The sequence below is a fragment of the Rhodococcus erythropolis R138 genome (assembly GCF_000696675.2).
In the GTDB taxonomy this organism is placed as follows: Bacteria; Actinomycetota; Actinomycetes; order Mycobacteriales; family Mycobacteriaceae; genus Rhodococcus_F; species Rhodococcus_F erythropolis.
Genome location: NZ_CP007255.1, coordinates 3,401,852 through 3,459,522 on the forward strand (window position 1 = coordinate 3,401,852; position 57,671 = coordinate 3,459,522).

26 protein-coding genes (2 of these 26 running past the window's edge) are annotated in these 57,671 nt (G+C 62.1%); 19 read left to right on the forward strand and 7 right to left on the reverse strand.

The window, feature by feature from the left end; translation table 11 throughout:
* The 8 genes from hisB to hisF form a co-directional block, all read left to right on the forward strand.
* Positions 1 to 19 carry the 3' portion of an imidazoleglycerol-phosphate dehydratase HisB gene (hisB, locus tag H351_RS15865; RefSeq protein ID WP_003942383.1) on the forward strand. Its footprint begins 596 nt before the window's first position, so the window shows 19 of its 615 coding nt (coding positions 597–615); its start codon lies beyond the left edge, outside the window; the stop codon is at positions 17 to 19.
* On the forward strand, positions 16 to 165 hold the full coding sequence (locus H351_RS32295; RefSeq protein WP_007732248.1) for a hypothetical protein: 150 nt from the start codon (positions 16 to 18) through the stop codon (positions 163 to 165). The genes hisB and H351_RS32295 overlap by 4 nt, the downstream gene beginning before the upstream one ends.
* Positions 166 to 233: 68 nt before the next feature.
* The gene (locus H351_RS15870; protein ID WP_037119544.1) at positions 234 to 1,355 is read left to right on the forward strand and encodes an MFS transporter; all 1,122 of its coding nucleotides are present in this window, start codon (positions 234 to 236) and stop codon (positions 1,353 to 1,355) included.
* A gap of 9 nt (positions 1,356 to 1,364) precedes the next feature.
* A complete protein-coding gene (gene hisH / locus H351_RS15875; protein WP_003942389.1) occupies positions 1,365 to 2,000 on the forward strand; it encodes an imidazole glycerol phosphate synthase subunit HisH in 636 nt (211 codons plus the stop codon).
* Positions 1,997 to 2,248, forward strand: a complete 252-nt coding sequence (locus H351_RS15880) for a hypothetical protein (RefSeq protein ID WP_019748773.1) — start codon at positions 1,997 to 1,999, stop codon at positions 2,246 to 2,248. The genes hisH and H351_RS15880 overlap by 4 nt, the downstream gene beginning before the upstream one ends.
* A 19-nt stretch (positions 2,249 to 2,267) precedes the next feature.
* Positions 2,268 to 3,002 (forward strand): bifunctional 1-(5-phosphoribosyl)-5-((5-phosphoribosylamino)methylideneamino)imidazole-4-carboxamide isomerase/phosphoribosylanthranilate isomerase PriA, encoded by a 735-nt coding sequence (priA, locus tag H351_RS15885; RefSeq protein WP_003942371.1) that lies wholly within the window; start codon positions 2,268 to 2,270, stop codon positions 3,000 to 3,002.
* 9 nt (positions 3,003 to 3,011) lie between these two features.
* A complete protein-coding gene (locus H351_RS15890) occupies positions 3,012 to 3,845 on the forward strand; it encodes an inositol monophosphatase family protein (protein ID WP_021333657.1) in 834 nt (277 codons plus the stop codon).
* Positions 3,842 to 4,615 (forward strand): imidazole glycerol phosphate synthase subunit HisF, encoded by a 774-nt coding sequence (hisF, locus tag H351_RS15895; protein WP_003942380.1) that lies wholly within the window; start codon positions 3,842 to 3,844, stop codon positions 4,613 to 4,615. The genes H351_RS15890 and hisF overlap by 4 nt, the downstream gene beginning before the upstream one ends.
* Here hisF and H351_RS15900 read toward each other — a convergent pair.
* The gene (locus tag H351_RS15900) at positions 4,612 to 5,229 is read right to left on the reverse strand and encodes a TetR/AcrR family transcriptional regulator (RefSeq protein ID WP_029255504.1); all 618 of its coding nucleotides are present in this window, start codon (positions 5,227 to 5,229) and stop codon (positions 4,612 to 4,614) included. The genes hisF and H351_RS15900 overlap by 4 nt on opposite strands.
* Positions 5,230 to 5,347: 118 nt before the next feature.
* On the opposite strand from H351_RS15900, the gene H351_RS15905 reads away from it, so the two are divergent.
* Complete coding sequence (locus H351_RS15905) at positions 5,348 to 6,829, forward strand: flavin-containing monooxygenase (protein WP_029255503.1); 1,482 nt, start codon at positions 5,348 to 5,350, stop codon at positions 6,827 to 6,829.
* A gap of 21 nt (positions 6,830 to 6,850) precedes the next feature.
* On the opposite strand, the gene H351_RS15910 is transcribed toward H351_RS15905, so the two are convergent.
* Entirely contained in the window at positions 6,851 to 7,372 is a 522-nt protein-coding gene (locus tag H351_RS15910; protein WP_020969784.1) for a universal stress protein, read from the reverse strand.
* A gap of 101 nt (positions 7,373 to 7,473) precedes the next feature.
* Here H351_RS15910 and hisI point away from each other — a divergent pair, with 101 nt between their 5' ends.
* The 4 genes from hisI (at position 7,474) to H351_RS15930 (ending at position 9,234) form a co-directional block, all read left to right on the forward strand.
* Complete coding sequence (gene hisI, locus H351_RS15915) at positions 7,474 to 7,821, forward strand: phosphoribosyl-AMP cyclohydrolase (protein WP_003942390.1); 348 nt, start codon at positions 7,474 to 7,476, stop codon at positions 7,819 to 7,821.
* 6 nt (positions 7,822 to 7,827) lie between these two features.
* The gene (locus H351_RS15920; protein WP_029255502.1) at positions 7,828 to 8,121 is read left to right on the forward strand and encodes a DUF1905 domain-containing protein; all 294 of its coding nucleotides are present in this window, start codon (positions 7,828 to 7,830) and stop codon (positions 8,119 to 8,121) included.
* Between the two features lie 26 nt (positions 8,122 to 8,147).
* A complete protein-coding gene (locus H351_RS15925; protein ID WP_029255501.1) occupies positions 8,148 to 8,774 on the forward strand; it encodes an SRPBCC family protein in 627 nt (208 codons plus the stop codon).
* A 73-nt stretch (positions 8,775 to 8,847) separates the two neighbouring features.
* Positions 8,848 to 9,234 carry a DUF2784 domain-containing protein gene (locus tag H351_RS15930; RefSeq protein WP_020907994.1) on the forward strand — a complete coding sequence of 129 codons (387 nt, stop codon included), beginning with the start codon at positions 8,848 to 8,850 and terminating at the stop codon, positions 9,232 to 9,234.
* A gap of 60 nt (positions 9,235 to 9,294) precedes the next feature.
* Here the strand turns inward: H351_RS15930 and H351_RS15935 are convergent, their stop codons facing one another.
* Positions 9,295 to 9,720 (reverse strand): nitroreductase/quinone reductase family protein, encoded by a 426-nt coding sequence (locus H351_RS15935; RefSeq protein WP_029255500.1) that lies wholly within the window; start codon positions 9,718 to 9,720, stop codon positions 9,295 to 9,297.
* A gap of 109 nt (positions 9,721 to 9,829) precedes the next feature.
* Here H351_RS15935 and H351_RS15940 point away from each other — a divergent pair, with 109 nt between their 5' ends.
* From H351_RS15940 to H351_RS15950, 3 genes are all read left to right on the forward strand, one after another.
* A complete protein-coding gene (locus tag H351_RS15940; protein ID WP_029255499.1) occupies positions 9,830 to 10,252 on the forward strand; it encodes an ArsR/SmtB family transcription factor in 423 nt (140 codons plus the stop codon).
* Positions 10,249 to 11,286 carry a cation diffusion facilitator family transporter gene (locus tag H351_RS15945; protein WP_029255498.1) on the forward strand — a complete coding sequence of 346 codons (1,038 nt, stop codon included), beginning with the start codon at positions 10,249 to 10,251 and terminating at the stop codon, positions 11,284 to 11,286. The genes H351_RS15940 and H351_RS15945 overlap by 4 nt, the downstream gene beginning before the upstream one ends.
* Before the next feature lie 209 nt (positions 11,287 to 11,495).
* A complete protein-coding gene (locus H351_RS15950) occupies positions 11,496 to 43,331 on the forward strand; it encodes a non-ribosomal peptide synthetase (RefSeq protein ID WP_059016347.1) in 31,836 nt (10,611 codons plus the stop codon).
* 34 nt (positions 43,332 to 43,365) lie between these two features.
* Here H351_RS15950 and H351_RS15955 read toward each other — a convergent pair whose 3' ends face one another.
* Positions 43,366 to 43,977 (reverse strand): VOC family protein, encoded by a 612-nt coding sequence (locus H351_RS15955; protein WP_029255497.1) that lies wholly within the window; start codon positions 43,975 to 43,977, stop codon positions 43,366 to 43,368.
* A gap of 317 nt (positions 43,978 to 44,294) precedes the next feature.
* On the opposite strand from H351_RS15955, the gene H351_RS15960 reads away from it, so the two are divergent.
* The gene (locus H351_RS15960; protein ID WP_244891498.1) at positions 44,295 to 47,399 is read left to right on the forward strand and encodes a multicopper oxidase family protein; all 3,105 of its coding nucleotides are present in this window, start codon (positions 44,295 to 44,297) and stop codon (positions 47,397 to 47,399) included.
* Between the two features lie 118 nt (positions 47,400 to 47,517).
* Positions 47,518 to 48,756, forward strand: coding sequence for an HNH endonuclease signature motif containing protein (locus H351_RS15965; protein ID WP_059016349.1), 1,239 nt, complete (start codon positions 47,518 to 47,520; stop codon positions 48,754 to 48,756).
* A gap of 85 nt (positions 48,757 to 48,841) precedes the next feature.
* On the opposite strand, the gene H351_RS15970 is transcribed toward H351_RS15965, so the two are convergent.
* Genes H351_RS15970 through H351_RS15980 form a run of 3 tightly spaced genes read right to left on the reverse strand, consistent with a single transcriptional unit; the run spans position 48,842 to position 53,324 of the window.
* The gene (locus H351_RS15970) at positions 48,842 to 49,813 is read right to left on the reverse strand and encodes an antibiotic biosynthesis monooxygenase (protein ID WP_029255495.1); all 972 of its coding nucleotides are present in this window, start codon (positions 49,811 to 49,813) and stop codon (positions 48,842 to 48,844) included.
* On the reverse strand, positions 49,810 to 52,503 hold the full coding sequence (locus tag H351_RS15975; RefSeq protein ID WP_029255494.1) for a molybdopterin-dependent oxidoreductase: 2,694 nt from the start codon (positions 52,501 to 52,503) through the stop codon (positions 49,810 to 49,812). Before H351_RS15975 ends, H351_RS15970 begins: the two co-directional genes overlap by 4 nt.
* Positions 52,500 to 53,324, reverse strand: a complete 825-nt coding sequence (locus H351_RS15980; protein ID WP_029255493.1) for an FAD binding domain-containing protein — start codon at positions 53,322 to 53,324, stop codon at positions 52,500 to 52,502. The genes H351_RS15975 and H351_RS15980 overlap by 4 nt, the downstream gene beginning before the upstream one ends.
* Before the next feature lie 260 nt (positions 53,325 to 53,584).
* Here H351_RS15980 and H351_RS15985 point away from each other — a divergent pair, with 260 nt between their 5' ends.
* On the forward strand, positions 53,585 to 57,671 hold the start of the coding sequence (locus tag H351_RS15985) for a non-ribosomal peptide synthase/polyketide synthase (RefSeq protein WP_037119533.1). It continues 22,751 nt past the right edge of the window; the window shows 4,087 of its 26,838 coding nt (coding positions 1–4,087); the start codon lies at positions 53,585 to 53,587; its stop codon lies beyond the right edge, outside the window.

A 57,671-nucleotide genomic window follows, 5' to 3' on the forward strand; every position in this document is an offset into this window, starting at 1 on the left:
GACGAAGGGCACACTGTGAGCGTCCTCTTCACCTACTTGCTGTTCATCGGCGCGGGTATTGCCGTGGGCGGCGCCTACTCGATGTTCAAGGTCAACAAGCTTGCGTCGGGAATCCTTCTGGCGTTGGCGGTTCTGGCGGCGGTAGCGGGCGCACTGCGTCTGTGACGCGAAAAGTGACTGCGTCTGTGACGCGAGATCCTGCTCCATCGCCGGGGTTGCTTCGCACTCCGGGCATGATCGGTGTCCTGATCATGGCGGCGGCAGCTTTCGGTGGCTGGTCGTTGCTCTTGCCGGTGGTGCCGTTGCTGGTTGCGCATTCCGGCGGATCGGATGCGCTCGCCGGATCGGTGACCGGTGTCTTCATGGCGGCCACAGTCGTGACGCAACTGCTCGTGCCTCGGTTGTTGCGGACGCAGGGATACCGGCGCGTGCTGGCGGTCGGATGTCTGCTCCTCGGTCCACCGTCGTTGGTGCTGTTGATCTCGGCCGACGCCGGCCCCGTCCTGGCGGTTTCCGCGGTGCGAGGAATCGGTTTCGGCATGCTGACTGTTGCCGGCAGTGCGCTCGTGGCGGAGTTGGCGCCCAAACGAATTCTGGGCCGTGCCACCGGCGCTCAGGGAATCGCGATCGCAGCGTCACAAATGGCGGGGCTTCCGCTGGGGCTTGCGATCATGGAACGGTGGTCGGCAACACCGGTGTTCGTTCTCGGTGCGCTGATCCCGGCACTCGCGCTGGTGGCCATTGCCGGGTTGCCGAAGATCTTCGCCCAGCCCACCGGCGAATCCGCCCGGTTGAGTGTGTTCGTCGTCTTGGTCCCGGTGCTCGCTCTGGCGTGTGTGTCCGCGTCGTTCGGCGGGCTGTCGTCTCTACTGCCGATCGCAATCTCGGAGCGCGCGGCCGTTGCAGGTGTGGTGTTGGCGACCGCCAGTGGATCGATGTTGATCGGCCGGTACTCGGCGGGCCTGATCGCCGATCGTCTCGGCAGTGGTCGGACACTCGCGCCGGCATTGGCGTCGTCGACCATCGGATTGGTGCTGTTCGCGATCAACGTCGACGGCGGGTCGACGCCGGTCTTGTTCTGCGCGGCGGTCCTTTTCGGGCTCGGGTTCGGGGCGGTGCAGAACGAATCCTTGGTCATGGCGTTTCAGGCTGCCGGCCCGAGGCAACTCGGATCCGCCAGCGCGATCTGGAACATCGGCTACGACGCCGGCACCGGAATCGGTGCACTGGCGTTGGGATTCGTGGCCACGACTGCCGGCTATGCGTGGGTCTTCGCGGTCTCCGCGGTCGTTGTCGCTCTACTCCCGGCACTGGCCGCAGGCGGCAAAGTGATCGGCAACAGGGTTGCCCGATAGAGTTGGGGCATGAGCGCTTCCACGATTGCTGTACTCGATTACGGCTCCGGCAACCTGCATTCCGCTACTCGCGCACTGGCGCGCACCGGGGCGCAGGTGGAGGTGACCAACGATATGAAGGTTGCATTAGCGGCGGACGGTCTGGTGGTGCCCGGCGTCGGTGCGTTCGCGGCCTGCATGGAAGGTCTGCGCGCAGTCCAGGGTGACCGAATCATCGGTAGACGCTTGGCCGGTGGCCGACCGGTGTTGGGTATCTGCGTCGGCATGCAGATTCTGTTCGACCGCGGAGTCGAATTCGGTGTCGAGGCGGAGGGCTGCGGCGAATGGCCTGGCACCGTCGAGAGGCTGCAAGCAGAGGTTTTGCCGCACATGGGCTGGAACACCGTGGAGGCTCCGGAGTCGAGCACGCTGTTCAAGGGTATCGACGCCGACACCCGCTTCTACTTCGTTCACTCGTACGGTGTGCAGAGTTGGGAACTCGCGCCGTCCGAGCACATCGCACCTCCGAAGCTGACGTGGGCAGATCACGGCGGAAAGTTCCTCGCTGCCGTCGAGAACGGTGCGTTGTCGGCAACGCAGTTCCACCCGGAGAAATCCGGCGACGCAGGCGCCGAGTTGCTGAGCAACTGGGTGCAGAGTTTGTGACCGGGAGTTCCGGCCCGAACCGCGGCGACGACTTTTCCCTCGCTCGTCTGGCGTTGTTCTCGCTCGGCGCCGCTGTGGCTGCGTTGGCGGTCGCCACCGTCGTCATCGTCGTGCTCAAACCCTCGCCGGGTGTCGGTCTCGCGATCGGTCTCGTGGGGGTCGTTGCTGCGATCGCGGCAATGGGCGTCGTATCCAAGCGGATGACCCGAAAAGCGTTCGGTGACCCGGAAGACGGTTCGAGGTCCTGACCTACTAGGGTTACCGCACGTGAGCCTGGTCCTTTTGCCTGCTGTAGATGTTGTCAACGGTGAAGCTGTTCGCCTCGTGCAAGGAGAGGCGGGAAGTGAGACCGGTTACGGGTCGCCCCGCGACGCTGCTCTTGCGTGGCAGAACGACGGTGCCGAATGGGTGCATCTTGTCGACCTCGACGCCGCTTTCGGGCGTGGGTCCAACAGCGAACTGCTGGCAGGCGTCATCGGCGACCTGACGGTCAAGGTGGAACTCTCCGGAGGAATCCGCGACGACGCTTCCCTGGAAGCTGCACTGGCCACAGGCTGTGCCCGCGTCAATCTCGGAACCGCCGCTATCGAAGATCCCGAGTGGTGTGCCCGTGCATTGGCCAAGTACGGCGACAAGATCGCCGTCGGACTCGACGTTCGTCTGGTCGACGGCCAGTACCGCACCCGTGGGCGCGGCTGGGTCACCGACGGCGGCGATCTGTGGGAGACCCTGGCCCGTCTCGATCGCGACGGCTGCACCCGTTACGTCGTCACCGACGTCTCCAAAGACGGCACACTCACCGGTCCCAACCTCGAACTTCTCAGTCAGGTCTGCGCTGTCACCGACGCTCACGTCGTCGCCTCCGGTGGTGTGTCGACCATCGAGGATCTGCTCGCCATTTCCAGCCTGGTTGATCAGGGTGTCGAGGGCGCGATCGTGGGCAAGGCGCTGTATGCCGGTCGCTTCACTCTCCCCGAAGCGCTGGCAGCAGTTTCCGGATAGATTTTCCAGATGACTCCGACGCGTGACCTCGACGAACTTCTCGCGATTGCGGGTCGGCTTCTCGATGGCGTCCACGATCAGTTCGTCGCCGGTGTCGGCGCCCCGAGTGCGGTCCGCAAGGGCTGGGGTGATTTTGCCACCGAGGTCGATCTTGCGCTCGAGAAGCGGTTGACCGCGGAGTTGTTCGAGCAGACCGGCATCGAGGTGCACGGCGAGGAATTCGGCGGCCCAGACGTCGGTTCGGGGCTCGTCTGGGTTCTCGACCCCGTCGACGGTACTTTCAACTACTCGGCCGGATTGCCCACTGCCGGAACACTGTTGGCGCTTCTCGACGATGGTGTCCCGGTACTCGGATTGACCTGGCTTCCGTTGATCGGTCACACGTACGCCACTCGTGCCGGCGGTCCGTTGTTGGTCAACGGAATCGCCGTACCGCCGCTGGAGCCAACCGATCTGGCGTCGTCGATCGTCGGATTGGGTGCCCTCAACGTCAACAGTCGCGGCCGGATCCCCGGCAGTTTCCGTCTCGACCTCCTCGCCGAGATCAGCAAGGTGTCCTCGCGGATCCGGATACACGGCTCCACCGGAGTCGATCTCGCTTTCACGGCGGCCGGCATCCTGGGCGGAGCGATCGTCTACGGCCGCAACGCGTGGGACAACGCGGCCGGGGTCGCTCTCGTTCGCGGTGCGGGCGGGGTGGTCACCGATCTGGCCGGCAACCCGTGGACCGTAGAATCGGAGTCGGTGCTCGCTGCCGCCCCGGGCATCCACGGTGAGATTCTCGATATCCTCAACGCGCTCGGTGATCCGCGCGCTTCGTCCTCAGGAGGACCACAGTCATGACCCTCGCAGTTCGTGTGATTCCGTGCCTCGACGTCGACGCCGGACGAGTGGTCAAGGGTGTCAACTTCGAGAATCTTCGCGACGCCGGAGATCCCGTGGAACTCGCGGCAGCGTACGACGCTCAGGGCGCCGACGAACTGACCTTCCTGGACGTCACCGCCTCCACGTCGGATCGTGGCACGATGCTCGACGTCGTAAGTCGTACTGCCGAGCAGGTTTTCATTCCTCTGACCGTCGGCGGTGGAGTGCGCACGGTCGCGGATGTCGATCGTCTGCTGCGTGCCGGTGCCGACAAGGTCAGCGTCAACACCGCGGCGATTGCGCGCCCGGAACTGCTCAAGGAACTGAGTGAGCGCTTCGGCTCGCAGTGCATCGTCCTCTCGGTCGACGCCCGCACCGTTCCGCAGGGGCAGCCGGACACACCGTCGGGGTGGGAGGTCACCACGCACGGGGGCAAGCGCGGCACGGGCATCGACGCTGTCGAGTGGGCCGAGCGTGGTGCCGAGTTGGGAGTGGGGGAGATCCTGCTCAACTCGATGGACGCCGACGGCACCAAAGCGGGCTTCGACCTTCTGATGATCCGCGCTGTCCGGGCAGCAGTCCACGTACCGGTGATCGCCAGTGGCGGTGCCGGCCTGGTCGAGCACTTTGCCCCGGCAGTCGAAGCGGGCGCAGACGCAGTTCTCGCAGCGAGTGTCTTCCACTTCGGCGATCTGAGCATCCCGGAGGTCAAGGATGCGATGCGTGCCGAGGGAATCGTCGTTCGCTAGGCGTTCTCGGCGCGGATTCCGTCGAACATGAGGCGGCTGATGGCTTGGTTCAGCGTGGTGCAGTCGACGGACGAATCGGCTCGCAATCCTTGAATCGCACTTGCCAGCATCATGCCGTTGACGGCCTGCGCAGTGTTGTCGACGTCGAGGTCGGCGCGTAGATAGCCGCATTCGACTCCGTGATGCAGGTACGCCGCGGTCAACGATGCCGACTGGTCGAGTAGATCGAGCATCCGGCCAGTGAGATCGGCGTCGACGCCTGTCGTCTCGAAGAGCAGAACCCGCGGAATGCGCGGGTCGTCGAAGAAGATGCGGGGGAGCGCTTCGGCGATGCGACCGACCTGGGCGCGGTACTCGTCCAACGTATTTGCTGCGTCAGGGGCATTTTCGACGGCGAGTGCGCTGATGATCTTTGCGATCAGATCGTCGATGACGTGGTCGATGATGTCGCGCTTGTTCTCGAAGTATCGGTAGAACGTGCCATGACCGATTCCGAGAGTTGTTGCGATATCGGCAATTCCGGTCGCGTGGTAGCCGCGTTCCGCGAAGCACTCGAATGATGCGTCGATGATCTCGCGGCGCAATTCCGCTTTTTTTCGTTCCGCTCGGGTCATGGCCTTCGTCACGTCTGGAATGATACCGTTCTCAATAACGGAATGACGTGTCAGTTTCTGATGTGCAGTTCACGGGTGCGTGGTTCATGGGTGTGCAGTTCATGAGAGGGATTCTCCGATGGCAGTGCAGTACGACGCAGTAGTGGTGGGGGCGGGCTTCGGCGGAATGGGTGCGGCCATTCAACTCAAGCGGATGGGCCTGGACAACCTGGCGATCCTCGAGCGTGAGGACGATCTGGGTGGAACCTGGCACGTCAACCGCTATCCCGGTTTGGCTGTCGACATCGCGTCGGTCACCTACTCGTATTCGTTCGAGCCCAATCCGAACTGGTCCAGGCTCTTCGCACCGGGTGCCGAACTCAAGAAGTACGCCGATCATGTCGCGGACAAGTACGACCTGCGGAAGCACATGACGTTCGGTGCCGTGGTCAACGGAGCCCGCTGGAACGAAGATTCCTCGCACTGGGTGGTCTCCGTGGAGGGGGCACCGGACATCACTGCCAAGTACCTCCTGACTGCGACGGGTTTCCTCTCGCAGCCCCATCGACCGGACATCTCCGGTATCGATGAATTTGCGGGCAAGATCATCCACACCACCGCCTGGGACGATTCCTACGACTTGTCGGGCACCAAGACTGCAATCATCGGAACCGGCGCCACCGCCGTGCAGTTGATCCCCGAGGTGGCGCGGGAGGCCGCAGAGTTGACCGTCTACCAACGCACCCCGATCTGGGTCGTTCCCAAGATCGACGTCCCCATTCCGAGCGCAGTGCAGAAGCTGTTCTCGCGCATTCCGCTCACCCAGCGAATCGCCCGCGCTGCCAGTTCGTCGATACTCGAAATGATCATGGTCAGTGCGGTCCTGCATTACAAGCAGGTCAAACTGTTGAACAAGGGCGCTGCAGCCGCATCACGAGCGTTTCTGCGGTCGCAGGTCCGTGACGCGCATCTCCGCGAGCAACTCACACCGGACTACGACTTCGGGTGCAAGCGACCCACATTCTCGAACAGCTATTTCCGTACCTTCACCAAAGACAACGTGCACCTCGAAACCACGTCGATCGACCACATTGCTGCCGACGGAATCGTCACGGCCGACGGCCGCAAGACCGAGATCGACACGCTGGTGCTGGCAACGGGATTCAACCTCTGGGATGTGAACTTTCCGGCCATCGAGGTTGTCGGCCGTGAGGGCCGAAACCTCGGTAAGTGGTGGCGCGACAACCGTTTCCAGGCCTATGAGGGGGTCGCGGTTCCCTACTTCCCCAATTTCCTCACGCTCGCCAGTCCGTACTCGTACAGCGGGTTGTCCTACTTCACGACTATCGAATCCCAGATGCAGCACATGGATCGACTGTTCGGCGAGGTGAAGCGGCGTGGCGCGGAGACGTTCGAGGTCACCGAAACCGCCAACGCCGAGTTCCTGGACCGGATGACGGAGAACCTCGCGGACTCCGTCTTTTACGGCGGCAGTTGCCAGACTGCGCGGAGCTACTACTTCAATCAGCACGGGGAGGCTGCGATCCTGCGGCCCACGTCTACACGCAATGCGTTTGTCGAAGCGAAACGCTTTCCGCTCGAGGATTATTCGATCAGCTAGGCGGGCATGCCCCGTGTTCGGCTATCTCGCCGATCTGACTCCGCTCGGAACCGATATCACGGGATAGCGGTTCTGCCGGTTCAGTCGGGAAGAGACCGAGCTGTGTATCAGTTGGCTCACCGCGGAGGCAGCGCCTTTTCGCGGTGAGCCGATCACGATGGTGAAGGCGTCGTACTTGTCCGCGGTCGCGAGGATGACACCGGCCGGGTCGCCGTAGGTACAGTCGTATGTCCAGGTGTCCGTGTGCGAGGCAAGTGTCGAGGTTGTCTGTTCGCGTTGCGACACCATCTCGTCGTGCAGACGCGTTTCGAACTGTGGTGAGTCGGTTTCGACAGGCAAGTCCTCGGACGTGATGCAGTGAACGACGTGGAGTGCTGAATCCTCCTTGGCGGCAAGCGTCAATCCGTAGCTGACGACATTCTTGCTGCTCAGGCCTGCGCCGATCCCGACAACGATGTGGCGGGTCGGGACGCGATCGGTGCTCGCGTTCACGAGGTGGCAGGTGTACTCCGGGTGTGGGCCGTCATGACGTTGATGGTTCATGTCGGATCCTCTTCCAGAGCGAGAAGCGAAGAAACCTCCATTCTACGGCGACCAAGCAGGGGAATTCCACGGAAGTCACAGGTGGAAGGTATAAACGTCATATGAGTCTTGATCCCGCAATCGCGGCGAAGCTGAAGCGAAACGACGCCGGACTGTTCAGCGCGGTTGCGCAGGAGAAGTCGACCGGTGATGTGCTGATGGTCGCGTGGATGGACGACGAAGCGCTCGCACGAACACTGGAAACCCGTAAGGGGACGTACTATTCGCGCTCGCGCCAGCAATACTGGGTCAAGGGTGAGACGTCGGGGCACACCCAGTACGTCCACGAAGTGCGACTCGACTGTGACGGCGATTCGGTCTTGCTGATCGTCGATCAGGAGGGAGCCGCGTGCCACACCGGCACTCACACGTGTTTCGACACCGACGTCCTACTCGCTGCGGAACAGTGACGCGACATGGCCGCTGACAAGACTCCACAACCGCTCGATTACTCGTTCACCTCACCCATCGAGAAAGACGGGGCGTTTGCGACATTTCTGACGGTGCCTGGTTCGGCGGAACTTCTGGGAACGAGGCGCGCTGTGAAGGTAGTCGGGACTCTCGATGGTGAACATCCCTTCGAGGCGACGCTGATGCCGTCCGGTGACGGTCCACACTGGCTTCCGCTGCGCGTGGCGCTCTGCAAGGCGATCGGCAAGAGTGCCGCTGGAGAAGAAGTATCGGTACATCTACAGCAGCGCCTGAGCTGAAAGTTTCGCTCGAACCGAGGAGTCTCATGGTCGACAAAGCAGTTGATTCGTTGCAGTTGGTGGCGCGAGAACTGGGCCCGTTCGGCGGAGACGAGGGGAAAACGCGCATGCTGCGCATGTCGCGGACTCTCGCGGCACCAATAGGCACGGTCTGGGCGGCGATCACCGAGTTCGACCGCATTCGCCAATGGTTCATGCCGGTCGCGGGAGAAGCCATGATCGGCGGCCACTATCAGCTCGAGGGCAACGCCGGCGGCGAGATTTTGGCGTGCGAAGCTCCTCGAACTCTTCGCATCACCTGGGAATATGGCGGCGATGTGAGCTATGTGACTGTAAATCTCGCCGAAAAGGGCAGTGGTGCAACGCTGTTCGATTTCGAACATGCCGCGGACGTGGAGCCGGATCGGTGGGCCGAGTACGGTCCAGGTGCCGTCGGTGTCGGGTGGGACATGGGACTGCTCGGGCTGGCTCGACACGTGGAACTGGGGATCGCGACGCCACTCGAGACACCTGAGTGGTCGGCGAGCGACGAGGCCAGGGCATTCATCGCGGGAAGCAGTGAACTGTGGGCCGAAGCTGCGATCGCATCGGGCGACGACCCGGATGCGGCCGCAGCCGCCGCTGCTCGCACGACCGCTGCATACACCGGGTAGATCACCTCTGCGAGGACTAACATCGGATTAGTCTGGTTGTTGCGGGACTTCCGCGCCACGAGCGGAGGCGACGATGGTGTATCGGCTCATCGAAGTAGTGACGGTGTTCGTCCACTTCGCGTTTGTCCTCTATGTGGTGCTGGGTGGGTTCGTGGCGTGGAAGTGGCGTCGTACCATCGGTTTTCACCTTCTTGCAGTCGTCTGGGGAGCCGGTTCGATAGCGGTCGGATATGACTGCCCGCTGACCAATCTCGAGAACTGGGCCCGCCGAATGGCCGGTATCGCGGAGTTGCCGTCCACCGGATTCATCTCGCACTACATCACCGGCGTGTTCTATCCGGCGAGTATCGAAGGCCTGGTACAGGCGCTCGCGGCGACAGTGGTTGTCGGATCCTGGGTCGGATACGTGCTGCTCGGACGGCATTCGAAGGCTGAGGTCAAAGCGTCTTCAGTGTCGTGATTCCGTACAAACGATCCCTGCCGTTTCCGAATGGAAACGACAGGGAGGCGCTACCTGGATTTACGCGCGAGTCAGTGCCACCACCGGGATTGTGCGGATCCCAGCTGTCTTCTCCGCATATTCGGCAAATCCCGGGTATCGACTGGCCTGCTCGTCGTAGATGCGGTCACGCTTCTCGCCGGTTACTTCGCTGACGGAGACCGGGTATGTTTCGGTGCCGATCTCGACCTCTGCCTGGTCGGTGGCAACGAGGTTGTAGTACCAGTCGGGATTGGTCGGGGCACCGGCCTTGGATGCAAAAACGTAGATGGTCTTCGGATCCTGCTCGTCTGCCAGATACATCATGGGACTCACGAAATCGCGTCCGGATTTGCGTCCTGTGTGGTGGACCAACACCATGGGCGCACCTTCGAAGGGGCCACCTACCTTGCCCTCGTTCTCCCGAAACTCCGCAATGATTCCTGCGTTCCAATCGTCGGTACTCATCGTTGTCTCCCGGTCTGCGAGTGGCGAAGGGCTCTGCCGCCAAGCTTTGCACAACTGGTGAATCGACGAGAGGTCATCTTCGGCGTCCAGCATGATCTACTATCTACGTATGAACGCAGATAGTGGTGTTTGTCGCCGCAAGCTTCCCGAGGATCAAGTCGACCTCGTAGTCGAGGTGTTCCGCATGCTGGCCGACGCAACCCGTGTGCAGGTTTTGTGGGCATTGGTAGACCGCGAGTGCTCGGTGAACGAACTGGCGGAACGCGTCGGCAAGCCGGCGCCCTCGGTGTCGCAGCACCTGGCGAAATTGCGCATGGCAAGGTTGGTACGAACGCGCCGCGATGGTACGACGGTGTTCTATCGTCTGGAGAACGACCATGTGCGCCAACTGGTTACGGATGCGGTCTTCAATGCCGAGCATGCCGGACCAGGATTGCCGGGGCATCACCGTAGTGAAGGTGAGCTTCGGGAGATACACCCGGAGCGCTCGGCGAAGGTCGATCGTAGCGATCAAGAAGAAGGTGCGTCATGACGCACGAACCAAAGACGTCCCACGGTCACGGCCACGGCCACGGACACGGCCACGGGCCGAAGGGATTTCGATCGGCAGTCCGCGAAGTGTTCTCCCCGCACAGTCACGACGCTGCCGACAGTGTTGACGACGCATTGGAATCGAGCGCAATCGGCATCCGGGCGGTCAAGATCAGTCTTGTCGCGCTCGGAGTCACCGCAGTTGCTCAGGTTGCGATCGTGGCGATCTCGGGTTCGGTGGCGCTGCTGGCGGACACCATTCACAACTTCTCCGACGCGCTCACGGCAGTCCCACTCTGGATTGCCTTTGCGCTCGGTCGGCGCGCTGCAACCAGGCGCTATACCTATGGTTTCGGGCGTGCGGAGGATTTGGCCGGACTGTTCGTGCTCGCCATGATCGCACTGTCGGCAGTGATCGCCGGTGTCGAGGCGGTGAGGCGATTGATCAACCCGGTCGAGATCGAGCACCTCGGTTGGGTAGCGGCGGCAGGTTTGATCGGTTTCATCGGAAACGAATTGGTGGCGTTGTATCGGATCAGGGTCGGCAGGCAAATCGGTTCAGCGGCCCTGGTGGCCGATGGATTGCATGCTCGGACAGACGGATTCACCTCGCTCGCAGTCCTTCTGGGGGCCGGGGGAGTTGCGCTGGGTTTCCCGTTGGCAGATCCGATCATCGGCCTTGTCATCACCGTGGCCATCGTGGCGGTGCTGAGGACTGCAGCGCGAGACGTCTTCCGGCGGTTGATGGACGGCGTCGAACCGGAGTTGGTGGACGGCGCCGAGCATGCATTGATGCACGAACCCGGAGTCCTCGGTGTTCGTGATCTGAAGATGCGGTGGATCGGACACCGACTGCATGCCGATGCAGAACTCGACATCGATCCCCGGGCAACGCTTGCCGAAGCTCACGCGATTGCACACAGCGCCGAGCATTCGCTCACTCACGCGGTACCCAAACTCGCTACCGCCTTGGTGCATGCGTACCCGGCGCATGACGCACCGAATATTGAGACCGCACTCGAATCCCAGGTCTGATCTGCAGAAACAGACCTGGCGGAATCCTTTATGTGATCGCATGGGAACTTGTTTTGCCATTTGACGAGATGGGAAGGTTATGCAACCCTATCTTTGATCAATCGGCGGACTGTGTCGAGTGGTAGTCGGCACGGTCGTCTCGCGCCGCAGGTCCACGGCAATCGATGCAGGCCGTCGGTACTTTTTTCGGCAGATGAGAGAACGACGCTGTGCATGCTGATCGACGTTTCGAGCCCTTTCCGCTGACCAGCGCGCAACGCGGAATCTGGTTTGCCCAGCTACTGCGCACTGATGTGCCGATCACGATCGCGCAGTATGTCGTAGTCGACGGGACTCTCGACGCGGCGGTGCTCGAAAGTGCCTGCGTCACAGCAGCGCATGAGTTCGGCTCCGGGATGCTGAAACTGCTCGAGATCGACGGCGAACCGTTTCAGCAGATCGATTCCGAGCTCAGTCAGAGCGTCGAAGTCGTCGATCTGAGCGGTGAGCGCGAGCCGGAGGCAGCCGCACTCGAGTGGATGCGGCAGGAGTACACCCGACCTTTTGATCTACTCGCCGATCGATTGGTGAAGTCAGCCGTCCTGAGCGTCGGCGCGAACCGCCAGTTCTGGTACTGCCGGATCCATCATCTAGTCCTCGACGGCTACGGCGCCATGAACTTCATGACACGCATCGCCGAGCTCTACTCAGCGGAGGTCGCCGGCCTTTCAGTCCCCGAATCGTCGGCAACCGATCTTCTGGCCGTGCACGACGCCGAGGCCGAGTATCGGCACTCGCCGCGATTCCGCCGAGATCAGGACTACTGGGCAGCCAAGACAGCAGAGCTTCCGGCCGTGGCAAGTCTGGCCGGGAAGCGGATGGACGCCACACCGGGTGCGGTCGTGGTCGGCCGAACACTCGACAGTTCGAACGCGACGGCGAAGGCGGACGAGTTCTCTTCGGCGGCGGCGGTGGCTGCCTTCGCGCTCTACTTCGCCCGGGTGACCGGCACCGAAGACGTAGTGCTGAGTTTGCCGGTGACCGCGCGAACGAACAGGGTTCTGCGCGGTTCGGGTGGCATGATCTCCAACGTCGTTCCGCTGCGCCTCGCGGTGACCGCTTCGACCACGGTTGCCGAATTGAGCGCGGCTGCCTCGCTCGAACTGACCGGCGCGCTCAGACATCAGCGGTACCGCACCGAGGACATGAGACGCGATCGAGGCGTCGGTGCCGAGCGTGGGTTCTTCGGTCCCGCGATCAACATCATGAACTTTCACCCCGAAGTGGTCCTGGGGTCGGTGACTGGTCGATTCCACGTCTTGTCGACAGGGCCGGTGGAAGACCTGTCGGTCAACATCTATCCGAGTGCCTCGGGAGAGGCGCCGCGAATCGATTTCGAAGCCAATCCCCATCTGTACACCGCAGATGTCCTGAGCGACCATGTCCGCCGATACGTCGAACTGCTGTCCCGGTACACGCAAGCGCTGCCGGACACTCGTGTTCACGATCTCGAGATCCTGAGCGAAGCCGAGCGGAAGTCGCTCGTTCCGGCACGCGGCCCTGACGCACTGGCACCGATGACCTTGCCCACGATTCTCGCCCGCGGCGTCGCGGCATCGTCTGAGGGGATCGCACTGAGCTGCGGTACCCAGCAGCTCAGCTACCGCGAACTCGATCGTCGCTCCAACGTACTCGCTCGAATGCTGATCCGGCGCGGAGTGGGTCCTGGCACCAGTGTCGTGATCGCGCTGCCTCGATCCATCGATGCCGTCATCGCGTGGTGGTCGGTTGCCAAAACCGGCGCTGCATCAGTTCCGGTCGATCCGACGTACCCGGTCGAACGAATCGGTCACATGGTCGGGGACAGTAATGCTGTTGTGGGAATTACTGATTCGACTGTCCATCAGATGCTGCCCGTCGATCCGGACTGCATCTCGATCGACGCCTTCAGCTTTGTCGGCGACGAGTCCGTCGTCGACGACTCTGACCGCACGGCGCCGTTGCGAAGCGATCACATCGCCTATCTGATCTACACGTCCGGTTCCACCGGTACACCGAAAGGTGTTGCCGTCACGCACAATGCGTTGGTCGATTTCACCGCGTGGGGTCGCCCCGAACTCGGCGTCGGTGCGCATTCGCGAGTTCTGCGATTCTCGTCCGCGAGTTTCGACGCCTCCGTCTTCGAAATGGTTCAGGCGTTCAGTGCCGGGGCGACGATGGTCATCGCTCCGGCAGATGTCTACGGCGGCGGCGAGCTCACAGAACTGCTGCGCAGCGAGCGCGTCACCCACATCATCAGTGCGCCGGCAATTCTGGGCACGGTGGACGCCACCGATCTTCCGGATCTCGAAGCTGTGGTTGTCGGAGGTGACGTGTGCCCGCCGGACCTGGTTCGACGCTTCGGCCCGATCTGCCGGTTCTACAACAGTTACGGCCCCACCGAGTCGACCATCGTCATCACCACGACACCCCCGCTGGCGTCGGACGAGGCCATCACGATCGGTTCTCCGATTCAGGGCGCGCATCTGATGGTTCTCGACCGCTGGTTGCGACCTGTGCCGGCCGGGGTGGCCGGTGAACTGTATCTCGGTGGCCCCGGATTGGCGCAGGGCTACCACTCACGTTCAGCTCTCACCGCTGCGAGTTTTGTCGCCGATCCTCTCGGCGGCGGAACTCGGTTGTACCGCACCGGAGACGTGGTCCGCTGGACTCGGACTCTCGAACTCGAGTACGTCGGCCGCTCCGATTTCCAGGTGCAGGTCAATGGACTTCGCATCGAACTCGGTGAGATCGACGCTGTGCTCGCACGCCATGAATCCGTCGATTTCGTGGTGACGCTTGCCGGCGGCACCGTGTACTCGTATGTGAAGATCAAGCCGGGACACGATCTCGACGAAGAAGCGTTGATCGCACACGCATCTCGATTCCTGCCCGCTCACATGGTGCCGTCCCAGCTGATACCGCTGGCCGAAGTGCCACTGACCCCGGCAGGCAAGCTCGATCGCCAGGCGCTACCCGAACCGGAATTTCGTTCGGCGGCTCAGAACTACCGGGCGCCGAGCGGTCCGGTCGAGCGCATCATCGCCGACGCCGCTGCGTCGGTACTCGGCGTCGAGCGAGTCGGCGTCGACGATTCCTTCTTCGCGCTGGGTGGAGACAGCATCGTCGCGATCTCGCTCGTCTCTCGAGCAAAAGCCGCCGGAGTTGTCTTCACTCCTCGCGACGTGTTCGAACGCAAGACGGTGGCGCGATTGGCCGAAATCGCACTCCCGGCAGATGAATCGGTCGTACTCGAAGAACTGCCGGGTAAGGGAGTGGGGTTTGTCCCGCTGACCCCGATCGCAGCCAAGATACTGGGCACGGCCGGCAGCATCGAGAACTTCTATCAAGCCGTGTCGGTCAGTGTTCCTGTCGGACTTGATCTCTCGCGCCTCGCGGCAACTCTTCAAGTAGTTGTCGATCAACACGACGCTCTTCGTGCGCGTTTGCTGCCCGACCACTCCGGATTCGACATTGCCCCTGGCTGTGCTGTCGATACATGGGTTCGTCGGACCGTCACCGAAGCGCTACCCGGAACCCCCGAGTTCGAGGAAGCTCTCACCCAGGCGACCGCGGACGCCGCGTCGAGGCTCGATCCGTACCGCGGCGATACTGCTCAGATCGTCTGGCTCGACTCGACGCACGATTCGGGCCGATTGGTGGTCGTCATCCACCATCTGGTTGTCGACGGCGTCTCGTGGCGGATTCTCCTTCCGGACTTCGCTGCAGCCTGGCAACAGATCGTTCACGGTGGCACGCCGGTACCGATGCCCGTCGGAACGTCACTGCGGCGTTGGTCGCACGGACTCACCGAGCTGTCACCGTCGGCGGAACTCGAGTACTGGCGTGAGGTCGTCGACTCCGATGGTGCGCCGATCGGTTCGCGTCCTCTCGATGCGGAACGGGACCGAGGGTCGTCACTGCGTCGGGTCCGGGTCGACATCGACCGTGACACAACAGATCACCTGTTGCGCGCGGTACCGTCGCACTATCGGACCGGTGTCAACGACGGCTTGGTCAGTGCGCTTGCCCTGGCATTGCGCACCTGGAGCGGATCACAGCGGATGCTGGTCTCGCTCGAAAGTCACGGACGAGACGAAGCCGTGCTGCCCGGTGCCGACCTGTCCAGGACCGTCGGCTGGTTCACGGCGGTGTACCCGGTTCGGATCGATCTCACCGGACTCGGAGTGGACACGCCGGCGGTCGTGAAATCCGTCAAGGAACAGCTGAGAACCACGCCGGGGTCCGGTATCGGTTACGGGCTGCTCCGACGTGCAGGGATGCTGACCGGCCCGGAACCGCAGATCGGTTTCAACTACTTGGGCAAGATGTCCACCGCGGAGTTCGGTGACGAATTGCGGGCCGCGGGCTGGATTCCCGACGCCGGAATCGATCTCAACAACGGCAGCGGAAGCGATCTCGCGGTCAGTTATGCGATCGACATCAATGCCGCCGTCGTGGACGGTCCGGAAGGCGAGTTCCTTTCGGCGTCATTTGCTTTCCCCGAAGGTATCTTCGAACCCGCTGCAGTCGCGGAGCTCGCGACGGCGTGGCGCGTCGAACTGGAGAAGATTGCCGCCTCCGTCGGTGATCATGCCGGCCTCACACCGTCAGACGTTCCTCTGGTCTCGGCTTCGCAGGACGAAATAGAACTGTGGGAGAAGCAGTTCGGCCACCTGGAGGACATCTGGTCGCTCTCGCCGCTGCAAGCCGGATTCCAGTTTCACGCCGGCCTCACCGCCGATGCCGTCGACGTCTACACCGGCCAGATCGTTCTGTCCCTCGCCGGGATCGTCGACAGCGATCGACTACAGCGGTCGCTTTCGAGATTGTTCGAGCGCCACACCGCACTTCGGACTGCTTTCGTGTACGACTCGAACGGCGTTGCAGCACAGCTCGTTCTCGATTCCGTGACAACTCCATGGCGGGAGGTGCTCGGGGATGATCCGCACGTCGTCGCGGAACTCGAGCGCACGGCACCGTTCGATCTGAGCGCACCCCCACTGCTTCGTGCAGTCCTGGTACGCCAGGGTGCGGATTCGGCGCACCTGATCGTGACTAATCACCACATTCTCTTCGACGGTTGGTCCATGCCGTTGTTGGTGCGCGATCTTCTGTCGCTCTACGCCGCCGACGCGTCGCTGCCGGTTCCCGCTCGGTCGTATCGCACCTACCTGCACTGGCTCGCCGAACAAGACAACGGCGCGGCATTGGACAGGTGGATCGGCGCACTGTCGGGAGTAGACGAACCGACGCTGATCGCACCACACCGCGCAGAGTCCTCCGTGCATGCAGTTCCCGTGGATGTCGAAGTCCCGCTGGAAGCCTCGTCGACCGAGGCGATCTTCGAGTTGGCCAGGCGCAGCGGCGTCACGGTCAACACTGTCGTCCAGACTGCGTGGGGTCTACTGCTCAGTGGCATGCTCGGACGCGACGACGTCGTGTTCGGAGCCACCGTCTCGGGTCGACCCGCGTCGCTGACCGGGGTCGAAGACATTCTCGGGTTGTTCATCAACACAGTTCCTGTTCGCGTTCGTGTCAACCCGGACAGTTCGGTGTCCGAACTCCTCGAACACGTTCAGTCCGAGCAGGTTCGGCTGCTCGACAGCCACCACGTCGGCCTGGCCGAGGTGCAGTCGGCCGTGGGCGCCGGCGCGATGTTCGACACGTTGACGGTGTTCGAGTCATATCCCGTCGACCGTTCGGCGCTCGAATCCGCGACGGATATCGCCGGGATGCGAGTTACGGGAATCGAGGTCGCCGACGCGACTCACTACCCGCTCGCCCTGATCACGGTCCTCGAACCGAGCCTTCACCTCACCATCGAGTACGCACCCGATTCGATGGACCACGACGCAACAGAGCGTGTCGGCCGACGCCTTGCATCGATACTGGGCGCGATGACTGGCGAGAAAATCCGCATCCGGGACATCGACTATCTCGACGCGGCCGAACGACGGCTCGTACTCGACGAGTGGAACGACACTGCCAACGTCATCGCTGACAAGACGCTTCTCGACCTACTCGGCGCCGACTCGGAAATCGCCGACTCGGAAATCGCCGACTCGGAAATCGTCGACTCGGGTATCGCCGACTTGGCCGATGCTGCACTGACCTTCGCGGGCACGACGATCAGTCGCGGAGAATTTCGGTCCCAGGTCAACTCTCTCGCTCGTCACCTCGTAGAACGCGGCGTCGGGCCGGAGTCACTGGTCGCGATCGCTCTGCACCGGAGCGCGCAGTACGTGGTGGCAGTGCACGCCGTCATCGCAGCCGGCGGTGCGTATCTTCCGATCGATCCGCAGCATCCGGACGAGCGGATCCGGTACCTGCTCGACATCGGAGCACCGTCGGTCGTCCTGTCGGTCGCGGCCGACGCCACATCGCTGCCCGATGGGGTCAACCCCGTACTTCTCGACGAGATCGATCTGTCGGGGTACTCCACCGAGCGGCTCGCAGACGTCGAGCGTCTCGGTCGTGTATCGCCGGATCACGTTGCTTATGTGATCTTCACATCCGGGTCCACCGGAAAGCCCAAGGGCGTTGCAGTGTCGCATCGAGCGATAGTCAATCGCCTGCTGTGGATGCAACATGAATATCCGCTCGGCCGTCACGACGTCGTGCTGCACAAGACACCCGCCACCTTCGACGTCTCGGTGTGGGAGTTGTTCTGGCCATTCGTCGCCGGCTCGCGACTGGTAGTTGCAGAACCCGATGGACATCGCGATTCTCGGTACCTCTCCGAGCTGATCGCTCGCGAAGGTGTCACCACCTTGCACTTCGTCCCGTCGATGCTCGACGTCTTCCTCGTCGACGGAGATCTCGCACAACTTCGATCCGTTCGTCAGGTGTTCGCCAGCGGCGAGGCACTTCCGCGTGCGACGGTCGTTCGCTTCCACGAACGATTCGGTGCACGTCTGCACAATCTTTACGGTCCCACCGAAGCTGCCGTCGATGTCACTTTCCACCAGACGGATGCCGCCGCAACAGGTCCGGTGCCGATCGGCGCTCCGGTCTGGAACACTCAGACCTATGTGCTGGACCACCGCCTCGCGCCGAGCCCGATCGGAGTGGCGGGAGAACTCTATCTCGCGGGAGTCCAACTCGCCCGCGGCTACGTGCAACGCTCTGACTTGACAGCAGATCGTTTCGTAGCCAACCCCTTCGGTCCCGGCCGGATGTATCGGACCGGCGACCTCGTCATGTGGAACTCCACCGGTGAGATCGAGTATCTGGGTCGTACCGACTTCCAGGTGAAGCTTCGCGGGCAGCGCTTGGAACTCGGAGAAATCGACGGGGTCCTGTTGGAACTGTCGGGAGTTCTCTCGGCCGCCACCGTCGTCCGTCAGGATCGTCTGATCGCCTACGTGACAGCTGATTCGGCAATCGACAGTGCCCTTCTCAGCGCGCACGCGCAGGCGAAGCTGCCTACCTACATGGTTCCCTCCGCATTCGTGTTCTTGACGTCGATGCCGCTGGGCCCCAACGGAAAACTCGACCGGCGTGCGCTGCCGGAACCGGATTCGGCGGCAGCTGAGTACGTCGCTCCCGTCACCGAACCCGAAAAGACCATTGCCGCGATCTTTGTCGAACTCCTCGGTGTGAGCGAAATCGGCCTCACCGCCGACTACTTCGCGCTCGGTGGCAACTCTCTGACGGCTGCGCGGGTGGTGGCACGGATCAACTCGGCACTGGGATCGACTCTGGGTGTCCGAGACCTGTTCGACGCTCCGACAGTTGGTGCGCTGGCCGGACTCGTCGCCGGCAGCGCGCCGTCCAGGTTCACCGAGCTCGGACTGCGCCCTCGACCGGACCGGATTCCGCTCTCACCGGCCCAGCAACGTATGTGGTTCCTCAACCGATTCGATCCGGAATCCGGGGCGTACAACATCGCGGCAGCACTCTCGTTGTCCGGCGACCTGAACGTTCAGGTTTTGCGCCAGGCGATCAGCGATGTCATCGACCGGCACGAGGTGCTGCGCACTCTCTATCCGGATTCGGATCAAGGTCCTTACCAGCGCATTCTCGACGACGCGCCAGTTGCTCTCGAACCCGCGGATGTCAGTGACCCCGTCGCGGCTATCGGCGAATTGGTCGGTGCCGGGTTCGACGTCACCACCGAGGTTCCGGTGCGGGCTTCGCTTCTCCGGACGTCTGGTCGGGAGCATATTCTTGTACTCGTCGTCCACCACATCAGTGGCGACGGTTGGTCGATGCAACCACTGGCCGCGGATGTGATGACGGCCTACGCGTCACGGCTCGCGGGAACCGCGCCACAGTGGTCGCCGTTGAGCGTTCACTACGCGGACTACACGCTCTGGAAGATCGATTCTCTCGGCAACGAGGACGATCCGGAATCGGAGGCAGCGCGCCAGATCGAATACTGGCGTGCTGCATTGGCGCACGTCCCGACCCGCCTCGATTTCCCGACGGATCGGCCGCATCCCACAGTCGCGTCCTATCGAGGTGCGACGGTGTCGTCGACCCTCTCGGCGCAGACGCACCGCGCCGTCGAATCCCTGGCTCGCAGCACTCGGTCCACACCGTTCATGGTGCTGCACACGGCGTTGTCGGTACTGCTGTCTCGGATGGCGGGGGAGTCCGACATCGCGATCGGCACCCCGGTCAGCGGACGCGGCGATCAGGCCCTCGACAACCTCGTCGGCATGTTCGTCGGAACCGTGGTTCTCCGGACTCAGGTGGATCCGACGGCTTCGTTCCGCGGATTGCTCGAATCGACCCGTAACGCCGACCTCTCGGCATTTGCCCACTCAGATATTCCGTTCGAGCGTCTCGTCGAGGTGCTCGACCCGCCTCGCTCGACGGCGCACCACCCCTTCTTCCAGGTGGTACTCGCGACCGGCGATATCCCGACTCCATCCGTGCAGCTTCCCGGCCTTGCCGTCTCTCAGGTCCCGTTGGATGCTCCGATCTCGAAATTCGATCTCCAACTGGACATCTCGACGCCGGGCCGGGACGGGGCGGTGACCACGACGTGGACCTATGCCCTCGACGTCTTCGACGAATCGACTGTGCGCGAGCTCGCGGATCGGTTCGTCGCCATTCTCGACGCTGTTGTCGCCGAACCGGAATCAGTGGTCGGTGACCTCGATCTGCGGACGCTGCCAGAAATCGAACGTCAGGAAACTGCTCATTCGGTCGTCTTGACGGAGCTGACGCTGCCGGAGATCCTCACGGCCGGGGTCAGCAAATCCAACGGTGGTCCGGCCATACTCTGCGGCGACCTCGAACTCTCATACGACGATGTAGACCGGCGTACCAATCGGTGGGCGCGGGCACTCGTAGCGCGAGGGATCGGCCCTGAATCGGTAGTGGCGATCGCCATTCCACGATCGGCCTCTTCTGTACTCGCCACTTGGGCCGTTGCCAAGACCGGAGCCGCGTTCGTACCCGTCGACCCGAGCTACCCGGCCGAGCGAATCGAGCACATGCTCACTGATTCGGGCGCGATCCTGACGCTGACGGAAGAAGTCGTGGCGTCGCTTGATCGCGACGACGTCAGTGACACGCGAATCCTCGATTCCGAGCGCACGTCACCGATTCGCACGGACCACACCGCGTACGTCATCTACACGTCGGGATCCACCGGCACTCCGAAGGGCGTCGCCGTCTCCCATGCGGGTCTCGCGGCGCTGGTCGACGAGCAGGTTTGCCGATACGAACTCGACAACCTCAGTCGCACGATGCATTTCGCTTCCCCCAGCTTCGACGCATCTGTGCTCGAACTGGCCATGGCTGTCGGTGCCGGTGCCGCGATGCTTGTTGTTCCCACCGGCATCTACGGCGGAAGCGAACTCGCAGCCCTCATGCGGGCATCGAAGATCAGTCACGCATTTGTGACCCCGGCTGCCCTGGCTACGATCGAACCGGCAGAGGTTCCGGATCTCGGTGCGGTGATCGTCGGCGGTGAAGCGTGCGACGCCGCGTTGGTCGCGCAGTGGGCATCGGCGCGAAAGATGTTCAACGCATACGGTCCCACCGAGGCCACCGTCATGGCTACCCTCGCGGGGCCCATGTCGGCGACTGATCGGATCACCATCGGTAGTCCTGTTCGCGGCACCGTCGCACATGTTCTCGACTCTCGCCTCCGTCCAGTTCCGGACGGAGTGACAGGTGAGCTGTATCTGACCGGGCGTGGACTTGCCCGCGGTTACCACCATCGCGGCGACCTGACAGCGTCTCGATTTGTTGCCGACCCCTCACGTTCGGGGCTGCGGATGTACCGCACCGGAGACCTCGTGCGACGTCGTGGAACGGAACTCGAGTATCTCGGCCGCAGTGACTCGCAGGTCAAGATTCGCGGCTTCCGCATCGAACTCGGTGAGATCGACGCGGTGCTCGGTGCGCACTCCGGTGTACGAACTGCGGTGACGACAGCAGACGACACCGTCGGGCTGCACTCGTACGTGGTCGGTGGTCATCTGGATCCGGAAGAAGTGCGCACCTTCGTCTCCAGTCGACTGCCGGCACACATGGTTCCTTCCTCTGTGATCGTTCTCGAGGAAATTCCGTTGACGCCGGCCGGAAAGGTCGATTTCCGCGCGCTGCCTGCCCCGACGATGCGCCGGAATGCGTATGTCGCACCCGTCACGAAGACGGAGGAGTTGATCGGCCGGATCTTCGGTGACGTCCTGGCAGTCGACCAGGTCAGCATGACGGACGACTTCTTCGACATCGGTGGAAACTCTCTGAGTGCTACCCGAGTGATGGGACGGGTCGGCACCGAGCTCTCAGTCACCCTCCCGGTTCGGGTTCTCTTCGATGCCAGGACAGTCGCGGCCCTCGCTGTGGCAGTCGATGCAGCGCAGAGCGGAACGCGGCCCGCTCTGGCCGCCGGGCCTCGGCCCGAGCGAATCCCGCTCTCGCCGGCGCAATCGCGAATGTGGATTCTCAATCGATACGATCCTGCCTCGCCCGCGTACAACATCCCGCTCGTCCTTCGCCTGCGCGGCCGGCTGGATTCAGTGGCTCTCCGAGAATCTCTGTCGGACATCGTTCTTCGCCACGAATCCTTGCGGACGATATTCCCTGACGATGCCGAAGGGCCTTTCCAGCGGATTCTCGACGACGTCGACGTTCCTTTTCGTCACACGGTGGTTTCTCCGGAACAGGTTGCCGATCAGATTGTCGGCGCTGTGGACGAGGGGTTCGACGTCACCAGAGCAATCCCGTTGCGGGTAAACCTGTTCGAGCTCTCGGCTGACGAACACATCCTGGTCGCCGTGATTCACCACATAGCCGCGGACGGTGCGTCAGTGGCGCCGCTCGCACGGGATCTCGTTCTGGCTTACTCGGCGCGCCGTTCGGGTACGGAGCCGTCACCGGCCCCGTTGGTTGTTCAGTATCCGGATTACAGCGTGTGGCAACACCAGGTCCTCGGTTCGGAAAGTGATCAGACCAGTCTTGCTTCGGCGCAGGCCGAGTATTGGCGTGGCCAGTTGGCCGGCGCGCCGGAGCTTCTCGAACTTCCGGCCGATTTCCCGCGGCCGGCGATTGCGTCGCTGCGCGGAGCGAACACCGAACTGGTGTTGGCGCCCGCGATGGTCACTGCACTCGGGCAGTTGGGCCGCACACAGGGCGCCACGACCTTCATGGTGCTCCAGGCGGCCCTCGCGGTGCTCCTGTCCAACCTCGGTGCGACCGACGACGTGGTGATCGGGACACCGATTTCCGGACGCGGCCAACAAGCGCTGGACGACGTGGTCGGAATGTTCGTCGGCACGGTGGCACTACGCAGCCGTCTCACCCCGGCGATGTCGTTCCTCGATCTGTTGGCGCAGGTGCGAGCCACTGACCTCACTGCGTTCGAGAATGCCGACCTACCATTCGAGCGGCTGATCGACATACTGCAACCCGCTCGCTCCCAGGCCCACGCGCCGATCTTCCAGGTGGCTCTGTCTCAGGAGCAAGAGGGAACCGCTGCGTTCACGCTGCCTGGTCTCGAGATCGAAGCCGTGGACAACGCAGTCGCGGCGGCAAAGTTCGACCTCCAGATCACGATGGTCCAGCACGCAGATTCGTTGAATCTCACCTGGACATACGCCACAGCCCTCTTCACCGGCACGTCCGTGGACGGATTTGCGCAGCGGTTCCACCGGATTCTCGCGCAGATTGTCGAGACTCCGGAAGTGGCAATCGCGGATATCGCCGTTCTGGACGAGAACGAATACACCAGACTTACTTCGGCATTCGGTCCGTCAGCGCCAACGGTTCGCACCCTGGCAGATCTGTTGACCCTGCACTCGGAATCCGCGAATGTGGCAATCGTTTCCGAGTCGTACGGTGAGATGACGTACAGCGAGCTGGATGTGCGATCCTCACAGCTGGCTCGGCTCCTCATCGAACGTGGGATAGGCCCCGAAACAGCTGTTGCGGTGTCTCTTCCACGTTCGACGCAGTCCATCCTCGCACTGTGGGCTGTTGCCAAGTCCGGAGCAACGTACGTTCCGGTGGATCCGACGTATCCCGACGAGCGCATCGCACACATGCTGGCAGACTCTGCAGCGCTGGTCGTGATCACCGACTCCGAGACGGCGCCAACACTTCCGAACGGAATCGATACGATCGAGATCGACTATCTCGACCTCGATCGCTACCTCGCAGCGCAGGTCGACGATGCCGATCGGATCCGCCCATTGCACGCGGATCATGTTGCCTACCTGATCTACACGTCAGGCTCGACCGGTCTCCCCAAGGGCGTCGCTGTCACTCACCGGGGACTGTCCGTGTTCTCCGCTCGGACCCGCACTGATCTGGCGGTATCGCGCGGTTCTCGGGTACTGCGACTGTCCTCGGCCAGCTTCGACGCGTCCATGTTCGAGATGATCCTCGCGTTCACCGCCGGTGCCACGATGGTGATCACACCGCCGTCCGTCATTGCCGGCGAGGAACTCACCGACGTGATCCGGCGTCATCGCGTCACCCATGTGGTGACGGCTCCTGCTGCGATGACCACCGTCGACGCAGGCATTTTGTCGGATCTCGAAGTCGTCGTGCTCGGCGGCGACGTCTTTCCGCCGCAGCTACTCGACCGTTTTCCCAGCCAGACAAGACTCTTCAACAGTTACGGGCCGACCGAGAGCACCATCGTCATCACCAAGACCGGGGCTCTCCACGACACTGCAGCTCTGGTCGGTGACGGCGAGCAACACCGTCACACGTCACTCTCGCCCGTCACGATCGGTATTCCGCTCGAAGGCGCACACGTTCTGGTCCTCGATTCCGCCCTCAATCCCGTCCCCGTCGGTGTCAGGGGCGAGCTGTATCTGTCGGGACCCGGCCTGGCACGTGGGTACAACCGGCGCGCGGCATTGACCGCAGAACGCTTCGTGGCGAACCCGTTCGGTGCATCGGGCGCGCGGATGTACCGGACCGGCGACGTCGTCGCCTGGACCGAGCAGGGCGAACTGGCGTACATCGGACGATCCGACGCCCAAGTTCAGCTTCGCGGGCTCCGCATCGAACTGGGGGAGATCGAATCAGCGCTCGCCTCCGTTCGCGGAGTGAGCGCTGCTGCCGCCACTGTTCACCGACATGACTCTCTCGGCGATCAACTCGTCGGTTACGTCACCACCACAGATGCGGTGTCGGCGGAGTCCGTCCTCGAAGCCGTATCCGCGGTGCTGCCACGTGCCTCGGTGCCCAGTGCCGTGATCCTGCTGGATCTGCTACCCCTGACTCCGGCCGGAAAGCTTGATCGCGCAGCACTTCCCGTTCCGGAGTTCATCGCCTCGGCGATGTTCCGGGTGCCGACCACACTCGCAGAGATTCGTGTCGCGAGCGCTTTTGTCGACGTTCTTGGTACCGGTACCGTCGGCGCAGAAGACAGTTTCTTCGAGCTGGGTGGAAACTCGCTCAGCGCGACTCGGGCGATTGCCCGAGTCAACGCCACGTTCGGGATCAAACTCGGGGTTCGGGCGCTGTTCGAGGCGCCGACCGTCGCAGAACTTGCACTGGTGGCAGACTCGGCAGAACGTGATGATCAGCCCCGATTGGAAGCACGACCGCGACCTGAACGTATTCCGCTCTCACCGGCGCAGAATCGGATGTGGTTCCTCAATCGATTCGACACCGCGGCTGCCACGGACAACCTGCCCCTGGCGCTTCGTCTGAGCGGAACCCTGGACGCGCCGGCGTTGGCTCTCGCGCTTCGTGACGTGGTCCAACGCCACGAGTCGTTGCGTACCTACTATCCGGATTCCCCGAACGGTCCTCGCCAGGAAATCCTGCCCGAGTCTTCGGTGAATCTCGATCTGGTTCCGCATGACGTCACCGAAGCCGAAGCGTCGCAGCGGCTCTTTGCTCTTGCCGGCACCGGATTCGACGTGACAACTGACGTACCACTGCGGACCGCTCTGTATCGAATCTCCGAGACCGAACATGTGCTCGCCGTCGTCATGCATCACATCGCATCGGACGGATCATCGCTCGGACCCCTGGCCGCCGACGTCATGGGTGCCTACGTTTCGCGGTCTCGCGGCGAAGCTCCACAGTGGACACCGTTGCCCGTGCAGTATGCGGATTACGCGCTCTGGCAACATGATCTGCTCGGCACGGACGCGAATCCCTCCGCCGATGCTCAGAGACAAATTCAGTTCTGGACCTCTGCGCTCGCCGGAATTCCGGACCTGTTGAAATTGCCGACGGACAGGCAACGTCCGCCCCGTCAGAGCTACCGCGGCAAGGAGATTCACTTCACGATCGGCTCGGATACCGCCGATCGACTGCGTGATCTTGCTGTCGGATCAGGCGCGAGCCTGTTCATGGTGGTCCACGCGGCATTCGCCGCACTGCTTGCCCGGTTGGGCAACAGTGCTGACATCACCATCGGCTCGCCTATCGCGGGACGAGGGCACGAGTCGCTCGATGCACTCGTGGGGATGTTCGTGAACACCTTGGCATTGCGAACCCAGGTGAACATGGCAGCACCGTTCACGGACCTGCTGAACCACACCCGCGATCAGGATCTCGCAGCCTTCGCGCACGCGGACCTACCGTTCGAGCGGCTCGTCGAGATCATCGATCCGGTCAGATCGACGGCCCGCCATCCGTTGTTCCAGGTGGCACTGTCCTTTCAGAACCTCACGCCGACAATGTTCGAGCTACCCGGACTGCAGATCGCGGCGGTTGGTGCCCCAGTCGAGACGGCGAAGTTCGACCTGCACCTGACCGTCACCCCTGGGGACTCGGGTTCGATGTCGGCGTCGTTCACCTATGCAACGGATCTGTTCGACCAATCCACAGTGGCGACATTCGCCAACCGTCTGCTGCGCGTTCTCGATTCGATCGGTCGAAACCCGGACGTCCCGGTAGGCGACGTCGCTCTGCTCGGCGACGAAGAGATCGCCGCCACCGTCAACACGTGGAACCGCACCGACACCGTCGTTCCAGAGACGACCCTCGCGGATCTGTTCGACGCCCAGGTACGCAGAACACCGCGCGCCGAAGCGCTGGTTCTCGGTGACCGTCGCCTGACCTACGCCGAGTTCGACGCCGAAAGCAACCGGCTGGCACGGTATCTGATCGGAATCGGTGTCGGCCCGGAAGTGACTGTCGCGCTCAATCTGCGGCGCTCCGTCGAACTGGTCGTTGCCATGTACGCAGTGGTGAAGGCAGGCGGGGCCTACGTTCCACTAGACCCGGATCAGCCGGCAGAACGCACGACTCACATCCTCGAATCCGCAGCGCCCGCAGTTGTTCTGAGCACTTCCCGCGATTCGCTCGACGGGCAGTTCCACGTCGTGGACATCGAAACTCTCGATCTGGACGGAAACGACGCAGCACCGATTCGGGACAGCGAACGCCTCGCCTGCCTGCGACCGGACAACATCGCGTACGCGATCTACACCTCGGGATCCACCGGAAAGCCCAAGGGCGTGGCGATTTCCCATCGAGCGATCACGAACCAACTCTTGTGGAAGCAGGATCAATTCCCGCTCGGCGCGCACGACCGCGTACTCGTCAAAACTGCAGCTACCTTCGACCTATCCGTTTGGGAATACTGGTGGGCGTTGCAAACCGGCGCCTGCATGATTCTCGCCGAGTCCGGGGCACAGCAGGACGGCGAGTACCTCACGCTGCTGATCGAGCGTGAGCACGTCACGACACTGCATGCCGTCCCCTCGATGTTGTCGCTGCTCAGTGTGTCCGAGCGCCGACTGCCGAATTCGCTCACCAGGATTCTGTGCATCGGCGAGACCCTCCCGATACAGACAGCCAAGCAGATGCGAGAGCAGAGTTCGGCGCAGGTCTACAACCTGTACGGACCCACGGAAGCAGCGGTCAGCGTCACAGCGCACCGAACGAGCGATGCAGACGTTGCCGTAGTTCCGATCGGAACCCCCGCCTGGAACACGCGCCTGCATGTACTCGACGAGCGGCTTCACCCGGTTCCGGTCGGTGTCGCAGGTGAGCTCTATCTCGCTGGAGTTCAGCTGGCGCGCGGGTACATCGGGGATGCGGGGCAGAACTCGAGCTGTTTCGTCGCCGACCCGAATGGAACGGGAGAGCGTCTCTATCGAACCGGCGATCTGGTTCGGTGGAATGCCGCGGGCAGCCTCGAATACCTCGAGCGTGCAGATTTCCAGGTCAAGGTCCGAGGTTTCCGCATCGAACTCGGCGAGATCGAAACAGCGTTGCGCGCCGAACGACCGATCCGCGATGCGGTGGTCACGGTCACGACGTCGGCCACCGGTGAGCAAAACCTGGTCGGCTACGTCACCGCGGCAGCTGGCTCGGACATCGAGAGCTCAGCGATTCTGGCACGACTGCGCGCCACCCTGCCCGGCTACATGGTTCCGACAACGCTGATGACGCTCGACTCCCTGCCGCTGGGGAGTACAGGCAAGGTAGATCGACATGCGCTACCGGAGCCAGTCTTCGAGGCACGTGGTTTCCGTGCACCGACGACACCGGCCGAACTGTCGGTGGCGACCGCTTTTGCCGAGGTTCTCGGCAGCGGAAGCACGGGGGAGGTGGGCATCGACGACGACTTCTTCGAACGCGGCGGCAATTCGCTCAGTGCAACTCGGGTGCTCGGGCGGATCAACGCCGCGGCGGGCACGGACTTGCCGGTGCGTGTGGTCTTCGAGTCGCCCACTGTCGCAGAGTTGGCTGCAGTGGTGGAAACTGCCGAGCTTTCGCGGCGGCCCGCGCTGGGTTCGCAGCCGAGGCCGGCGAGGATTCCGCTCTCCGCTGCGCAGACTCGTATGTGGTTCCTCAATCGCTTCGATCCCGATTCGTCGGCATACAACATCCCGGTGGTTCTGCGATTCACAGGTCCATTGGATGTCGAGGCGTTGCGCGCCAGTGTCGCCGACGTGATCGCTCGCCACGAGGTCCTGAGAACCGTGTACCCGGAGTACGACGGAACGGGTTACCAGGAGGTCGTCGAGGAACCTCGTGCTCTCGACATTCTTGACATTGTCACGGTGCAGGGGGATTCGCTCCACAGCGTGCTGGCCGATGTTCTCGGCGTATCGTTCGACGTCACGTCCGAGATCCCCGTTCGAGCCTCGCTGTTGCAGGTTGACGAGTTCGAGTACGTCCTGGCGATGACGGTGCATCACATTGCGGGTGACGGTTTCTCGATGGGTCCGTTGACGCGTGACGTGATGGTGGCGTACGAGGCGCGGTCCCGAGCTATGGAGCCGTTGTGGGCGCCGCTCGAGGTGCAGTACGCGGATTACGCGCTGTGGCAGCTCGAGACGTTGGGTTCGGAAGAATCGTCGACCTCACTCGTCACACGACAGTTGGACTTCTGGCGGAACGCTCTCGAGGGAGCGCCCGCCGTCCTCGAACTCCCGTTGGATCGGCCCCGCCCGGCTGAGGCCTCCGGACGAGGATCGCTTCTGAGCGTGCATCTCGAACCTGCTCTGCAACAGGCAATTTCCGAACTGGCACGACGGCATCGCGCTACGCCGTTCATGGTGTTGCATGCTGCTCTGGCCGTCGTACTGTCACGGTTCAGCGGCAGTTACGACTTTGCCGTCGGGACGCCGACCGCCGGGCGCGGCGAACGCGTGCTCGACGATCTCGTCGGTATGTTCGTGGGGACCGTCGTGTTGCGCACCAGAGTCGATCCAGGTGAGGAGTTCACCGACCTGCTGTCCCGAGTCCGCGACGTCGATCTTCAGGCTTTTGCGCACGGCGACGTTCCGTTCGAGCGTCTGGTCGAGGTACTCGATCCCGTTCGTTCGCAGTCCTATTCACCGCTCTTCCAGGTCAGCCTCGCACTACAGAACCATCTCGATTCACGGTTGACTCTCAACGGGTTGCACATCGAGAGCATCGAACCTGCGGTGGTGAGCACTCAGTTCGACCTCGATTTTGTTGCGGCCGAACAGTTCGACAACGACGGCCTACCGGCAGGGCTTGTCGTTCAGTTGACCTACGCCACTGATCTGTTCGAGGAATCCACCGCCTCACGCCTGATGTACGCCTTCGAATCGGTCTTGACTACTGCTGTCGCAGAACCGGATCGGCGAGTCGAGATGTTCGAGGTGGAGTCTGTGGTGGAGCGTGGGTTGGTGTTGGGGGGTGTGAATGAGACGGATCGTTGTGTTGACGGTGTGACGTTGGCGGATTTGGTGGCGGCTTCGGTTGAGGTGTCGTCGGGTCGTGTGGCTGTGGTGTTCGGTGATGTGGTGTTGTCGTATGCCGAGTTCGGTGTGCGGGTGAATCGGTTGGCGCGGTGGTTGATCGGGCGTGGTGTGGGGCCGGATGTTTTGGTGGGTCTTGCGGTGGAGCGTTCGGTGGAGATGATCGTGGCGATGCATGCGGTTGTTGCTGCGGGTGGTGCGTATGTGCCGATTGATCCGGAGTTGCCGGTGGAGCGGATCGGGTTTGTGGTTGATTCGGCTGCGCCGCAGCTTGTGTTGACTGTTTCTGCGTTTGTGGGTGTGTTGCCTGTGGGTGTGGATGTTGTTGTTCTCGATGGTCTTGATGTGGGTGGGTTTTCGGGTGGTCGGGTTTCTGATGGTGATCGGGTTGCGCCGTTGCGGTTGGGTAATGCGGCGTATGTGATGTTCACGTCGGGTTCGACGGGTCGGCCGAAGGGGGTGTCGGTCAGTCATGGGGCGATTGTCAATCAGTTGGCGTGGTTGGCTGGGGAGTACGGGGTGGGTGCTGATGATCGGGTGATGGCGCGTGCGCCGTTCACGTTCGATGTGTCGGTGTGGGAGTCGTTTTTGCCGTTGACGGTGGGTGCGCGGTTGGTGGTGACGCGGCCGGGTGGGCATCGTGAGTTGGATTATCTTGCGGGTGTGATGGTCGAGCATGCGATTTCGGTGGCGGAGTTCGTTCCGTCGGTGCTTGCGGCGTTGGTGGCTGATGGTTTTGGTGGTGCGTTGGGTTCGTTGCGGCATTTGTTTGCCGGTGGTGAGGAGTTGTCGCCGGAGCTTGCGGTGGCGTTGGGTTCGTTGACGTCGGCTGCGGTGCATAACACGTATGGTCCGACGGAGGCGGCGATTACGACGACGGCGCATCGGATTGTGGGTTCGGTGTCGGGGGTGGTGCCGATCGGGACGCCGGTGTGGAATACGCGTGGGTATGTGTTGGATTCGCGGTTGCGTCCGGTGCCGGTGGGTGTTGCGGGCGAGTTGTATCTCGATGGTGCGCAGTTGGCTCGTGGTTATCATCGGCGTCCGGATTTGACGTCGGATCGGTTTGTGGCGAATCCGTTTGTGGTGGGTGCTCGGATGTATCGCACTGGTGATCGTGTGTTGTGGAGTGCTGCTGGGTCTTTGGTGTATTTGGGTCGGTCGGATTTTCAGGTGAAGATTCGTGGGGTGCGGATCGAGCTCGGTGAGATCGAGTCGGCGTTGGGTGCGTTGCCGGGTGTTTCTGGTGCTGTGGTGGTGGTGCATGGGGGGAGTCGTCTGGTCGGGTATGTGACGGCTGGGTCCTCGGTCGATGCGGAAGTTTCGGTGGATTCGGTGGGGGCGCGGGCTGCGGTGGGGTTGGTGCTTCCGTCGTACATGGTTCCGGATGTGGTGGTTGTTGTTGACGAGTTCCCGTTGTCGAGTGCGGGGAAGTTGGATCGGAAGGCGTTGCCGGAGCCTGTTTTCGGTGTGCGGGTGTTTCGGGCGCCTGGTTCTGCTTCGGAGTTGGTGGTGGCTGCTGCTTTTGCGGTGGTTTTGGGGTGTGAGTCGCGGGTTGGTGTCGATGATGATTTCTTCGAGTTGGGTGGTAATTCGCTCAATGCGACCCGGCTCGTCAGCCGCATCAACGCAGACCGAGGCACTGACATACCGCTGCGGGCCATCTTCGACTCGCCGACGGTAGCCGAACTCGCTGCGGTTCTCGACGCCTCATCATCCTCGAGTAGGCCGGCCCTGACAGCCCGGGTACGCCCGTCGGCGGTCCCGTTGTCACCGGCTCAGTCCCGGATGTGGTTCCTCAACCGCTTCGAACCTGAGTCGTCGGCATACAACATGCCAGTGGTCCTTCGCCTCTCCGGCGCCCTCGACGTATCGGCGCTTGGTGCGGCAGTGGGTGATCTGGTGCTGCGCCACGAAGTTCTCCGGACGGTCTACCCTGAAGTGGACGGCATCGGTTTCCAGAGAATTCTCTCGCCGGATGACGCGGCCGTGGACATGACGATCGAGTATGTGTCCGAAAGTGCTCTCCTCGTACGAGTTTCCGAAGTCCTCGGCGCCACTTTCGACGTCACGTCCGAAATTCCCATGCGAGCTCATCTGTTCCAGCTCGACGAGTTTGAGTACGTCCTGGCGATGACGGTGCATCACATTGCGGGTGACGGTTTCTCGATGGGTCCGTTGACGCGTGATGTGATGGTGGCGTACGAGGCGCGGTCCCGAGGTATGGAGCCGTTGTGGGCGCCGCTCGAGGTGCAGTACGCGGATTACGCGCTGTGGCAGCTCGAGACGTTGGGTTCGGAAGAATCGTCGACCTCACTCGTCACACGACAGTTGGACTTCTGGCGCAGCGCTCTCGACGCAATACCGTCGGTGATCGATCTGCCGCTGGACCGACCTCGTCCCGTGGAAGCCTCCGGCCGTGGAGCCATGTTCTCGGCCCATCTGAGCCCCGAGGTGAACGCGCAACTGGAGAAGGTCGCGCGTGACAACGGCGCTACGTCGTTCATGGTGTTGCATGCCGCGCTCGCTGTTGTGCTTTCGCGCTACAGCGGTGAATACGACGTAGTTGTGGGAACTCCTGTTGCGGGCCGAGGAGAACGTGCACTCGACGATCTGGTCGGCATGTTCGTCAATACCCTCGCACTACGTTCCGTGGTGTCGCCCGGCGCTCGGTTCGCGGAATTGCTCGAATCGGTTCGAGAATTCGACCTCCAGGCGTTCGCGAACGCCGACGTTCCGTTCGAGCGCCTGGTCGAAATACTCGATCCGGTTCGTTCGCAGTCGTACTCGCCCATTTTCCAGGTCAGTTTGACCCTGCAGAACATCGCATTGACCGAACTCGAGTTCGACGGCATACGTATCGCCGAAGTCGACAACGTCGTGACCACTACACAGTTCGACCTGGACTTCGTGTTCAACGAAGCACTCACCGCCGACGGGTCTCGCGGGGGTCTGGACCTACATCTGACCTATGCCACCGATCTCTTCGACGAGGCAACCGCAGCGCGATTGGTCGATGCATACGTCGCAGTGGTGAGCGCTGCAGTGGCGGACACGTCCACCATCGTCGAGATGTTCGAGGTGGAGTCTGTGGTGGAGCGTGGGTTGGTGTTGGGGGGTGTGAATGAGACGGATCGTTGTGTTGACGGTGTGACGTTGGCGGATTTGGTGGCGGCTTCGGTTGAGGTGTCGTCGGGTCGTGTGGCTGTGGTGTTCGGTGATGTGGTGTTGTCGTATGCCGAGTTCGGTGTGCGGGTGAATCGGTTGGCGCGGTGGTTGATCGGGCGTGGTGTGGGGCCGGATGTTTTGGTGGGTCTTGCGGTGGAGCGTTCGGTGGAGATGATCGTGGCGATGCATGCGGTTGTTGCTGCGGGTGGTGCGTATGTGCCGATTGATCCGGAGTTGCCGGTGGAGCGGATCGGGTTTGTGGTTGATTCGGCTGCGCCGCAGCTCGTGTTGACTGTTTCTGCGTTTGTGGGTGTGTTGCCTGTGGGTGTGGATGTTGTTGTTCTCGATGGTCTTGATGTGGGTGGGTTTTCGGGTGGTCGGGTTTCTGATGGTGATCGGGTTGCGCCGTTGCGGTCGGGTAATGCGGCGTATGTGATGTTCACGTCGGGTTCGACGGGTCGGCCGAAGGGGGTGTCGGTCAGTCATGGGGCGATTGTCAATCAGTTGGCGTGGTTGGCTGGGGAGTACGGGGTGGGTGCTGATGATCGGGTGATGGCGCGTGCGCCGTTCACGTTCGATGTGTCGGTGTGGGAGTCGTTTTTGCCGTTGACGGTGGGTGCGCGGTTGGTGGTGACGCGGCCGGGTGGGCATCGTGAGTTGGATTATCTTGCGGGTGTGATGGTCGAGCATGCGATTTCGGTGGCGGAGTTCGTTCCGTCGGTGCTTGCGGCGTTGGTGGCTGATGGTTTTGGTGGTGCGTTGGGTTCGTTGCGGCATTTGTTTGCCGGTGGTGAGGAGTTGTCGCCGGAGCTTGCGGTGGCGTTGGGTTCGTTGACGTCGGCTGCGGTGCATAACACGTATGGTCCGACGGAGGCGGCGATTACGACGACGGCGCATCGGATTGTGGGTTCGGTGTCGGGGGTGGTGCCGATCGGGACGCCGGTGTGGAATACGCGTGGGTATGTGTTGGATTCGCGGTTGCGTCCGGTGCCGGTGGGTGTTGCGGGCGAGTTGTATCTCGATGGTGCGCAGTTGGCTCGTGGTTATCATCGGCGTCCGGATTTGACGTCGGATCGGTTTGTGGCGAATCCGTTTGTGGTGGGTGCTCGGATGTATCGCACTGGTGATCGTGTGTTGTGGAGTGCTGCTGGGTCTTTGGTGTATTTGGGTCGGTCGGATTTTCAGGTGAAGATTCGTGGGGTGCGGATCGAGCTCGGTGAGATCGAGTCGGCGTTGGGTGCGTTGCCGGGTGTTTCTGGTGCTGTGGTGGTGGTGCATGGGGGGAGTCGTCTGGTCGGGTATGTGACGGCTGGGTCCTCGGTCGATGCGGAAGTTTCGGTGGATTCGGTGGGGGCGCGGGCTGCGGTGGGGTTGGTGCTTCCGTCGTACATGGTTCCGGATGTGGTGGTTGTTGTTGACGAGTTCCCGTTGTCGAGTGCGGGGAAGTTGGATCGGAAGGCGTTGCCGGAGCCTGTTTTCGGTGTGCGGGTGTTTCGGGCGCCTGGTTCTGCTTCGGAGTTGGTGGTGGCTGCTGCTTTTGCGGTGGTTTTGGGGTGTGAGTCGCGGGTTGGTGTCGATGATGATTTCTTCGAGTTGGGTGGTAATTCGCTCAATGCGACCAGACTTGTCAGCCGCATCAACCAACACGCTGGTACCGCGTTGCCGCTTCGGACGTTGTTCGATCACCCCTCTGTGGCGGAACTTGCTGTTGCACTGGACAATGCAGAGCGTGCCGACAGGCCTGCCCTCGAGGTGCAGACTCGTCCGGAGCAGATCCCGCTTTCACTTGCACAGAATCGGATGTGGTTCCTCAATCAGTACGATGTCGAATCTGCGGCATACAACATCCCGTTGGCCATCCGACTCGCCGGCACCGTTGACGTTCCGGCGCTTCGCGGCGCCTTCGGTGATGTTCTGACGCGCCATGAGTCGCTGCGAACAGTGTTCCCCGACAACGGTGACGGCCCCGTCCAGGTGATCCTGACACCCGAGGACGTCGAGTTCGATCTGAGCCCGATCGACGTCGACCGTGGCGACCTCGACACTCGCATTCTCGAGGTCATGTCCGAAGGTTTCGACGTCACTGCTTCCGTGCCGATTCGCGTGAAGTTGTACCGCGTCGAGGAATTCGAGCATGTACTGGTGATGTCGGTGCATCACATCAGTGCGGACGGCGTGTCCATGACGCCGTTGGCTCGCGACGTCATGATCGCCTACTCGGCACGGTTGACCGGCCAGGCCCCGTTCTGGGCGCCGCTGGAGATCCAGTATGCCGACTTTGCGCTGTGGCAGCGGGTGCTCCTCGGTGACGAGGCTGACCCGAAGAGCATCGCATCGACTCAGATCGATTACTGGAAATCAACATTGAACGGGATTCCGGAACTGCTCGAGCTTCCGGCCGATCGACCGCGACCGGCGGTGGCCACCCAGAACGGTGCGATGGTTCGCTTCGACATCGCGTCCGAGATCATGGATCGCGTTCGTGAGGTCGCCGATCACCACAACGCAAGTGTGTTCATGGTGATTCACGCTGCGTATGCGGCACTGTTGGCGAGAGTGTCGGCGAGCACCGACATCATCGTCGGCACGCCCGTGTCCGGACGAGGCGAAGCGGCTCTCGAGGATCTCATCGGAATGTTCGTCGGCACGGTCGTCCTGCGAACGGAGGCCGACCCCGCACTGACGTTCGCGCAGTTGGTCGACCAGGTGCGTGACCGAGATCTGAGTGCGTTCGGCAACGTCGATGTGCCTTTCGAGAGACTGGTGGACGCTCTGCAACCTGTTCGCTCACAGGCTCACACACCGCTGTTCCAAGTCACGTTTGCCTACGAATATATCGAAGACGCCACGTTCGAGCTTCCTGATCTGCGGGTGTCCGCCGTCGAATTCGACGTCACTCCAGCTCAATTCGATCTTGCCTTGACGTTGTTCGAGACCACGGAATCTACCAGCGGCGCAGACACCGAGTCGGTAGCGGTTAGTGGCTCGCTGACCTACGCGACGGATTTGTTCGACCGTTCCACGGCTGCGTCGTTCGCCGACCGATTCGTCATGATGCTCGAGCAGCTGACGCGGGATCCCGCGAGAGTAATCGGGGATATCGACGTCCTGAATCGGGACGAGCAGAACCTACTGGTGCCGGTGCGAGGACTTACGGCGGCGCATCCCGCGACTCTGTCCGAGCTGATTTTTGCTGCGGTCTCGTCGAATCCAACGGGGATCGCCTTCCTGTGGAATGGCCGCGCCGTCCCCTATACCGAGGCCGACGAACTCTCGACCCGCCTCGCTCACGTCCTGCTGCGACGCGACATCACACCGGAAACATTTGTTGCGCTGGCTCTTCCACGATCGCTCGAATCCGTCCTCGCAGTCTGGGCGGTTGCCAAGACGGGTGCCGCATATCTGCCGGTCGACCCGAGCTATCCGGCCGATCGCATCGACCACATTCTCGAAGATTCTCGAGCGAGGTTGGGTGTGACGATCGCCGAGCAGCGTCAGTTCCTGCCCGACGACGTCGAATGGTTGGTTCTCGAGGACATCGCCGAAGAACTGGCGGCAGCCCCGGTGAGCGCGAGCTGGCCGCCGGTGCGGATCGACAATCCGGCGTACATGATCTACACGTCGGGTTCGACGGGCAAGCCCAAGGGCGTGGTTGTCACTCATTCCGGTCTCGCCAACTTGGCGGCCGAACGGCGTGAGCACTACCAGATCACGCCCGACGCCCGGTTCCTGCACACCGCGTCACCCAGCTTCGACATGGCTGTCGGCGAAATGATCTCCGCGCTCTCTGCTGCAGCAACATTGGTGATCGTTCCGGTGACCACGATCGGTGGTGACGACTTGGCCGAGTTGTTGGACTCGCAACGAGTCACTCACGCTCTGATCACCCCGGCCGTTCTGAGCACGATCGCCCCCCACGACCACGAACATCTTCGCGTTCTCGGTGTGGGCGGTGAAGCGGTATCCGCTGAACTGGTCGATCGTTGGCAGCCAGGGCGAACGATGCTCAACGGCTACGGACCGACCGAGGCGACCGACATCTCCACAGTTGCAGACCTCGAAGCGGGACAACCTGTCACGGTCGGTAAACCTGTGCGCGGATTCCGGACCCTGATCCTGGACACTCGACTGCGACCGGTGCCGATCGGTACGCCTGGTGAACTGTACGTGGCGGGGCCAGCTTTGGCTCGCGGTTACCACAACCAACACATTCTCACCGCAACACGATTCATCGCCGATCCCCACGGTGATCCTGGACAGCGCATGTACCGGACCGGTGACATCGCTGCCTGGACGGCCGATCTCACCATCGAGTACCGCGGACGGATCGACAGTCAGGTCAAGATCCGAGGTCAACGCATCGAACTCGGTGAAATCGAGACGGTAGCAACACAGTGCGACGAGATCGCGCAATCCGTGGTGCTTGTCGTCGAGACTGCACTGGGCAAGCGGCTGGCGGCATACCTGGTGCCGCAAGCTGGGCGCGTGATCGATACCGAGTCCGTAAGGCGCTATCTGGAGTCCGCGCTGCCACGACCGATGGTGCCCGACGCGTATGTCGTGCTGGACGCTCTACCGGTGACCGTGAACGGAAAGCTTGACCGCAAGGCTCTTCCCGCTCCGACGTTCTCCGCGTCGAAGGTGCGCTATCGAGCACCCGCGTCCGAGACGGAAGAGATCCTCGCTTCGCTGTTCGCAGACCTGCTCGGTGTCGAGGCGGTGAGCGTCGACGATTCGTTCTTCGGGCTCGGCGGCGACAGCATCGCATCCATCCAACTGGTCTCCCGAGCGAAGGCTCGTGGTCTCGTGATGACCCCACGAGACGTCTTCGAACAGAAGACTGTTGCCGCGCTGGCACAGGTCGTTTTGCGATCTGACGCGCCGGCGCAGAGGGTACTTGCCGAACTGCCGGGCAACGGTGTCGGAGAGTTGCCGCTGACGCCGGTGATGCGCATGGTGCTCGGCAGCACCGATCACTTCGATCGCTACTCACAGTCGATCGCACTGGATCTGCCAGTCGGCGTCGATCAGGCGGGGATCGTCGCCACGGTGGCCGCCGTCGTCGATCACCACGACATGCTTCGGTCGACCTTGCACAGCAAAACTTTGCACGTGGCCGAGCCCGGAAGCGTGGACGTGGCCGCACGTGTGCGGAAGGTCGACTTCGATCCCGCTGCCGTCGACAGCGCGGAAAGCTTGACCGAATTGGCACGATCCCAAGTGGAACTGGCTCGACGAGAACTTGATCCGCGCGGCGGTGTGATGTTCGCGTGCGTCTGGCTCGCGCCGGTGGGTGACGAGGAAAAGGTGACCGGGCGACTGCTCGTCGTGATGCACCATCTGGTCGTCGACGGAGTGTCGTGGCGAATCCTGGTGCCGGACTTCATGACCGCGTGGGCACAGATCTCCAATGGTGCGCCGGCGCAGCTGGCACCTGTCGGCACGTCGATGCGTCGCTGGGCACATGCGCTGCAGGACAGTGCAGTTGGGGCGACGGCAGACCTGCCGACGTGGCGGGCAATCGTCGACGGCGAGGACCCGGATCTGGGATCGGCGCGCTTCGACCCCTCGCTCGATCTGGTCGCAACTGTCCGCGACATCGAGGTGCGCGTCGACGCGTCGACGACTCAGGCACTGCTGACCGAGCTTCCGGCCGCGTTCCGTGGCGGCGTGAACGACGGTTTGCTGACAGCTCTGGCGCTTGCAGTCACTCGGTGGCGTCGCGAACGAGGCGTGCACACCACATCGACGCTCATCCAGATGGAAGGTCACGGGCGAGAAGAGCAGACTGCACCCGGTGCTGACCTCTCGCGTACCGTCGGTTGGTTCACCAGCGTCTATCCCGTGCGCCTCGAACTCGGTGCGCTCGACATCGACGACGCCATGCGCGGCGGCGTCGCGGCGGGTCGGGCCGTCAAGTCGGTCAAGGAACAACTGCTCGCCGTGCCCGGTCGTGGCATCGGCTACGGGGTCCTCCGATATCTGACCGACAGCGATACGGCCGGCAGCGACATGACCGGCAGCGACCCGGGTACACCACTGCCGGACAGCATGCCGCAAATCAGTTTCAACTACCTCGGTCGCGTGTCTGCCGGCAACGTCCCGGAGGAGTTCGCCGATTTGGGGTGGACTCCGTCCGTGGATGTCGGTGACATCGAAGGCCCCGGAAACCCCGACATGCCTGCCGCCGCAGTTCTCGACATCAACGCGATAGTCACAGACATTTCGGGTGATGCCGAGTTGTCCGCGACGTTCTCCTACGCCGGACGCCTCCTGACCGAAACGGACGTCCGAGGCTTGGCGCAGTACTGGGCGAGCGCGCTGCGGAGCCTGGTCTCCCACGTCGGCAGAGGCGCTGGGGGAGGCCTGACGCCTTCCGACGTTCCGTTGGTGACGGTCTCTCAAGAGGACATCGATGTCTGGGAAGACCGGTATCCGCTGGTCAGTGACATTTGGCCACTGTCGCCGTTGCAGCACGGACTTGCCTTCCACTCGTTGCTCGCCGGCAACAGTGCCGACGTTTATCAGACCCAGATGGTTCTGGAGCTGACAGGAACTGTCGATCCGATACGAATGAACCGGGCCGTGACTGCTCTGCTGAACCGTCACGACAACCTACGGACCGCCTTTGTCGCCGATCTGTCCGGCGAACTCGCGCAAATCGTTCTCGGTGAGGTCGATGTCCCGTGGCGTGTGGTCGACCTCGGTGCCGAGCCTGCGAGTGAGCGCGAAGCTGTCTACGAGCGAACCCTCGCGCGTGATCGATCCGAGCGTTTCGATTTGGCAACACCGCCATTGCTTCGGTTCACGCTCATCACACGAGATCCCAGTCGACACGCGCTTGCAGTGACACTGCACCACATTCTTCTCGACGGGTGGTCGATGCCGCTTCTGATGAAGGACCTGATGGTTCTTTACGCAACGCACGGCGACGAGTCGGTGCTTCCCCGCGCAGCGTCCTATCGTAATTACCTGTCCTGGTTGAATTCTCGGGACGCTGCGGAATCCGAGTTGGCGTGGGCCGAGGCGCTGTCCGGGCTCGAGCAGCCGACCCTGCTCGCCGGGGAACGGTCTGCTGGTTCGAGTGCCGGCACCGTCGAGTCGGTTGTGACTCAGGTGGAGCCCGAACTCGCCGAGCAGCTCGGTGCCTTCAGCGCCGACAACGGCGTCACATTGAACACCATGATGCAGGCCGGTTGGGGAATTCTGCTGGCGCGCCAGCTGGGTCGAACGGATGTCGTGTTCGGTGCAACCGTGTCGGGTCGTCCTCCCGAGCTCGATCATGTCGAGTCGATGGTCGGCCTGTTCATCAACACGCTGCCCGTCCGGGTCACGATCGACCCCGCGGAGTCTTTGCGTTCCTTGCTCTCACGGCTGCAGGCAGAACAGGCGGCGCTTCTCGAGCACCACCAACTCGGACTGACGGAGATCGTCAAGAGCGTCGGAAATGCCGCTGACTTCGACACGTTGACCGTCTTCGAGTCGTACCCCGTCGATACGGAAGGTATCGCTGCAACGAGCTCGATCGACGGCATGACGGTTACTGCGATCACCGGTGACGATGCGACCCACTATCCGTTGACACTTACCGTTGTCGCTGATGACGGCATTTCATTCACGCTCAAGTATCAGCAGGATGTCTTCGATGCGCCGACGATCGAGGTTCTGCGCGAGAGGATGCTTCGGATCCTGCGTGCATTCGTGGAGTTGCCGGACACCGCTGCCGGAATCCTGGATGTTCTGGGGCCCGACGAGCGTCGCCTGCTTGTCCCGGTATCGGGCCTGCCGGCTGCGCCCAGCGCAACCCTGGCTGATCTCATCGCTTCCGCCGTCACACAGAACCCCGACGGAATCGCGATCTGGGCCGACGGGCGTGCGTGGACATACCGTGAAGCGGACGCCTGGTCGAACCGCCTTGCTTCCATCCTGCTCGATCACGGAGTTGGTCCGGAAACCTTTGTAGCCGTGGCACTCCGGCGATCGGCAGCGTCCGTGATGTCGGTGTGGGCAGTGACGAAGACCGGCGCCGCCTACTTGCCCGTCGATCCTGACTATCCGGTTGAGCGGATCGAACACATGATCACAGACTCCGGTGCTGTCATCGGCATCAGCCGAGGTGGGAATCAACTTCCCGATTCGGTGCGCTGGCTCGATCTGGACGCACTCGAAACCGCGATCCAAGAGCTACCCGAGTCGAGTATCGCGGGAGCGGCTCGCATCGACAATCCGGCCTACATGATCTACACGTCCGGATCCACGGGCAAACCGAAGGGCGTCGTGGTCACGCATGGTGGTCTCGCGAATCTTGCCGCCGAGCGTCGTGAGCACTATCGCGTCGACTCGCACTCACGATTCCTGCACAACACCTCGCCGAGCTTCGACATGTCGGTGGGTGAAATGATGTCGGCGCTGTCCGCGGCGGCGACTCTGGTCGTCACACCGCCCACCATCCTGGGCGGAGAAGAGTTGTCCCGGTTCATGATCGGACGTCGGGTCACTCACGCACTGATCACTCCGGCGATGTTGACGTCGATGGAACCGGAAGGGCTCGAAGAGCTTCGGGTTCTCGGTGTGGGCGGGGAAGCGGTATCTGCCGAACTGGTGAACCGTTGGCAGCGTGGTCGAACCATGCTCAACGGGTACGGGCCTACCGAGGCAACCGACATCTCCACCGTCGGTGATCTCGTCGCGGGCAAACCAGTCACGATCGGATCACCCGTGCGTGGATTCGACACTCTGATCCTCGACTCGCGACTGCTCCCGGTGCCGATCGGGACGCCGGGCGAACTGTACGTGTCCGGGCCGGCTCTCGCCCGGGGATACCATGACCAGTCTGTGCTCACGGCAACCCGATTTGTTGCCAACCCGCACGGCCGGCCGGGTGATCGTCTGTATCGCACGGGCGACATTGCCGCCTGGACACCCGAACTCACCATCGAGTACCGGGGCAGGACCGACACTCAGGTCAAAATTCGTGGTCATCGCATCGAACTCGGGGAGATCGACTCGGCCCTGCACGCACACCCGGACGTGGATGTGGCCATGACCCGCGGCAAGAGGACACCGTCCGGGGACACCGCGTTGGTCGCGTACGTCGTGCCGACGCCGGGGACTGCGCCGGAGGTGAATCAGGTCGTCGCCTTTGTCTCCGAGTTCTTGCCACGTCACATGATCCCTAGCGCTGTCGTCTTCATCGACAAGGTGCCGACGACACCGACAGGAAAGGTCGACGAGAAGGCATTGCCGACCCCTGATTTTGCGTCGAAGATCGTGTATCGGGAGCCGAGCACGCCTACGGAAATCGCTGTGGCCACTGCCTTCTCGGAGGTCCTCGAGATCGCTGACGTCGGCGCCGACGACAACTTCTTCGAACTCGGTGGGAACTCACTGTCGGCGATGCGAGTAGTGACCAAACTGCGGATGTCGCTTGCTCGCGAGATCCCATTGCAGTGGTTGATGACCGAGCCGACTCCGGCGTCGATTGCGATTCGTGTCGACTCCGGACAAGAATCTTCCGGCGCGCTGGACGTCGTGTTCCCGATTCGGACGACCGGTGATCGGCCGCCTGTGTTCTTCGTCCATCCGATCGTCGGCCTGGCCTGGAGCTATGCCGGCTTGGCGCCGTACATCGATTCGGCGACTCCGATGTACGGGATCCAAACTCCAGCAGTCTCGTCCGCGGATCCGCTGCCGGAGTCCATCGAGTTCACCGCCGCCAGGTACCTCGAGGAAGTTCGAAAAATCCAGCCTGAAGGTCCGTATCACTTTGCCGGTTGGTCGCTCGGTGGCGTGATCGCACACTCGATGGCGGTGCTATTGCAGGCAGCGGGCGAGTCGGTCGATTCGTTGGTGATGCTGGACAGCTTCGCCCATGCCGCTGAAGACGGTGAAGGTTCGGACGCTGACGACGACGCGGACATGGGACTCGAGTTCGCGCACGCCATGGGCGAGTTGACTTCGGAAGATGTCGGCAGGCTTGTCTTCGCGGCCCGGCACAACGACACGTTGATGCAGGCTCACCAGCCGGGGATCTTCGATGGCGACGTGCTGTACTTCACTGCAGCGCTGGATGATCCATGGCTGAACCGTGGAGTCGATTCATGGCGTGCGTATGTCAGCGGGGATATCGTGAATCACCCCGTCGAGTGCACTCACTGGGACATCACCTCGCCCGCCGCTCTCGAGACCGTTGGTCCGTTGATGTCGCACAACTTGGAGAGGATTCGTCGGATGTCCTGAGTCGGGCGGGCGTGTTCTCGAGACACCGCCTGCGTCAGGAATGGGTGCTTTCCCAGGCGAAACCGTCAGGATCCGCGAAGGGTTCGGACGCACCGGTGATGGTGATTCGGTGCGATCCGGTGCCCTCGGGAGCGAGCCCGGCGTCCTTTGCCAGGGCGCCTCGGCCGTACAGTGCCAGCGTGACATTGTTTGCTGCGCTGGTGAATTCGACGTACTTGCGGCCGAAGCTCTTCGACACCTCGAGGCCGTGGTCGAGGTAGAACTGCTTGCTGGCCTTGACGTCTTCGGCGCCGAGCAGCAGCACGAGGCTGTCGATTGTGCGGGTGGCGGGTTCATTGTTCTTCTTCGACGACGTGGCGATCTTCCAGATCGAACCGTCCGGAGCCTGAAGGACTCCGCCGTATCCCCAGAGGGATTTCTTCACCGGCTTCAAGACGGCGGCACCGGCTGCGAGTGCGGCGCCGACGAAGGCGTCGACGATGTTCGGTTGGGAGACGACGAGCGAAAGGGTGTACCCACGAAACCCGGTTGTCGGTTCGTTCGATTCGCGTAGCTGGATTCGATCTCCGACGCCGAGAGCGTTGTAGAAGGCTTCGGCTGCGACGAGGTCGGGTACGTCGAGGATCACGGATTGCGCGGTGGTCATCCGGGCGCTCCCTGCTGATGTGTGGATTGACGACGTGTGGTCGGAAGTGGACTTCTGTGGTGTGTTCATGTGTTTCAACGTAATTGCGGGCCCCTTGGCTGTGCTTCTCGATTTCTGATCGGTTTGCTGAGACTGCTTGCAAGGTGCAGCGCTCGAGCGGGCACTAGGTGGGCAATTTGTCGTGAATGTACTGTTCAGCCGATGTTTTCTCGATAGGCTGATGAGCGCTGATCGGACGTATCTCACGCCACCATGGAACGGGGAAACCAGTGATCGCACTGCGAGGAAGGTCGTTAGCCGCAGCAGTAGTGGTGTCCATGACGATGGCGTTGGCCGCGTGTACGTCCGCTGAATCGGCGCCCGAGGTGGGCGCCAACTACGGCTCGGACGGAACCGCCGTCGACTACCGGGAGCCGGTGAAACTGAGTAGCCGAGATGGTGTTCTCGAGGTGCGCTTGTCCGCTCATCAGGGAGTGATTCCGCTCGATACCGCTTCGGCGCCCGTGTCGAATTTTCTGCTCTTCGGGTACGAGGTCATCCGCGGTACGGCGTCGGACGGATCGACCTCGGCGAGTGACGTCTATCCGGCGCCGACTCTCCGCGTCAATCCCGGAGAGCGATTGATCATTCATTACGACAACGATTTGCAGGATCTCACGATCGAGGACTTCTACGATCCGGCATTCACACCGGCGGGCGGGGACGTGCCGATCTATCCGCCGGCGCTGACGTCGGCTCCGCTGAATCTGCACACGCACGGAGTGCACGTGAGTCCGGACGGCAATGCGGACAACGTGTTGCTCAACATTCCCGCCGGCCAGGGAAACGTGTACGACTACGCGATTCCGGGGACGATGCCGAACGGTCTCTACTGGTACCACAGTCACCGGCACACCCTCACCGCCCAGCAGACGTACATGGGCTTGGCCGGGCTACTGGAAATCGGCCGGCCGGACGGGAATTTGCCTGTCGTGACGGCAAACGACGTTCCGATTCGCGATATGGCACTGCAGTACAACTTCGTATTCGACCGCAAAGGAAAGGGCCGGCAGCTCAACGACGCGAACTGGCCCCAATTCGTCAGTACGTTGACGCCACCCGCCGGTACCGAATTAGCCGACGGGACGTACCGTCCGAGCCTTGCTCCGGTGAATTTCTCGGACACCACCGAGGGCGCGCAGTATTTCACCAACTGGTACGCGGGACCGTTGTCCCCGGCCAATCATCGTGGACAGAATCAATTCGTTCCAGGCAATCTGCAGAGCTTCGTGGGTGAATCGACGAGTGTTCCGGCCGATCCCTCACTGCCGGACAACCAACGCGATGTGCAGTACACCGTGAACGGTCAGTTCCAGCCGTCGCTGAAACTGAAGCCGGGGCAGACCGAGATCTGGGTGCTTGCCAACATCAGCGACTTTGCCTACATGCCGGTTACGTTGACGGAAACCGCAACCGGCACCCATCCGAAGTTCGCAATCGTGGGGCAGGACGGAAACCCGTTCGACGAGGTCAGGCCACCCGTGGACGGGGACGGAACCAGGCTGGTGATTCCGCCGGCCTCGCGCTATGCAATCGCCGTGACGATGCCGGAGTCCGGCGATCTGGTGCTGGAGATGCCACCGCTGGAAGGTGCGAAACCGGTGAGCAATCCGGGAATTCTCTATACCAACAACGGTACCGACAATCCGCCCGCCGAACTCGGAACCGTCACCGTCGACCCGTCGGTGATCAGTTACGCGGACGGATTCTTCACGTTCCCGACTCAGCAGTTGATCCGCGCGACGCCAGACGAGGGCGAAGGGAAGACGACTCCCTTCGAGTTCGGACAGAAGCTCGATACCTACACCTCGTTCGTGGATACAGCAGCGATGACGCCCGACGTGACCCGCAACCTCACAGTGTCCGGTGGGTTCGGAAACGAGAAGGCCAGCAACAGCGATCCGAAGGCCTTCACCTACGAATTCGCCGACAACACGTTCCCCAACATCCCGCTGATTCAACCGCGGCTGAATTCCGTTGAAGAATGGAAGATCACGAACCTCAACAACGACGAACACCCGATGCATATTCACGTGAACGACTTCCAAGTGATGGAAGTCGTTGATCCCGTCGCAGGGACGACGACAGGGGTTCAGCCCTGGGGGATCGACAATGTGAACGTGCCTGCTCCGGTGACTGACGAGAATGAGAATGCTCTCGAGCCTGCGTCAGTGACGTTGCGAACGAAGTTCACCGAGTACACCGGAACCTTTGTGATTCACTGCCACCGACTCAATCACGAGGACAACGGTTTGATGGCTACCGTCAACGTGATTCCCGAGGTATCGACGTATACCGTCGCGATACCTGGTTCGGCCGGCGTGCCCGCCAAGGTGCAGATATTCGATGCCAACGGCGACAAACTGATCACCGCTGTGACGCCCTTCCCGTCGTTCGAAGGCACCCCGAGTGTGGCGATGGCGGACGTGAACGGAGACATGGTGCTTGATCTGGTCGCTGGAACAGGGGCAGGCTCGGCTCCGGAAGTGGTGGCGTACAACGCAGTCGGCGGCGTGCCGTTCACCGACGAGTTGGCAAGATTTGCGCCCTTCGATGTGGGTTTCCGCGGTGGAGTGAACGTCGGTGGTGTCGACATCGACGGAAATGCACTGGCAGACAACATCATCGTTGCATCAGGCCCGGGGATGGAGTCGCAGGTCAAGATTTACTCCACCGACCTTCCGGCGGACAAGAGGTCCGCACCCGCAGAATTCGGTTCGTTCTCGCCGTACCCGGGATCGAGTAGCGGAGTCACGTTCGCAACCGGAATGGTCGACAGTCACTCCGGTCGAGCGAGCATCGTGACAGCACCCGGTGCGGGCGAGGAGCCGTTGATCAAGACGTTCCGCTACGACCTGTACGAACCGACGGCGGCTGCGCAGGGCGACTCCGATGAACACGCAGGTCATACGGATGGTCCGGTAACGACATCACAGTTCTTGGCCTTCGACCAGGGCTACCGCGACGGGGTGTCTCTGTCGACGGGTTGGGTGGCCGGCGCCGAGGGCGGCGCAAAGTCGATAGTGGCAGGCATGCTCGGAGGAGACGGATCAATCCGCGTCTTCTCGAGTGGATCCAGGCTCGACGGTGCACCCGAGATGTACCTCGAGAGTCCAGATCACCATTCGACGGACGTGGCATTTCGGGAGGTTGCAGCTTTCGACCCGTTCACCGATCCAGGGTCGGGTGTGGGAGTGGCCACGACGAGCACGACTACCGGCGCGGATCTCCTCGTCAGCGGCAGCAACGGAACGGGTGCCGAAGTTCGGAAATTCACTCTCGGTCGTGCCGATCCGTCTGCGACCACATTGACACCGACGCTTGTGGGAACGCTGCCGCCCTATCCCGTCGGCGGGGGAGTTCTGCCGCTCGGTGGTCGATGATCAGGTTTTGAGATTTTCTGAAAGTAGTTATATATCAACCGGTCTCGAGTTCGATGTTTCTTGAAACCTGTCCGTTATGTCTCTGGATCTCGAAAGTATGTTCGATTAGACTTTGAGTATGGACAGTCGGGAAGCGTGGCAGCTGGATGGCGAGGGCCTCAAGAGTGAGGTTCTGGATCTGGTGCGTGTCCGACACGAGTTGCAGTCGCGGATGGTGTTGTTGATCGTGGAAGTGTTTTCCCGTGAGGTTCTCGGGGGGAAGGGTTTTCGGGCGATCGCGCAGTGGTTGCATGGTTCGACGAATCTCGAGATCGGTGAGTGCAGTCTGCTGGTCGGGTTGGCGCGGTTGTTGATGCTCGAACCCGTTGTCGGCGATGCGTTTCACCGGGGTGACGTGGATGCGTTGAAAGCCCGTCAGGTGGCGTCGTTTTGTCAGCATCCACCGAAGAACATGACTCTGGCAGATGTGGACAAGGCTCGCGGGATTCTGCTTGGTCTGGCGTCGAAGAACATCGCGGATTGTGATGCGGTGCGGGCGGCGATTCGGCGGATCGAGAAGCAGTACGGCAAGCGTGAGGACGGTGTTCCGGTCGGCGAGGATTCGGAGCGTAACGAGTTCTACGCCTCGAAAGGCTTGTACGGGCGTGTGTCTGTGAAGGGTGATCTGGATGCGGTGAACGGGGCGCGGTTGATCACGTTGTTGTCGAGTTTGTCGGCTCCGACGCCGGAGAAGGACGGCGTGAAGGACACGCGTACTCCTGCGCTGCGACGGGCGGACGGGTTTTGCGAACTGCTGCGCCGGTACGAGCGGGCGGGGTTGGGTCCGATCGAGGGCGGGGTGAAACCGCACATCACGATCACTGCGTCGGCGAAAGACATGACGGATCTGCAGGCCTTGAAGGACTTGCTGCCGTCCACGGAGGAACTCGGGTTTGCGTGGACGGATTGGGTGGGTCCGATCAGTATCGACACTGCCCGGATGTTGGCGTGCGACTGCACCGTGACGCGGATTTTGTTGGATGAGAATGGTGTTCCGCTCGAGTGCGGTAAGGAAGCGAGAACGGCGACGGTTCCGCAGCGGCGGGCGTTGGCGGTTCGGGATGGTGGGTGTGCGTTTCCGGGGTGCGGGACGCCGTCGGGGTGGTGCGATGCTCATCATATTGTTCACTGGAACGATGGTGGCCCAACAGATCTCGACAATCTGATCTTGTTGTGCGGTCATCATCATCGGACGATGCACCACACGGAGTGGCGGGTGGAGATCGGACCGGATCGGAAGTCGGTGTTCTATCCGCCGATGTCGGTTGATCCGTATCAGCAGCCGATCGGCGGGAACAGCCCGCCGACGGCCGCCTGAACGGGCATAACTGGAAATGCCAGCGTATGCACCGGGGAAGAATCATGCCCCGGTACATGCGCTGGCATTTCGCGTTCTGGAGAGCTCAGGGCAGCGACCAGAACTGAGTAGTCACCAGATAGAAGACGACCACCCAGAACAAGGTCACCGCAGCGACGATCGCCACCCCTTGCGCGTTGGTTTTTGCGACAGGAATCCCTGGAGGTGGACGCAGCCAACGGTGCAGGAGCCGATTCACGTAGTACGGCATCGTGAAGAAACTCATGATGAAGCTCGACAACAGGTTGCCGATCAACAATCCGAGCCAGAGTGGCAGCTTCAGCGGTGACAGCGCCAAAGTTAGCAAGACGACAGTCGGGTAGAGACCGACCCAGACCGCGATCGAGGTTTTTGTCTCCGAAGGTGGAGGGGCCTCGTTTCCGTTCTCGTCGAAGGCAAACCAACTGCCGAACGAATTGTCCACGGTTCGCAGTTCGAAGTCGTGGAACTTGCGACCCTCGGCGAGAAGCTGTTGTCGCTCAGGGGAAGTCAGCCACGTGTCGAGATGGGCAGCATTGTCGAAGCGATACAGCAGGGTCCACTCATCCTGCACACCGTCGACTGGGCGAAACAGTTCGGTGCCGCGGAATCCGTCGAAAGCACTCTCCACCTCCCGAAGGCGATCCTGCCAGGCAAGGAACTCGTCGATACTGTCGTCACCTACTCGGTGCGTCACTACGACAGTCAGCAGTGGGTCCGGAGGCCTGATCCCGCCGCTCACTACCTGCTGCGTGGCCGGGCCGTCGAAGAACTGACGACCGCTGTCGAGGTAGTCCTGCCTCGTCGCGCTGTTGATCCACGCTTGAACATGAGCGATGGAGTCGAATCGGTACACGATCACCCAATCAGGTTGGGTGGGCGTCGGAGCCGCGATTTCTGCCCCGAGGAAGCCTGCATAATCTGCGGCCGCCCGGTTGAGATCTTTCTGCCAGACCTCGAATTCTTTCTCCAGTCCGGCACGCACTCGCTGGCCGATGATGACCGTAGCGGCGCTGTCCGCCGATGTGTTCGCGGTCATCGGTTCAGGCCTGAGTAGATGCGTTCCGGGGTGAGCGGTAGTGACCGGAATCGTGACCCGGTGGCATCCTGCAGTGCGTTCGCCAAAGCAGGGGCAACCGGATTGATGCAGCACTCCGCCATGCCCTTGGAGCGGAGTGGGCCGACGGAGTCTGATGACTCGACGAGGATCACCTCGGTGCGTGGGACATCTGCATAGGTCGGGATCCGGTAGTTACGTAGATTCGGGTTCGTCATCGCGCCGTTTGCGTCTACGTGGAAGTTCTCGGTGAGTGCGAAGCCGATGCCCTGGGCGACGCCACCTTCGATCTGTCCCCGCACCTGCGCCGGATTGATGATCACCCCAGCGTCGGTGGCTTGGACACTGTAGAGGATGCGGATCTCGCCGGTGATGCGATGGACGGCGATCCGGAAGCCATGAGTGTTGGACACCACGCTGCGCGGCGACCCGTACGCTTTCCGTGCTTCGGTGAATCGGATCCCGCGCGGGCGTGCAGCCTCGAGTAACTCTTGCAGTGTTAATCGAGTACTACCGCAGACGATCTTGTCGTCGTCCATCGAGCACAGGTCAATCGAGACGCCGGTGTGATGTGCGGCGAAGGCCAGTAGTCGATCGCGGAGCGCATTCGACGCGCGGAGTACCGCGTTCCCAGCGACAAACAGGCCGGCGCTGGCGAAAGCGCCTGTGTCGAAACCGGTTCGGTCGGTGTCCGACTGAATGATTCGTACACGTGACGGTGTTGTGCCCAGCTGATTTGCGGCGATCTGCACGTGGGCCGTAGAAGTTCCCTCACCGAATTCGACTGTGCCGATAGCAAGTTCGTATACACAGTCTTCGCCGAGGGTGAGCCAAGCCTCGGAAATGTGCTCGGTGGGTGGCGCGGTCTCATGTAGTGAACTGGCAGTACCGGTGCCGATCAGCCAATCGTCTCCGAGCGAGGGAACCGGTTGGCGCTTCAACGCTGCGTCGATCAAATCGATGCATTGCCCCAGTCCGTCTTCGGTGAAGATCACGTCGTCCGGGCCGCCTTCGAGTGCGACGAGTGAATCGCCAGGTCGGACGATATTGCGTCGACGCAGTTCGAGCGGATCCATGTTCAGCGCGATGGCCAATTCGGTCATGGCCGATTCCACGGCAAAGGCCGGTTGAGTCATCCCGTACCCACGCAAAGCGCCGCTCGGGACGTTATTGGTGTACACGGAATACGCATCGAACTTCTTGTTCGCACAGCGATAGAGCGAGACTGCCGCGCCGCCGGCAAAGAGTGTCTCTCCGCCGTGGTTTCCGTATGCACCGGTGTTCGAGACGTTGCGATAGTGGAACGCGGTGAGTGTCCCGTCCGACTTTGCTCCGAGCTTGATTGTGAGTTTCATCGGATGACGCGGTGACGCGGTGGTGAACTCTTCTTCTCGGGTGAATTCGAGGCAGACGGGACGACCGGTGTCCAGGGTGGCGAGCGCCACCAGATCTTCGCTGATCACTTCCTGTTTTCCTCCGAACCCGCCGCCCACGCGTTTGCAGAACACGCGCAGCTGATCCGGGCGGAGGTCGAAGAGATGGGCGAGTTTGACCTTGGCGATGGAGGGGGACTGCGAACTCGTGCGAACGTGAAGGCGTCCGTCTTCCATCCATGAAATCGAACCGTGCGTCTCGAGATGTGCGTGCTGCACTCGCGGGGAGAAGTAGGTGCCTTCGTGGATGACGTCGGCCTCGGCGAACCCGGCCTCGACGTCGCCCACGTGACCGTGAAGTTCGAGCAGGATGTTGTGCTCGGGATCTCGAACAAAGGGATCGTCGGATCCGTGCAGGGCTGGAGCGCCGTCGGCCATGGCCTCTTCCGGATCGAACACGGAAGGCAGGATCTCGTAAACGACCTTCACCTTCCGACGGCCTTCTTCCGCAGCGACGACCGAGTCGGCGAGGACGGCCACCACACGCTGACCCACGAACCGCACGACGTTGTCGAGGATGTACGTGTCGTCCGGATCAACAAGGTGGTCGGTATGAATTGCCGTTGTAAAGAGCTTGCGCGGCACGTCTTTCCAGGTGTACACGCGATGGACACCGGGGACGGCGAGCGCCTCGGTGGTGTCGATGGAGGTGATGCGTGCATGCGCGTGGGGCGAGTGCAGCACTTTCAGGTGCAGCATGCCGTCGATCGCGGTGTCCATAGTGTATTCGGCTCGGCCGGTCACGACGTCGGTGGCCGCCGGCGCCCCGACGCTGGTCCCGACCGCCCGTCCGGGGAGGGCAACTTCGACAGCGCCGACACCGTTGACCGCGTCTTCGATGGATCGGTAACCGGTGCAGCGGCACAGGTTTCCCTTGAGCGCTCGCGGCAAGTCTTCTTTCTGCGCGTCGGTGAGCGCCGCGGAGGTCATGATCATTCCGGCGGTGCAGAACCCACACTGAAAGCCGGGTGCATCCCGGAACTGTTGCTGAATCGGATGGAGATCTTCGGGCGTGCCGAGTCCCTCGATCGTGGTCACCGCGCGACCGTCGGCGCGAAAGGCGGGCGTGATGCAGCTGTGTATCGGCGCTCCGTCGAGCCACACTGTGCACGCCCCGCAGTCCCCGCCGTCGCAACCCTTCTTCACCCCGTGGTGTCCGAGGTGTCGAAGAAACGTCCGGAGACACTGTCCTGGGAACGGTTCCTCGTCGAACTTCCGGTCGTTCACCGTGTAGCTCATGACTGGCTCCCCGTGAGTTCGATTCGGAGCTCGTCGGCGTAGTGACGGGCGAGGTGCAGGCGGTGGTCGGGGGTTCCGTTGGGATCGTCGAACCAACTGTCGGCCGAAATGGAGTCGACAGCTCGTCGCAGAGAGTGCTCGTCCGGCATCGTGTCGAACGTCAGCCGGATCGGATGCGTAGTGCCGGCGGTGATGGTGAGGTGAAAGTCGTCGGCTCCCGGAGTCTGCGTCGCGATCATGAAGATCGTCGAACGGCCGAGGTGCGTGAGACTGAAGCGGCGGTGGGCGTGGCGTTTGGTGAGCGCGTGCACCGGGAACTCGATGCTCCGAAGAACTTCGCCCGGCTCCAGGACATTCTGGTGGTCACCGGTCACGAAGTCGCACGCGTCGACGGTCCTCACTGTTCCGGCGGTGGCCCACAGCGTGAAAGTAGCCTCGAGTGCAACTGCCAGCGTGATCATCGGTCCGGCGGGAAGCGACATACAGATGTTGCCGCCTACGGTGGCCGAATTCCACACCTTGAAAGACGAGAGGAAGTACTCGCAGCTGACACGAATAAGTGGACTCGCACGCCAATTGTCCGGCGGGACAAACGCATACAGTTCGGCAACGGTGCACGTAGCTCCGACACGGAAATGAGTCGCGCCGACCTCCAGTGGTGTCCAACCGAGCGCGGTGAGGTCGACCAGTCGACGTGTGTCGGGTTGTTCCGCTGAGAACAGCCACGTTCCTCCCGCGAGCCAGGCGTCGCCGGGACGCCACACGTCCCCTGGGCGATCCGGTGGTCGGCGTATCACGTCGGTAATGGTGGTGATGTCCATGCGCCTGCTCCCCTCGGGGGATGTGTCTTCTCGGAGTGGGACATTACCGAGGTGACGAGACACATTCACACTTTTAGTACATATCGGGCACGCGAAACATGAGCGATACGTACGTGACATCGACTGGTGGGGCGGTGCATGCGCTTGCCGATTCTGGGTACGACTGCTTGAGAGGCGCGATCAGCCTCTTGCTTTCGCGCTGTTGATTCGGACGCGGCTACGCACTCGGCGGCCGCGGAGATCATGCGGGGCGGGGCGCTGTGAAACCCTTCGAGGTAAGTCGGACCGACCCTTCTGATGAGACGCTTTTTCCGCTCTCGGCCGCCCAACGGGCAACCTGGTTCGCTCAGCAATTCGATCCCGAAGTCCCGATTCTGATAGCGCACTACGTGGAGTTGCGCGGCGAACTCGACGTCGAATTACTGGATCGCGAAACGCGGGCAGTTGCTTACGAGTTTCAATCTCCCATGCTCAAAGTGATCGAGGTCGATGGTCGGCCGATGCAGTACGTGGACGAGAAGGCCGAAATCTCGGTCGGTTTGGTCGACTTCCGCTGGACCGAGGATCCCTTCGAGGCTGCGCTCGAGTGGATGCGTCGAGATTGCCGGACGCGGCTCGACCTGGCAGTCGACGGAATCGTCGCGACCGCTGTGCTGCGCGTGGGTGACGCGCACTATCTGTGGTACAGCCGTATCCATCATGTCGCGCTTGACGGTTTCGGTGCCATGACCATGATGAACCGCATTGCGCATCGGTACTCGGCCTCGGCGGCGAGAAAAGATCTGCAGCCGAGTCGTGCCGCGACACTGCGCACGCTGTACGACATCGACGAGCGGTACAGACAGTCGGATCGATTCGCTGCCGATCGTGAGTACTGGGCAGGGCGCAATACAGTCGGTGCCGGATCCAGCTTGGCGGAGGCTTCTGGGCCCGCACACATCGAGAGCCGACTCGAAAGCACACTGATGTCGGACCGGAGCTGTGCCCTTCTCCACGAATCCGAGAACCACGCTGCAACGGTCATCGCTGCGCTCGCGTTGTACCTCTCGCGAATGACGGCGAAAGAGACTGTCCAGATTCATGTTCCGATGTCCGGACGGACTACGGCGGTGTTGCGGGACTCGGGCGGCATGATGGTGAACGTCGCGCCGCTGCTCATCAGCATCGCAGCCGTCGACACCGTCGGTGAACTCTTCGCCCAGGTCCAGCATGAGCTCATGGGTGCATTGCGGCACCAGCGCTGCAGCCTCGACGACATCCGTCGGGACGCAGGCGTGACGAGCGGTCTGGAAGGCGAAGACTCATATGCCGGACCCATGGTCAACGTCATGCTGTTTCGCCAGGAGGTGCAGTTGGGCGAGGTGGTTGGGGAGTATCACATCGTCACCTCCGGGCCGGTGGAAGACCTTCTGGTCAACGTGTATCCGAGCGGCGACAGGCTGCGTGTCGACTTCCGGGCAAACCCGATCCGATACGAGGAGGCGGGTTTACGCGAGCACCACCGGAATTTTGTCGGCTTACTGGAAGAGTTGATCGCGTCTGATTCCGGTGCCGAACTCGCAGACATTCACGGCCCGACGGCACGGGAGGGCGAGCGACGACAACGCGAAGTGCGGCACCTCGAATATTGGAGACATGAGCTCACCGGGGCGCCCGAACTGTTGCAACTTCCCTTCGATCGACCCAGGCCTGCAACGCAATCGCTGGACAGTGCACAGGTTGAGGTCGTGATCGCCGCAGACACCCACGCGCGGATTACAGAAATGGCAAGTGATCTCGGGACGGACACACGCGCGGTCCTACATACGGGCTTCGCGCTAGTGGTGAGCCGATTGTCCGGGGCTTCGGACGTGGTAATCGGTACGCCGACGGGATCCGACGCGAACATCGTTGCCATCCGGAGTCGCATCGATCTGGAGACGCCGTTCACGGCGCTCGTGGGCAGTGTCGTCGAGGTCCGAAGTACTGCGCTGCCGCACAGTGGGATACGGCTCGAGCAGGTGGCGCAGTCGCTCGAGGTGGAGGATGTACCTGCGTATGCGCCGGTGATACAGGTGACGTTCGAGTCCGTCGCCAGCGCTGACGAGCACCCTCCCGACCTCGGCCGCTTCGATCTCGGAGTGTCTGCAGTCGAACTGTTCGACGAGGTGGGTACGCCGTCCGGAATCACGGTGACGCTCGCGTTTGCCACCGACCTGTTCGACGCCGAGACAGTACGTGGCCTCGGTTTGCGGTTCGCGCGCGTCCTGGAATCCGTCACCACAGATCCGGCAATGATGGTCGGCGACATCGACATCTTGTCCGACGACGAGCGATCCGCGATGCAGCCTGTCCGCAGTGACCCTCGCGCTTCGCACCGCACCCTGGCCGACCTGTTCGACGGTGCGGCGCGCACACACCCCGACGGCGTGGCCCTGTCGTATCTCGATGGCGAGTTGACGTATCGAGAACTCGACGAGCGTTCGTCGAAGTTGGCCCGAGTCTTGATCGACCGCGGCATCGGTCCGGAAAACAGTGTGGCGCTGGGTTTGACGCGTTCGATCGAATCGGTTGTCGCGATGTTGGCGGTGACCAAAGCCGGCGCGGCATTCGTGCCGGTGGATCCGACCTATCCGGGTGAACGTGTTCGCTTCATGCTGACCGATTCCGGCGCCGTACTGGGGCTCACGGTCGTTTCCGAACTTCATCGCTTGCCGGATTCGATTTCCTGGCTAGCGATTGACGACGCTGCGTTCGGTGGCCGACTTACGCGGTTGTCCGTCCGCTCCATCTCCGATGTCGATCGGGTGCACCCGATCCGCCCCGACAATCCCGCATACGTGATCTACACTTCGGGTTCCACCGGACTCCCCAAGGGGGTGACGGTCTCGCATCGTGGACTGGAAGCGCTTGCTGCCGAACAGCGTTCGCGGTTCGGTGCGACCCAGGATGCGCGAACATTGCACTTCTCGACCCCGAGTTTCGACGCCTCGATTTTCGAATACCTGCTGGCTTTCGGTGCCGGAGCGACCATGGTGATTGCACCGAGCACGATCTACGGCGGTGACGAGCTGTCTCGCTTCCTCGAATCCCAGCGTGTCACGCATGGTTTTGTCACTACTGCGGCGCTCGGAACAGTTTCGCCCGAGGGCCTTTCGGACTTCGGCGACGTGGTGGTCGGTGGTGAGGCCTGTCCGCCGGATCTTGTGCAGCGGTGGGCTCCCGGCCGACGGCTGTGCAATGCCTACGGGCCGACCGAGACCACCGTCATGTCGAACATCGGCGAGCCGATGGTGTCGTCGGAGAACATCACAGTGGGCGGTCCGCTCCGCGGTTTCGAGGAGATCGTGCTCGATCAGCGATTGCACCCCGTCCCCGACGGTGTTGTGGGCGAGCTGTACATCTCGGGAGACGCGCTCGCACGTGGATATCACCGGAAGTATGCGTTGACCGCAGGACGATTCGTGGCCGACCCGTTCGGTCTCCCGGGCCGGCGGATGTATCGAACGGGGGACTTGGTGCGGCGGCGCCGTGGCCGTGCACTCGAGTACGTCGGTCGCAGCGATTTCCAGGTGAAAGTTCGCGGATTCCGTATCGAGCTCGGGGAAATCGACAGCGTCGTGCAGTCGTGTCCGCAGGTCGAGAATGCAGTTACCGTGGCGCGTGCGGCTCCCTCCGGTACAACGATGATTACCACGTACGTCGTGCCTGCCGGCGGCAGTGCGCTCTCGACTGCCGATCTGACGCAGTACGCCGCGAGCCGTGTGCCGTCGTACATGGTTCCTGCGGCCTTTGTTCTTCTCGACGAGTTGCCGGTAACTCCATCGGGAAAGGTCGATCGCGCTGCCTTACCGGCACCTCGGTTCGATGCTCGGTCGGACAACTTTCGACCGCCCGAGGGCGCCGAAGAACTACTGCTGGCCGAGATTTTTGCCGACGTTCTAGGTGCCGAGGCGGTGGGTGCGGGTGACGACTTCTTCGAGCTGGGTGGGAACTCACTGATCGCCACAAAGCTGATCGCACGAGTCAACGCAGCTGAAGCAATCGATTTCGGGGTGCGGACTTTGTTCGAAGCACCGACGATCGAATCACTGGCTCTCCACGTGCGTGACGCGAAGTCCTCCGGCGTTGATCCCTCGCATTCGAAGCGTCCAATCCTGCAGGCACATTCGTACAGGGACGAGATTCCGGTGTCTCTGGCGCAACAACGCCTGTGGTTTGTCAATCAGTTCGACACTTCGTCCCCGGCCTACAACATCGCGATGGTGGTCCGACTGTCAGGGGCGTTGGATGTGGCTGCGCTGAAACTCGCGATGGGAGATGTTGTCGATCGACATGAATCGCTTCGCACCGTCTACCCATCGTCGG

Bases quoted from the DNA above. Each gene is read 5' to 3' on its own strand.
- H351_RS15970 (WP_029255495.1), bottom strand. From the start codon at position 49,813: ATGACCGCGAACACATCGGCGGACAGCGCCGCTACGGTCATCATCGGC.
- H351_RS15905 (WP_029255503.1), top strand. From the start codon at position 5,348: ATGGCAGTGCAGTACGACGCAGTAGTGGTGGGGGCGGGCTTCGGCGGA.
- H351_RS15940 (WP_029255499.1), top strand. From the start codon at position 9,830: ATGAACGCAGATAGTGGTGTTTGTCGCCGCAAGCTTCCCGAGGATCAA.
- H351_RS15900 (WP_029255504.1), bottom strand. From the start codon at position 5,229: ATGACCCGAGCGGAACGAAAAAAAGCGGAATTGCGCCGCGAGATCATC.
- H351_RS15960 (WP_244891498.1), top strand. From the start codon at position 44,295: ATGACGATGGCGTTGGCCGCGTGTACGTCCGCTGAATCGGCGCCCGAG.
- hisF (WP_003942380.1), top strand. From the start codon at position 3,842: ATGACCCTCGCAGTTCGTGTGATTCCGTGCCTCGACGTCGACGCCGGA.
- H351_RS15930 (WP_020907994.1), top strand. From the start codon at position 8,848: ATGGTGTATCGGCTCATCGAAGTAGTGACGGTGTTCGTCCACTTCGCG.
- H351_RS15925 (WP_029255501.1), top strand. From the start codon at position 8,148: ATGGTCGACAAAGCAGTTGATTCGTTGCAGTTGGTGGCGCGAGAACTG.
- H351_RS15910 (WP_020969784.1), bottom strand. From the start codon at position 7,372: ATGAACCATCAACGTCATGACGGCCCACACCCGGAGTACACCTGCCAC.
- H351_RS15980 (WP_029255493.1), bottom strand. From the start codon at position 53,324: ATGGACATCACCACCATTACCGACGTGATACGCCGACCACCGGATCGC.
- hisI (WP_003942390.1), top strand. From the start codon at position 7,474: ATGAGTCTTGATCCCGCAATCGCGGCGAAGCTGAAGCGAAACGACGCC.
- H351_RS15890 (WP_021333657.1), top strand. From the start codon at position 3,012: ATGACTCCGACGCGTGACCTCGACGAACTTCTCGCGATTGCGGGTCGG.
- H351_RS15920 (WP_029255502.1), top strand. From the start codon at position 7,828: ATGGCCGCTGACAAGACTCCACAACCGCTCGATTACTCGTTCACCTCA.
- H351_RS15975 (WP_029255494.1), bottom strand. From the start codon at position 52,503: ATGAGCTACACGGTGAACGACCGGAAGTTCGACGAGGAACCGTTCCCA.
- H351_RS15870 (WP_037119544.1), top strand. From the start codon at position 234: ATGATCGGTGTCCTGATCATGGCGGCGGCAGCTTTCGGTGGCTGGTCG.
- H351_RS15935 (WP_029255500.1), bottom strand. From the start codon at position 9,720: ATGAGTACCGACGATTGGAACGCAGGAATCATTGCGGAGTTTCGGGAG.
- hisH (WP_003942389.1), top strand. From the start codon at position 1,365: ATGAGCGCTTCCACGATTGCTGTACTCGATTACGGCTCCGGCAACCTG.
- H351_RS15955 (WP_029255497.1), bottom strand. From the start codon at position 43,977: ATGACCACCGCGCAATCCGTGATCCTCGACGTACCCGACCTCGTCGCA.
- H351_RS15945 (WP_029255498.1), top strand. From the start codon at position 10,249: ATGACGCACGAACCAAAGACGTCCCACGGTCACGGCCACGGCCACGGA.
- H351_RS15965 (WP_059016349.1), top strand. From the start codon at position 47,518: ATGGACAGTCGGGAAGCGTGGCAGCTGGATGGCGAGGGCCTCAAGAGT.